The organism is Bradyrhizobium sp. 45 (assembly GCF_023073155.1).
Classification (GTDB): Bacteria; Pseudomonadota; Alphaproteobacteria; order Rhizobiales; family Xanthobacteraceae; genus Bradyrhizobium; species Bradyrhizobium canariense_D.
Genome location: NZ_JADPIX010000110.1, coordinates 113655 through 155980, shown reverse-complemented (window position 1 = coordinate 155980; position 42326 = coordinate 113655). Strand labels below are relative to the sequence as shown.

General features: G+C 64.4%; 36 protein-coding genes (1 of these 36 only partly in view). 23 read left to right on the top strand and 13 right to left on the bottom strand.

Annotation, left to right across the window (positions count from 1 at the left end; genetic code table 11):
* Positions 1-196: 196 nt before the first annotated feature.
* Positions 197-799: a heme ABC exporter ATP-binding protein CcmA gene (gene ccmA, locus IVB42_RS19620; protein WP_026233883.1), complete on the bottom strand. Its 603-nt coding sequence runs from the start codon at positions 797-799 to the stop codon at positions 197-199.
* A 242-nt stretch (positions 800-1041) separates the two neighbouring features.
* Here ccmA and acnA point away from each other — a divergent pair, with 242 nt between their 5' ends.
* From acnA to IVB42_RS19605, 3 genes are all read left to right on the top strand, one after another.
* Positions 1042-3762 carry an aconitate hydratase AcnA gene (gene acnA / locus IVB42_RS19615; RefSeq protein ID WP_018459820.1) on the top strand — a complete coding sequence of 907 codons (2721 nt, stop codon included), beginning with the start codon at positions 1042-1044 and terminating at the stop codon, positions 3760-3762.
* 234 nt (positions 3763-3996) lie between these two features.
* Entirely contained in the window at positions 3997-4773 is a 777-nt protein-coding gene (locus tag IVB42_RS19610; RefSeq protein ID WP_026233884.1) for a DUF1223 domain-containing protein, read from the top strand.
* Between the two features lie 592 nt (positions 4774-5365).
* Positions 5366-5734 (top strand): DUF2794 domain-containing protein, encoded by a 369-nt coding sequence (locus tag IVB42_RS19605; RefSeq protein ID WP_018459822.1) that lies wholly within the window; start codon positions 5366-5368, stop codon positions 5732-5734.
* A 92-nt stretch (positions 5735-5826) separates the two neighbouring features.
* Here the strand turns inward: IVB42_RS19605 and IVB42_RS19600 are convergent, their stop codons facing one another.
* From IVB42_RS19600 to IVB42_RS19585, 4 genes are all read right to left on the bottom strand, one after another.
* The gene (locus IVB42_RS19600; RefSeq protein WP_018459823.1) at positions 5827-6357 is read right to left on the bottom strand and encodes a GNAT family N-acetyltransferase; all 531 of its coding nucleotides are present in this window, start codon (positions 6355-6357) and stop codon (positions 5827-5829) included.
* 228 nt (positions 6358-6585) lie between these two features.
* Positions 6586-7377, bottom strand: a complete 792-nt coding sequence (locus tag IVB42_RS19595) for a Bax inhibitor-1/YccA family protein (protein ID WP_007598855.1) — start codon at positions 7375-7377, stop codon at positions 6586-6588.
* A gap of 270 nt (positions 7378-7647) precedes the next feature.
* Positions 7648-10218 (bottom strand): FtsX-like permease family protein, encoded by a 2571-nt coding sequence (locus tag IVB42_RS19590; protein WP_018459824.1) that lies wholly within the window; start codon positions 10216-10218, stop codon positions 7648-7650.
* Complete coding sequence (locus IVB42_RS19585) at positions 10215-10937, bottom strand: ABC transporter ATP-binding protein (RefSeq protein ID WP_018459825.1); 723 nt, start codon at positions 10935-10937, stop codon at positions 10215-10217. Before IVB42_RS19585 ends, IVB42_RS19590 begins: the two co-directional genes overlap by 4 nt.
* A gap of 55 nt (positions 10938-10992) precedes the next feature.
* On the opposite strand from IVB42_RS19585, the gene IVB42_RS19580 reads away from it, so the two are divergent.
* The 12 genes from IVB42_RS19580 (at position 10993) to IVB42_RS19525 (ending at position 25070) form a co-directional block, all read left to right on the top strand.
* Complete coding sequence (locus tag IVB42_RS19580; RefSeq protein WP_026233885.1) at positions 10993-11628, top strand: arylesterase; 636 nt, start codon at positions 10993-10995, stop codon at positions 11626-11628.
* Between the two features lie 174 nt (positions 11629-11802).
* Positions 11803-12339 (top strand): RNA 2',3'-cyclic phosphodiesterase, encoded by a 537-nt coding sequence (thpR, locus tag IVB42_RS19575; protein ID WP_007598862.1) that lies wholly within the window; start codon positions 11803-11805, stop codon positions 12337-12339.
* 217 nt (positions 12340-12556) lie between these two features.
* The gene (zapE, locus tag IVB42_RS19570; protein WP_085348694.1) at positions 12557-13741 is read left to right on the top strand and encodes a cell division protein ZapE; all 1185 of its coding nucleotides are present in this window, start codon (positions 12557-12559) and stop codon (positions 13739-13741) included.
* Positions 13742-13924: 183 nt separating this feature from the next.
* A complete protein-coding gene (gene mdh / locus IVB42_RS19565) occupies positions 13925-14893 on the top strand; it encodes a malate dehydrogenase (protein ID WP_007598869.1) in 969 nt (322 codons plus the stop codon).
* A gap of 220 nt (positions 14894-15113) precedes the next feature.
* A complete protein-coding gene (gene sucC, locus IVB42_RS19560) occupies positions 15114-16310 on the top strand; it encodes an ADP-forming succinate--CoA ligase subunit beta (RefSeq protein ID WP_247397640.1) in 1197 nt (398 codons plus the stop codon).
* Between the two features lie 4 nt (positions 16311-16314).
* Positions 16315-16794 (top strand): DUF1579 family protein, encoded by a 480-nt coding sequence (locus IVB42_RS19555; RefSeq protein WP_007604324.1) that lies wholly within the window; start codon positions 16315-16317, stop codon positions 16792-16794.
* Between the two features lie 34 nt (positions 16795-16828).
* Positions 16829-17713 carry a succinate--CoA ligase subunit alpha gene (gene sucD, locus IVB42_RS19550; RefSeq protein WP_018459831.1) on the top strand — a complete coding sequence of 295 codons (885 nt, stop codon included), beginning with the start codon at positions 16829-16831 and terminating at the stop codon, positions 17711-17713.
* 137 nt (positions 17714-17850) lie between these two features.
* Positions 17851-20820, top strand: coding sequence for a 2-oxoglutarate dehydrogenase E1 component (locus IVB42_RS19545; protein ID WP_018459832.1), 2970 nt, complete (start codon positions 17851-17853; stop codon positions 20818-20820).
* A gap of 179 nt (positions 20821-20999) precedes the next feature.
* The gene (odhB, locus tag IVB42_RS19540) at positions 21000-22235 is read left to right on the top strand and encodes a 2-oxoglutarate dehydrogenase complex dihydrolipoyllysine-residue succinyltransferase (protein WP_026233886.1); all 1236 of its coding nucleotides are present in this window, start codon (positions 21000-21002) and stop codon (positions 22233-22235) included.
* Positions 22236-22299: 64 nt separating this feature from the next.
* A complete protein-coding gene (locus IVB42_RS19535; protein WP_026233887.1) occupies positions 22300-23049 on the top strand; it encodes an SDR family oxidoreductase in 750 nt (249 codons plus the stop codon).
* 56 nt (positions 23050-23105) lie between these two features.
* Positions 23106-24506 carry a dihydrolipoyl dehydrogenase gene (gene lpdA, locus IVB42_RS19530; protein WP_018459835.1) on the top strand — a complete coding sequence of 467 codons (1401 nt, stop codon included), beginning with the start codon at positions 23106-23108 and terminating at the stop codon, positions 24504-24506.
* A gap of 33 nt (positions 24507-24539) precedes the next feature.
* Entirely contained in the window at positions 24540-25070 is a 531-nt protein-coding gene (locus tag IVB42_RS19525; protein ID WP_018459836.1) for a hypothetical protein, read from the top strand.
* Between the two features lie 158 nt (positions 25071-25228).
* On the opposite strand, the gene IVB42_RS19520 is transcribed toward IVB42_RS19525, so the two are convergent.
* Positions 25229-25819, bottom strand: a complete 591-nt coding sequence (locus IVB42_RS19520; RefSeq protein ID WP_026233888.1) for a DUF4337 domain-containing protein — start codon at positions 25817-25819, stop codon at positions 25229-25231.
* A 117-nt stretch (positions 25820-25936) separates the two neighbouring features.
* On the opposite strand from IVB42_RS19520, the gene IVB42_RS19515 reads away from it, so the two are divergent.
* Positions 25937-26509, top strand: a complete 573-nt coding sequence (locus IVB42_RS19515) for a hypothetical protein (protein WP_018459838.1) — start codon at positions 25937-25939, stop codon at positions 26507-26509.
* A 4-nt stretch (positions 26510-26513) separates the two neighbouring features.
* Here IVB42_RS19515 and IVB42_RS19510 read toward each other — a convergent pair whose 3' ends face one another.
* Positions 26514-27479 carry a tyrosine recombinase XerC gene (locus IVB42_RS19510; RefSeq protein WP_018459839.1) on the bottom strand — a complete coding sequence of 322 codons (966 nt, stop codon included), beginning with the start codon at positions 27477-27479 and terminating at the stop codon, positions 26514-26516.
* A 112-nt stretch (positions 27480-27591) separates the two neighbouring features.
* Here IVB42_RS19510 and IVB42_RS19505 point away from each other — a divergent pair, with 112 nt between their 5' ends.
* Complete coding sequence (locus tag IVB42_RS19505; RefSeq protein ID WP_018459840.1) at positions 27592-29802, top strand: primosomal protein N'; 2211 nt, start codon at positions 27592-27594, stop codon at positions 29800-29802.
* A gap of 197 nt (positions 29803-29999) precedes the next feature.
* Here the strand turns inward: IVB42_RS19505 and IVB42_RS19500 are convergent, their stop codons facing one another.
* The gene (locus IVB42_RS19500; RefSeq protein ID WP_026233889.1) at positions 30000-30509 is read right to left on the bottom strand and encodes a septal ring lytic transglycosylase RlpA family protein; all 510 of its coding nucleotides are present in this window, start codon (positions 30507-30509) and stop codon (positions 30000-30002) included.
* 647 nt (positions 30510-31156) lie between these two features.
* Here IVB42_RS19500 and IVB42_RS19495 point away from each other — a divergent pair.
* The 6 genes from IVB42_RS19495 to IVB42_RS19470 all read left to right on the top strand — a co-directional run bounded on the left by IVB42_RS19495 (position 31157) and on the right by IVB42_RS19470 (position 38047).
* Complete coding sequence (locus tag IVB42_RS19495) at positions 31157-31717, top strand: F0F1 ATP synthase subunit delta (RefSeq protein ID WP_027566412.1); 561 nt, start codon at positions 31157-31159, stop codon at positions 31715-31717.
* Positions 31717-33246, top strand: a complete 1530-nt coding sequence (gene atpA, locus IVB42_RS19490) for a F0F1 ATP synthase subunit alpha (RefSeq protein ID WP_018459843.1) — start codon at positions 31717-31719, stop codon at positions 33244-33246. The genes IVB42_RS19495 and atpA overlap by 1 nt, the downstream gene beginning before the upstream one ends.
* Before the next feature lie 153 nt (positions 33247-33399).
* Positions 33400-34275, top strand: coding sequence for a F0F1 ATP synthase subunit gamma (locus IVB42_RS19485; protein WP_026233891.1), 876 nt, complete (start codon positions 33400-33402; stop codon positions 34273-34275).
* 52 nt (positions 34276-34327) lie between these two features.
* Positions 34328-35770: a F0F1 ATP synthase subunit beta gene (gene atpD, locus IVB42_RS19480; protein WP_007598896.1), complete on the top strand. Its 1443-nt coding sequence runs from the start codon at positions 34328-34330 to the stop codon at positions 35768-35770.
* A gap of 86 nt (positions 35771-35856) precedes the next feature.
* Positions 35857-36264, top strand: coding sequence for a F0F1 ATP synthase subunit epsilon (locus IVB42_RS19475; protein WP_018459845.1), 408 nt, complete (start codon positions 35857-35859; stop codon positions 36262-36264).
* A 151-nt stretch (positions 36265-36415) separates the two neighbouring features.
* Entirely contained in the window at positions 36416-38047 is a 1632-nt protein-coding gene (locus IVB42_RS19470) for an adenylate/guanylate cyclase domain-containing protein (protein WP_018459846.1), read from the top strand.
* Positions 38048-38125: 78 nt separating this feature from the next.
* Here IVB42_RS19470 and IVB42_RS19465 read toward each other — a convergent pair whose 3' ends face one another.
* From IVB42_RS19465 to IVB42_RS19445, 5 genes are all read right to left on the bottom strand, one after another.
* Entirely contained in the window at positions 38126-38626 is a 501-nt protein-coding gene (locus IVB42_RS19465) for an RNA pyrophosphohydrolase (RefSeq protein ID WP_018459847.1), read from the bottom strand.
* 165 nt (positions 38627-38791) lie between these two features.
* The gene (locus tag IVB42_RS19460; RefSeq protein WP_018459848.1) at positions 38792-39295 is read right to left on the bottom strand and encodes an RNA pyrophosphohydrolase; all 504 of its coding nucleotides are present in this window, start codon (positions 39293-39295) and stop codon (positions 38792-38794) included.
* 75 nt (positions 39296-39370) lie between these two features.
* Positions 39371-40603, bottom strand: coding sequence for a divergent polysaccharide deacetylase family protein (locus IVB42_RS19455; protein ID WP_018459849.1), 1233 nt, complete (start codon positions 40601-40603; stop codon positions 39371-39373).
* A gap of 145 nt (positions 40604-40748) precedes the next feature.
* Positions 40749-42104, bottom strand: a complete 1356-nt coding sequence (locus IVB42_RS19450; RefSeq protein ID WP_018459850.1) for a S41 family peptidase — start codon at positions 42102-42104, stop codon at positions 40749-40751.
* A protein-coding gene (locus IVB42_RS19445; RefSeq protein ID WP_018459851.1) for a peptidoglycan DD-metalloendopeptidase family protein crosses the window boundary here: on the bottom strand, positions 42101-42326 show its 3' portion. It continues 1106 nt past the right edge of the window; only the last 226 of its 1332 coding nucleotides appear in the window; the start codon falls outside the window, past its right edge; it ends in the stop codon at positions 42101-42103. The genes IVB42_RS19450 and IVB42_RS19445 overlap by 4 nt, the downstream gene beginning before the upstream one ends.

Genomic DNA, 42326 nt, shown 5'->3' with positions numbered 1-42326 from the left:
ATGGCGGGGGAGGGGGGTAGCCCCGAGGAAGATGGTTCTTGGGTGCGGGCTGCTAGCAACGGAGCGCCCGCCTGCCGAACGCGAGAACCGAGAGAGTGCGCCGTGTGGCACCCCCCTCCCTGACCCTCCCCCACAAGGGGGGAGGGAACGGAGAGGGCGGAGTTCGGCCGCTTGGAAACCTGAGGGTCGACCCGAATCACGCCGCACCCCCGATCCGCAGCTCCCGCGAATCGATCCCGAGCGGGGCATGGGTGGCGGCGACGATCAGGCCGCCGCGCGCCAAGTGCCCGCGCATCAATCCGGAAAACATGTCCTGTCCCGCGACATCGAGCGCCGTGGTCGGCTCGTCCAACAGCCAGACGGGGCGGCGGACGGTGAGCAGGCGGGCCAGCGACAGCCGGCGGCGCTGGCCGGCGGACAGGAAGGCGGCGGGCAGATCGGCGGCATGGTCGAGCCCGACGGTGGCGAGTCCCTTGCCGGTGTCGAAACGCTCGCCGCCGAGAAAATCGGCCCAGAACGTCAGATTCTCCGCCACGCTCAGGGCTGGCTTCAGGGCGTCGCGATGACCCAGATAGTGGCATTGCTCCGGCAACGTCAGCTCGGCGTCACCCCCGTCCAGCGCGATCGTGCCGCTCGCCGGAATGAGCAGGCCCGCGATCAGCCTCAGCAGCGAGGTCTTGCCCGATCCGTTGCGGCCGACGACCGCCACGGCTTCGCCGGAGCCGGCCTCGAAATCGAGCGCGGAAAACACCTCGCGCCCGCCCCGCACGCAACTGACCCCGCGTCCGGAAAGCTGCATCTTGCCTCGTATCGATCCGCTCAAAGCCAGGCCTCAGGAAAACTTGGGGTAGCGTATGGGAATTTTTGGCTCGCGGATTGCCGCGGCACGATTGTGGCTGTGGCGGCGCGGTTAGAAAGCTTCTATAAGCCCGGAACTACTTGATGCGGCAACTCAACCTGCCCCTGCAAGTGACTCAGCCTGCCTACGCTGACGGTGTTAAAATACCCTGCCGGGTATAACTGACAATTGGGATTTCCTACATGACCTCGCTCGACAGCTTCAAATGCAAAAAGACCCTCAAGGTCGGCGCCAAGACCTATGTCTATTACAGCCTGCCCACGGCCGAGAAGAATGGTCTGAAGGGAATTTCGAAACTCCCCTACTCGATGAAGGTTTTGCTCGAGAACCTGCTCCGCAACGAGGACGGCCGCTCGGTCAAGAAGGAAGACATCGTCGCGGTGTCGAAGTGGCTGCGCAAGAAGTCGCTGGAGCATGAGATCGCCTTCCGCCCGGCGCGCGTGCTGATGCAGGACTTCACCGGCGTGCCCGCCGTGGTCGATCTCGCCGCGATGCGCAACGCGATGCAGAAGCTCGGGGGCGACGCCGAGAAGATCAATCCGCTGGTGCCGGTCGATCTCGTCATCGACCACTCCGTGATCGTGAACTTCTTCGGGGACAACAAGGCCTTCGGCAAGAACGTCACCGAGGAATACAAGCAGAACCAGGAGCGCTACGAGTTCCTGAAATGGGGCCAGAAGGCGTTCTCGAACTTCTCCGTCGTGCCGCCCGGCACCGGCATCTGCCACCAGGTCAATCTCGAATATCTCTCCCAGACGGTGTGGACCAAGAAGGAGAAGATGACGGTCGGCAAGAAGACCGGCACCTTCGAGGTCGCGTATCCCGACTCGCTGGTTGGCACCGATTCCCACACCACCATGGTCAACGGCCTTGCCGTGCTCGGCTGGGGTGTCGGCGGCATCGAGGCGGAAGCCTGCATGCTCGGCCAGCCGCTGTCGATGCTGCTGCCCAACGTCGTCGGCTTCAAGCTGAAGGGCGCGATGAAGGAAGGCGTCACCGCGACCGACCTGGTGCTGACGGTGACGCAGATGCTGCGCAAGCTCGGCGTCGTCGGCAAGTTCGTGGAGTTCTTCGGCCCCGGCCTCGACCATCTCTCGGTCGCAGACAAGGCAACCATCGCCAACATGGCGCCCGAATATGGCGCGACCTGCGGCTTCTTCCCGGTCGATGCCGCCGCACTGGATTATCTCAAGACCTCCGGCCGCGCCTCGGCGCGCGTCGCGCTGGTGCAGGCCTATGCGAAGGCGCAAGGGCTGTTCCGTACCGCCAAGTCGCCCGATCCGGTGTTCACGGAAACGCTGACGCTCGACCTCGGTGATGTCGTGCCCTCGATGGCCGGCCCGAAGCGCCCCGAAGGCCGCATTGCGCTGCCGTCCGTGGCCGAGGGCTTTTCGCTCGCGCTCGCCAGCGAATACAAGAAGGCCGAGGAGCCGGGGAAGCGCTTCGCCGTCGACGGCAAGAACTTCGACATCGGCCATGGCGACGTCGTGATCGCCGCGATCACCTCCTGCACCAACACCTCGAACCCGAGCGTGCTGATCGGCGCCGGTCTTCTGGCGCGCAACGCCGCCGCGAAGGGCCTCAAGGCAAAGCCGTGGGTGAAGACCTCGCTCGCCCCGGGCAGCCAGGTGGTGGCGGCCTATCTTGCCGATTCCGGTCTCCAGGCCGATCTCGACAAGGTCGGCTTCAACCTGGTCGGTTTCGGCTGCACCACCTGCATCGGTAATTCAGGTCCGCTGCCCGAGGAGATCTCGAAGTCGATCAACGACAACGGCATCGTCGCGGCTGCGGTGCTCTCCGGCAATCGCAACTTCGAAGGCCGCGTCTCACCGGACGTGCAGGCGAACTATCTGGCTTCGCCGCCGCTCGTGGTCGCCCACGCGCTCGCGGGCACCGTCACCAAGAACCTCGCCGTCGAGCCGCTCGGTGAAGGCAAGGACGGCAAGCCGGTCTACCTCAAGGACATCTGGCCGACGACCAAGGAGATCAACGCCTTCATGAAGAAGTTCGTGACCGCGTCGATCTTCAAGAAGAAGTATGCCGACGTGTTCAAGGGCGACACCAACTGGCGCAAGATCAAGACGGTCGAGAGCGAAACCTATCGCTGGAACATGAGTTCGACCTATGTGCAGAACCCGCCCTATTTCGAAGGCATGAAGAAGGAGCCGGAGCCGGTCACCGACATCGTCGAGGCCCGCATCCTCGCCATGTTCGGCGACAAGATCACCACCGACCACATCTCGCCGGCCGGTTCGATCAAGCTCACCTCGCCCGCCGGCAAATATCTCAGCGAGCACCAGGTGCGTCCGGCCGACTTCAACCAGTACGGCACGCGGCGCGGCAACCACGAAGTCATGATGCGCGGCACCTTCGCCAATATCCGCATCAAGAACTTCATGCTGAAGGGCGCCGACGGCAATATTCCGGAAGGCGGTCTCACCAAGCACTGGCCCGACGGCGAGCAGATGTCGATCTACGACGCCGCGATGAAGTACCAGCAGGAGCAGGTGCCGCTGGTGGTGTTCGCCGGCGCCGAATACGGCAACGGCTCCTCGCGCGACTGGGCCGCGAAGGGCACCCGTCTGCTCGGCGTGCGCGCCGTGATCTGCCAGAGCTTCGAGCGCATCCACCGCTCCAATTTGGTCGGTATGGGCGTGCTGCCGCTGACCTTCGAGGACGGCACCTCCTGGTCGTCGCTCGGTCTGAAGGGCGACGAGAAGGTCACGCTGCGCGGCCTCGTTGGCGACCTCAAGCCGCGCCAGAAGCTGACCGCGGAGATCGTCTCCGGCGACGGTTCGCTGCAGCGCGTTTCGCTGCTCTGCCGCATCGATACGCTGGACGAACTCGAATACTACCGCAACGGCGGCATCCTGCACTACGTGCTACGCAAGCTCGCGGCGTAAGCGCGGATTTGTGAACGGTGGCTCACTGCGAAGTGAGTAGTAGGTTACACGAAGGCGGCCTATCACAAGGCCGCCTTCACGCGTTTGCGGCAGGCTTCAGATGGGCCCGCCCGGCACAGAACCTCCCCTTGTACGGTTCTTGGACGGACAACAAATGTGTGAGGCCCGTAAGATTACGGTGACCATCCGGCGGTAAGATTTCCCTCTCACGAGCAATGGTGTGCGGCGTTCGACATGACAACAATGACGGCTTCTCATCTGGTTTCACGCTGGTCCGGTGCCCTCTGGTCGGGAGCTCTTGGTCTCTGTGCAATCGTCGCCGTCATCCGCCCTGCCGAGGCTGATCCCCGCGCCGTTGTCGAGTTGTTTACCTCGCAGGGCTGCTCCTCCTGCCCGCCGGCCGACAAGATCATCGGCGACCTCGCCCGCGATCCCTCGATCATCGCGCTGAGCATGCCGATCGACTATTGGGACTATCTCGGCTGGAAGGACACATTGGCCGATTCGCGCTTCTCTGCACGGCAGCGTGCGTATTCGCGCATGCGCGGCGACCGCGAAGTCTACACGCCGCAGGTCGTGGTCAACGGCTCCACGCATGTCGTCGGCAGCGACCGCACCGGCATCGAAAGCGCCATCGGCAAAACCGAGACGGGCACTGGTGTGATGAGCGTGCCGGTGACGATGTCGCTCGCGGGCAAGCAGATCAACGTCTCGGTGGCCGCGAGCAAGGAGCCGACGGCGTCCCACGGCGAGGTCTGGATCTGCTCGATTGCGAGGTCGGTGCCGATCGCGATCAGTCGCGGCGAAAATCGCGGACAGCAAGTGATCTATCACAACGTGGTGCGCAACCTGCTGAAGGTCGGCGACTGGACCGGCCGCCCGGAAAGCTGGACGGTGCCGATCGAGAACCTCACGCGTGACGGCGTCGACGGTGCCGTGGTCTATGTCCAGGACGGCAGCCGGGAGAGACCGGGCCCGATGCTGGGCGCGGCGTACACGTCGCTGCACTGACGCGCACTTCGAATCGTCCGACTCAAGCACACTCTCAATCCTCATGGTGAGGAGGCGCGTCAGCGCCGTCTCGAACCATGCAGGCCCTGCTGAGGCAGCTCGGCCTCGATCCTTCGAGACGCCGCTTCGCGGCTCCTCAGGATGAGGGGAAAGGGTTTTTGCTGAGATGCTGAGATATCCGTCGAGGCAGAAACATCCCGACCCAAACAATTCGACTCAAACAAAAAAGGACCAACTCGCGTTGGCCCTCCTTGTCGTGCGAACAGACCCGATCCTGACGGCCCCGGGGGGCTGGGGGCTGAGGAATCCGGAACCGAAAGGACCGGGTCAACGCACATAGGTCTTTTCGCAACGCAGGGCGGCAGTCGCTTGGCGGAAAAGCGGCGACACTATGATTCCTGCTAACGATCCCGTGACGGTTTGCCGCGACAGAGTTCCACCGCTGCGTGTGGGCGGATTGGCTCCGATTCCAAGGTCCTTCCAAGGGCCCTTGCGGTGGGGAACAGTTGGCGCAATCATGCAACCGTCATGATCCGCGGTCGAGGGACGGTCTTCGCGGACGCGGTCATGCTGATGCGACAGGAGGCGGCCTATGAGTCTGTCGGAGGATACCGATCCGAGCGAACAGCGTGCGGCGGCGCGCCCCGCCGCTTCGAATGCGCAACTGAGCCGCGTGACGTTCAACCGGCTCGAGCTGCACCGTATTCTCAATCTCTACGGCCGGATGGTTGCCGAAGGCGAGTGGCGCGACTATGCCATCGACTTCCTCAGGGATCGCGCTGTGTTCTCGGTCTTTCGCCGCGCCTCGGAAGTGCCGATCTATCGTATCGAGAAGGATCCGCGCCTCGCGCGCAAGCAGGGCATGTACAGCGTGATCTCGGCGACGGGCTTGATCCTGCGCCGCGGCCACGAACTGGAGCGCGTGCTCCTGGTGATCGATCGCAAATTGGCGGTGGTGTAGCAGGGATCCAGTAGCCCGGATGAGCGTAGCGACATCCGGGTCTTTGCTTGCAGCGTTCCCGGGTATCGCTTCGCTCACCCGGGCTACGGGCCTTACTTCCCCGGCACGCTCTTGGCGCCCTCGCCGAGGCTCCGCTGCATCATTACCGTGTCCAGCCAGCGGCCGAATTTCAGCCCGACGCTGGGATGCGTGCCGATCATTTTGAAGCCGGCCCTGGTGTGCACGCCGATCGAGCCGGCATTGGTGGAATCCCCAATTACCGCGATCATCTGACGGAAGCCGCGTGCCTCGCATTCGACGATCAGCCGCTCCAGCAGGAGCGCCCCGATGCCGCGGCGGTGGAAGGATGGATCGAGATAGATCGAGTTCTCGACCGTGAAGCGGTAGGCCGGGCGGGGCCGGTAGGCACCGGCATAGGCGTAGCCGGCGACGCGCCCGTCGAGGATGGCGACGAAATAGGGGTAGCCGCCGTCGATCAGCGTGCGGTAGCGGCGCGTCATCTCGGCAAGGTCGGGCGGCTCCAGCTCGAACGTCGCGGTGCCCTCGCGGACAGCCTGCCGATAGATGGCCGTGATGGCGGGGAGGTCGGCCTCGGTGGTGGGCCTGATATCGGGTGCGGACATGCCGCAAGATTAGAGCCTTCCCGGGGCGGCTGGAAGAGGCAACCGTGCTTCCTCATACTCCGTCCTTGCGAGGAGCCCTTGCGACGAAGCAATCCAGAAATGCACCAGCGGAGGGACTCTGGATTGCTTCGCTGCGCTCGCAATGACGGTGGGTGTTGAGAGGCTCGCCCCAAACAAAAACCCCGGCCTCTCGGCCGGGGGTTGCTGTCGTCCACTCTGGGCTGGCGCTTAGTCGCGCTGGCCGAGGAGCTGCAGGAGCAGCGTGAACAAGTTGATGAAGTTCAGGTACAGCGACAGCGCGCCGGTGATGGCCGCACGCTCTGCGATGTCACCGCCGGCCGAAGCGTAACCGTAGATGTAGTCGTTCTTCAGCCGCTGGGTATCCCAGGCGGTGAGGCCCGCGAACACCAGCACGCCGACCACCGACACGACGAACTGCAGCACCGAGCTCGCCAGGAACAGGTTCACCAGGCTCGCGATGACGATGCCGATCAGGCCCATGAACAGGAACGAACCCATTCCGCTCATGTCACGCTTGGTGGTGTAACCGTAGAGGCTGAGCGCGCCGAAAGTCGCCGCGGTGATGAAGAACACCCGGACGATCGAGGTGTGCGTGAACACCAGGAAGATCGAGGACAGCGAGACGCCCATCAGTGCCGCGAACACCCAGAACAGGATCTGGGCGGTCGAAGGAGCGAGCCGGTTGATGCCTGCCGAGATCACGAACACCATGGCGAGCGGCGCGAGCATGAACAGCCACTTCAGGGGGCTGACGAACATCGCGTAGCCGAACGGCGTCAGGAACAGCTTGCCGACCCGCACGGCTTCCGGGGTCGGAACGTCCGTCACGGCGGCCATGTAGACGCCGAGGGCGGCAAGGCCGGTGATGGCCAGGCCGATGCTCATGTAGTTGTAGATGCGCAGCATGTAGGCGCGCAGGCCGGCATCGACCGTCGCGGCGTCAACACGCCCGGCGGCCCTGCCGAAAGGAGAAGCGTAATTGCGGTCTAGGTCCGACATGGTCGAATTCCCGTTGGTTGGTCCGGTCCGGCATGAGGGTCGCCATGCCGCCGGTTCGTCAAATTCTATCTCGGATACCGATGTCTGCCGACTAAATTTTGGCTAACAATCGGGGCTCCGAACCCATTCGATATGTGGGAAACTAACACATTCGCTGCAACCGTCCACGCGCGGCTGAATGTCGCCCTTACCTGCAATCCAGACGAGCGGACGTGGTTAATCGCTGGAATCGTGCGATTTCGCTCCCGTGCCGCCGCCCGCTACCATTTGTCACAAATTCCGCAACACCGTGGCGGGCTTTTTGTTCAACGCCAGCAGGGTGCCGGCGAGCCCGAGGCCGACCGTGACGACCAAGGCAGCCGCGACCACGCCGGCTGCGCTGCCGCCCTGCCAGACGAAAGTGAGGGTCATCAGCCGGGTCACGATCATCCAGGCCGCGACGCTGCCGGCGAAAACGCCGAAGACCGCGGTGGCAAGCCCGATCAGGAGGTATTCGAGCGCATAGGCGCCGAGCAGCCGCAGCCGGGTCGCGCCCAGGGTCTTGAGGATCACCGCATCGTAGACCCGGTGGCGATGGCCGGCGGCGAGCGCGCCGCCGAGCACCAGGATCGCCGAGATCAGGGTCACCGCGCTGGCGCCGCGGATCGCCAGCGCCAGGTTGGTCACGACCGAGCCGACCGTCTCCATCACCTCGCGCACGCGCACGCTCGTCACCATCGGATAGGCGTCAGCGACCTCCTTGATGATCTTGCCGTCGCCGGCCGCATCGCCGCCGGCTTCCGTCAGCGTCGCGATGTGGGTGTGCGGCGCGCCCTTGAATGCGTTCGGCGAGAACACGAGGACGAAATTGATGCCGAGGCCCTGCCAGTCGATGCTGCGCAGATTGCTGATCTTCGCGGGGATGTCGCGGCCGAGGATATTGACCACGACCTCGTCGCCGACCTTGAGGCCGAGTCCGTCCGCGATCTTCTTCTCCATCGAAACCAGCGGCGGGCCGGAATAATCGGCGCTCCACCACTCGCCCTCGACCACCTTGGAGCCCTTCGGCAGCTCGGCGGTATAGGTCAGGCCGCGGTCGCTCTGCAGCACCCACTCGGAATCGGTGCTGGGCTTGAGCTCCTCGGCGCGGACACCACGGGCTCCGACGATCCGTCCGCGCAGCATCGGCACGTCGTCGACTTTCGCGCCAGGGGCGATCTGGCGCAGGTATGTGTCGAACTGCTCGGCCTGCGTGCTCGGAATGTCGATGAAGAAGAACGATGGCGCGTGCTCGGGCAGCGCCGCCAGGAACTGCCGGCGCAGATTGCCGTCGATCTGGGTGATGGTGACGAGCACGGCGAGCCCGAGCCCGAGCGACAGCACGACCGAGGGCGTCAGCGCGCCCGGCCGGTGGATGTTGGCAATCGCAAGTCGCAGCATCGGCCATCGCGTGCGCGGCAGCCGCCGTGCGATCGTCATCAGCAGGGCGGCAATGCCGCGGAGCAGCGCGAACACGACCACGGAGGAGGCCACGAACACCGCGGCGATGCGCTTGTCGAAGGACAGCCCGATCACGACCGCGATGAGCAGCGCGATCACGACGGCCATGAAGACGAGATAGCTCCAGCGTGGCCGATGCCATTCGGAGCTGATGGTGTCGCGGAACAGCGCCGCCACCGGCACGTCGTGCACTCGCCCGAGCGGCCACAGGCCGAAGGCAAGCGCCGTGAGCAGCCCGTAGACGAACGACAGCGCGAGCTCGTCGGCATGCACCGCCGGCACCACCGGCAGGGGCAGCAGCTTGCCGAATAGGCCGACGATCGCGAACGGCATGGCGGCGCCTAGTGCGAGGCCGATCACTGAGCCGATCGCGGCGAGCAGGAGAACCTGGGCGAGATAGATGCCGAACACGTCGCGCCCGGTGGCGCCGACGGCCTTGAAGGCCGCGATCACCTCGAGCTTGTGGTCGATATGGGCCTTGACGGCATTGGCAACGCCGACGCCGCCGACCAGCAGCGCGGCGAGGCCGACCAGCGTCAGGAACTGCGTGAAGCGGTTGATGTTGCGCTCGAGCTGCGGCGAGGCATTGGAGCGGCTGCGGACCTCCCAGCCGGCCTGCGGCGCGGCGTTGCGGGCGTCCGCGATGAAGGCGTCGGTGGCGCGCTCGTTGTTGGCGATCTCCGGCAGCTTCACACGATAGACCCAGCGCACCAGGCTGCCGGGTTGGACGAGCCCTGTCGCGCGCAGGCCCGCTTCGCTGATCAGGAAGCGCGGGCCGAAGCCGATGCCGCCTGCGAGCTTGTCGGGCTCGGCTTCGACGGCGCTGCGGATCTGGAACGTCGCAGCCCCGACGGTGACGCGATCGCCGGTCTTGAGCGACAGCCGCGCCAGCAGTGTCGGATCGGCGGCCGCGCCGAACGCGCCGTCGCGCTCCGCGAGCAACTCGGACATCGGCAGCGGCGGCGCCAGCGTCAGCTGGCCCAGCATCGGATAGGTGTCGTCGACCGCCTTCATCTCGACCAGGGCCAGCTTGCCCTCGGCCGAGCGCGCCATGCCGCGCAGTGTGGCGGCGCTCGAGACGGTGCCGCGCGAACGCAGGAAGGCGACTTCCTCCGGCTTCGCCTCGCGCTGAAACAGGACGAACGACACGTCGCCGCCGAGCAGCGTACGGCCTTCGCGGGCGAGGCCGTCGCTCAGGCTCGCCGAGACCGAGCCGACGCCAGCGATGGCCATCACGCCGAGCGCGATGCAGGCAATGAAGACGTAGAAGCCGCGCAGGCCGCCGCGCAATTCGCGCAGCGCGTAACGCAGCGACAGCGCGACGCCGTTGGGCTTCGCAAACGGTGCGGCAGCAGCACTCATGCCGGCGCCGACTGCGTGTCGATGCGCCCCGAACGGAGGCGGATCACGCGATCGCAGCGCTGCGCGAGCGAAGAATCGTGCGTGACCAGCACCAGCGTCATGCCGCGCTCGGCATGCTTGCTGAACAGGAGGTCGACGATCTGTTGTCCCGTGGCTTCGTCGAGATTGCCGGTCGGCTCGTCGGCGACGAGGATCGCTGGATCGGGTGCCAGTGCGCGGGCCAGCGCCACGCGCTGCTGCTCGCCGCCGGAGAGTTGGGTCGGATAATGATGCAGACGGTCGCCGAGCCCGACCGATTGCAGCTCCTGCGCCGCGCGCTTTGCGGCGTCGGGATTGCCCGCAAGCTCGAGCGGCACCGCGACATTCTCCAGCGCGGTCATGGTCGGGATCAAATGGAAGGACTGGAAGACGATGCCGACCTGGCGGCCGCGGAAGCGGGCCAGTGCGTCCTCGTCGAGGGCATTGAAAGGCGTGCCGTTGACCACCACCTCTCCGCTATCAGGACGCTCCAGCCCCGCCATCACCATCAGCAGCGTGGATTTGCCCGAACCTGACGGGCCGATCAGGCCGATCGTCTCGCTCCGGCCCACGCGCAAGCTGATATCCTTGAGGATGTGAACGCGTGCCGCGCCCGTACCCAATGACAGATTGACGTTGGAGATGGCGATGGTGTCGGCCGAACTGTCGGCGAGCGAAGAGGAAGAGATGCGAGTGTCCATGGTCCGGTCATATGGCAACTCCGCCCGCGCGGTCGAGAGGCGTTACGGATTGTTCATGCACATAGCCGTGTTGATGTTCGCTTTGATGACCGTCGCAAATCCGGCATGGGCTGAGGCGGCGAAACCGATCAAGCTGGTGGTTCTCGGCGATTCCCTGAGCGCGGGTCTTGGCCTCCCGGCCCAGGAAGCGTTCCCCACAAAGCTTCAAAAAGCTTTACAAGACAAAGGCATAGAGGTCGGCATGACCAATGCCGGGGTATCCGGCGACACCTCCTCGGGGGGCCGTGACCGGCTCGACTGGTCGGTCCCTGACGGAACCGACGGTGTGATCATCGAGCTCGGCGCCAATGATGCGTTGCGCGGCATCGATCCCGATTTGACCCGCACCGCGCTGACCGAGATCGTCCAGCGCCTCAAGGCGCGCAAGATCGCGGTGATGCTGTGCGGCATGCTGGCGCCGCCGAATTACGGCGCGGATTATGCTGCGCGCTTCAATTCGATTTATCCGGATCTGGCGAAAAAATTCGGCGTGCCGCTCTATCCGTTTTTTCTCGATGGTGTCGCGGCCGATGCCAAGCTCAACCAGGCCGACGGCATTCATCCGACCGCGGCCGGCGTCGATATCATCGTCAAGAATATCTTGCCTACGGTTGAGGCATTCCTTGGCACCATCGCTGAGCAACGGCGTTGAAAACCAGGCAGCGCTAACCGTAATTCCCAGGGTTTTACCGGAGTAAGGCGCGCGATGCTTCGCAGGGTCACACAACTGCGATAGGAATTAGGGTACCGGTGATTCGTCGCCGGCTCTAAAATTTGGATATGATCTTGCCCTGGGATCATGCCCAAGCATCGGGAGTGCGAAACGATGCCGCGTTTGTTCACTGGTCTGGAAATTCCGGCCGAGATTGGCCAGTCGCTTTCCAATTTGCGGGGCGGCCTTCCCGGCGCCCGCTGGATCGATCCCGAAAATTACCATGTCACCCTGCGCTTCATCGGCAATATCGATGGCATGTCCGCCAACGAAATCGCCTCGATGCTGTTTCGCGTCGACCGTAAGCCGTTCGAGGTGAAGGTGCAGGGTTTGCAGAGTTTCGGCGGACGCAAGCCGCGCGCGGTGGTCGCCACCATCGTGCCGAGCAAGCCGCTGATGGAATTGCAGGCCGAGCTCGAGCGCCTGATGCAGCGGATCGGCCTCGACCCGGAAGGCCGCAAGTTCATCCCGCATGTCACGCTGGCCCGGCTGCACGACGCCACCGACCGTGACGTCGCCGATTATCTCTCGCTGCGTGGCTATTTTCCCAGCAAGGCATTCACGGCCGAACGTTTTGTTTTGTTCTCGTCCCGCGCCTCAACCGGCGGCGGCCCGTATGTGGTCGAGGACGCCTACGAGCTGTGTGAGTAGCGAAGCTCTCGTGCCCCGGACGCTGCGCAGCGCGAAGCGGTGCGCTGCAGAGCCGGGGCCCATTACGCGGCGATAGACGAACGGTCCTGTACGAAACAGTCGGTCCCGGCTCTGCGCAGCGTCACTGCGTGCCGCAGCGCGTCCGGGACACGGAATGCATGGCGCCCCGCCCCAATTCACGGCTTGCAATTTCCGCTCATCTCTGGCGGTAAAGAGCATGCTCTCGACCCCCAGTTCCTCATTCCGCGAGGCCTATCAGGCCCAGATCGCGTCCGGCGCGATCGAGCCCGACGCTGCGCAGGCTGAAATCGCCGACGCCTATGCCGCGCTCGACCAGCGGCTCGCCGATTACAAGCCGCCGCGCAAGCAGGGCCTGCTCAGCCGCCTGTTCAGCAGCGACAAGGACGAGGCGCCGCACGGGCTCTACGTCCATGGCGAGGTCGGCCGCGGCAAGACCATGCTGATGGATCTGTTCTTCCAGCACTCGACAGTCGAGCACAAGAGGCGCGCCCATTTCCACGAATTCATGGCCGAGGTGCACGAGCGCATCTACGATTATCGCCAGGGCATCGCGCGCGGCGAGATTGGCGACGGCGACGTCATCGCGCTGACCGCGCATGCGATTTTCGAGGAGAGCTGGCTGCTCTGTTTCGACGAATTCCACGTCACCGACATCGCGGACGCGATGATCTTGGGCCGCCTGTTCGCAAAGCTGCTGGAGCTCGGCACCGTGGTGGTCGCGACCTCCAACGTCGCGCCTGACGACCTCTACAAGGGCGGCCTGAACCGTTCGCTGTTTCTGCCCTTCATCAGGCAGATCACCGACCACATGGACGTGCTGCGGCTCGACGCGCGCACCGACTTCCGGCTGGAAAAACTTCAGGGCGTACCGATGTGGCTGACGCCGGCAGACACCGAGGCGGACGCCGCGCTCGACCGCGCCTGGTCGAAGATGTCAGGCGGCGCCAAATGCAAGTCGCGCGATATTTCGATCAAGGGCCGCATCCTGCACGTGCCGTGCTCGGCCCACGGCGTGGCGCGCTTCACGTTCGCCGATCTCTGCGACAAGCCGCTCGGGGCATCCGACTATCTCAGGCTGGCGCACGACTATCACACCATCCTGGTCGACCATATTCCAGTGATGGATTTCTCCCAGCGCAACGCCGCCAAGCGTTTCATTACGTTGATCGACACGCTGTATGACAATGCCGTGAAGCTGATGGCCTCCGCCGATGCCAACCCGATCTCGCTCTATCTTGCCAATGAGGGCAACGAGGCCAACGAGTTCAAGCGCACCGCGTCGCGCCTGATCGAAATGAGCTCGGAATCCTATCTGGCGCTGCCTCACGGCCGCAAGGATTCCACCGCCAGCGGCTCGACCAAGGGCTTGGTCGAGACTTAAGTCCTATTTGCCAGCGCTGTCATTCCGGACTCGGCGCTTCCCCAAGCCCCGGAATGACAAGGTTGCGCTTGAATACGCGGCAAGCCCGACAATTGGGCAACCCGTGACTTGAACGGGGGAGGCGAAAGGGATAACCACCCGTCTCAGTTTTCCCCTCCTTACGTGTCTAAAGGACAGGCTCACATGGCGCGCGACAAGATTGCTTTGATTGGCTCCGGTCAGATCGGCGGAACGCTGGCTCATCTCATCGGCCTGAAAGAGCTGGGCGACGTGGTGATGTTCGACATCGCCGAGGGCGTGCCGCAGGGCAAGGCGCTCGACATCGCGCAGTCCTCGCCGGTCGACGGCTTTGACGCGCACTACACCGGCGCGAACTCCTACGAGGCGCTCGACAACGCAAAGGTCTGCATCGTCACCGCCGGCGTGCCGCGCAAGCCCGGCATGAGCCGCGACGACCTCCTCTCCATCAACCTCAAGGTCATGGAACAGGTCGGCGCCGGCATCAAGAAGTACGCTCCCGACGCCTTCGTCATCTGCATCACCAACCCGCTCGACGCGATGGTCTGGGCCCTGCAGAAGGCCAGCGGCCTGCCGCACAAGAAGGTCGTCGGCATGGCCGGCGTGCTGGATTCGTCGCGCTTCCGCTACTTCCTGGCCGACGAGTTCAACGTTTCGGTCGAAGACGTCACCGCCTTCGTGCTGGGCGGCCATGGCGACACCATGGTGCCGCTGGTAAAATACTCCACCGTCGCCGGCATCCCGTTGCCCGATCTCGTCAAGATGGGCTGGACCTCGCAGGCGCGCCTCGACGAGATCGTCGACCGCACCCGCAACGGCGGCGCCGAGATCGTCAATCTGCTCAAGACCGGCTCGGCCTTCTATGCTCCGGCGGCTTCCGCGATCGCGATGGCCGAGAGCTATCTGCGTGACAAGAAGCGCGTGCTGGCCTCGGCCGCCTACCTGAACGGCGAATACGGCGTGAAGGACATGTATGTCGGCGTGCCCGTCGTGATCGGCTCCAAGGGCGTCGAGCGCGTCGTCGAGATCGAGCTCGTCGGCAAGGACCGCGAAGCCTTCGACAAGTCGGTCGGCGCAGTGCAGGGTCTGGTTGACGCCTGCAAGAAGATCGCGCCCGATCTTCTGGGCCGCTAAACCCAACATTCCCCGCCGAAGATCGAAAAACCGGTCTTCGGCGGTTTCACTTCCGGGCCCCCGCTGCAACTCTTGTAGAGGACGGGGCGGGCTCCGGATCGGCAGTCCAGAGATCGATGTCAGAGAATCCGGGTTGCAGTTCCTGTGGTATATGGTATGCCAGCCACAAGACTGAGGTGGGCCTACGAGGTCACCGCCCGCGGGTTCAGGGAGCGACTAAATGAATATCCATGAATATCAGGCCAAAGCGCTGCTGAACGAGTTCGGTGTCGCGATCTCGAAGGGCGTTCCGGTCCTGAAGGCAACCGATGCGGACGCGGCGGCAAAGGCACTCCCGGGCCCGGTCTGGGTCGTGAAGAGCCAGATCCACGCCGGCGGCCGCGGCAAGGGCAAGTTCAAGGAAGCGTCGGCCGGCGACAAGGGCGGCGTCCGCATCGCCAAGTCGGCCGCGGAAGTTTCCGAATTCGCCAAGCAGATGCTCGGCGCAACGCTCGTCACCATCCAGACCGGACCCGCCGGCAAGCAGGTCAACCGCCTCTACATCGAGGACGGCTCAGACATCGACAAGGAATTCTACCTCTCGATCCTGGTCGACCGCGAGACCTCCCGCGTCTCCTTCGTGGTGTCGACTGAGGGCGGCGTCAACATCGAGGACGTCGCGCACAACACGCCTGAGAAGATCGTGACCTTCTCGATCGATCCCGCGACCGGCATCATGGGCCATCACGGCCGCACCGTCGCGAACGCGCTGAAACTCTCCGGCGATCTCGCCAAGCAGGCCGAGAAGCTCACCGCGCAGCTCTACGCGGCCTTCGTCGCGAAGGACATGTCGATGCTGGAGATCAACCCGCTCGTCGTGACCAAGCAGGGCCAGCTCCGCGTGCTCGACGCCAAGGTGTCGTTCGACGACAACGCCCTGTTTCGTCACCCCGAGGTGCTCGCGCTGCGCGACGAGACCGAGGAAGACGCCAAGGAAATCGAGGCGTCCAAATACGACCTCAACTACGTCACCCTCGACGGCAATATCGGCTGCATGGTCAACGGCGCCGGTCTCGCGATGGCGACGATGGACATCATCAAGCTCTACGGCATGGCGCCGGCGAACTTCCTCGACGTCGGCGGCAGCGCCAGCAAGGAAAAGGTCGCGGCCGCCTTCAAGATCATCACCGCGGATCCCAACGTGAAGGGCATCCTGGTCAACATCTTCGGTGGCATCATGAAGTGCGACGTGATCGCCGAGGGCGTCACGGCCGCCGTGCGTGAAGTCGGCCTCAGCGTGCCGCTGGTGGTTCGCCTCGAAGGCACCAATGTCGAGCTGGGCGAAAAGATCATTCGTGAATCCGGCCTGAACGTGGTGCCGGCCGACAATCTCGACGACGCCGCGCAGAAGATCGTGAAGGCCGTCAAGGGAGGCTGAGGCCATGACTCAGGACCATCTCGCTGCATCATCCCCGCTGCCGGAGCACGCGCGTCTTGCCGCGTTCGCCGGTGAATGGAATGGCGAAGAGGTGGTCTTTCCGTCGCGCTGGACGGAGGGTGGAACGGCGACTTCTCGCGTCGTGGCCCACATGGATCTCAATGGCTTCTATCTGATCCAGGACTCGGTCCAGACCCGCGACGGCAAGCAGAGCTTCGCCACCCACGGCATCTTCACCTTCGACCGCGAAGACCGGACCTACAAATTGTTCTGGTACGACTCGCTCGGCTACACGCCGCCTTCGCCCGCCTCCGGCGGGTGGGTCGGCAAGACCCTGACGCTGGTGCGCGGCTCGCTCCGCGGCAATGCGCGCCACGTCTATGAAATCATCGACGACGATTCCTATTCGTTGAAGATCCAGTTCTCGCCGGACGCAGAAGGCTGGGCCGACGTGCTCACCGGCGTCTACCGCCGCATCCACTGACCTCTCACTCGTTAGTTTCGCGAAAGCAGACCTCATGTCCATCCTGATCGACAAGAACACCAAGGTCATCTGCCAGGGCTTTACCGGCAAGAACGGCACCTTCCATTCGGAGGCCGCGATTGCCTATGGCACCAAGATGGTCGGCGGCACCTCGCCCGGCAAAGGCGGCGCGACGCATCTGGGGCTGCCGGTGTTCGACACCGTGCGCGAGGCGCGTGAGAAGACCGGTGCCGATGCATCGGTGATCTATGTGCCGCCGCCGGGCGCGGCCGATGCGATCTGCGAAGCCATCGACGCCGAGATCCCGCTGATCGTCTGCATCACGGAAGGTATCCCGGTCATCGACATGGTCAGGGTGAAGCGTTCGCTGGCCGGCTCCAAGTCGCGCCTGATCGGGCCGAACTGCCCGGGCGTCATGACCGCCGGCGAGTGCAAGATCGGCATCATGCCAGCCAACATCTTCAAGACCGGCAGCGTCGGCATCGTCTCCCGCTCCGGCACGCTGACCTACGAAGCCGTGTTCCAGACCACCCAGGAAGGCCTCGGCCAGACCACCGCGGTCGGCATCGGCGGCGACCCGGTCAAGGGAACCGAGTTTATCGACGTGCTGGAAATGCTGCTCGGCGACCCCAAGACCGAGTCGATCATCATGATCGGCGAGATCGGCGGTTCCGCCGAGGAGGACGCCGCCCAGTTCCTCAAGGACGAGGCCAAGCGCGGCCGCAAGAAGCCGATGGTCGGTTTCATCGCCGGTGTCACGGCCCCTCCCGGCCGTCGCATGGGCCACGCCGGTGCGATCATTTCGGGCGGCAAGGGCGACGCCGGTTCCAAGACCGACGCGATGAAATCGGCTGGAATTACAGTGTCGCCATCTCCCGCGCGCCTCGGCCACACGCTTGCCGAAAAATTGAAATCTTGATTCACACCTTCGTAATTTTCCGGGCGAAGTTTCGCAGCAAATAGGGTAAATGGTGCCTGTCGCGCTGGTCCTCTGCCGGGGAGCCCAGCGCCAGCGCCGTTTGTTATGCGCGAACCGAAATCGCCAGGAACTCAAGTATGTCTCGCCAAGACGCGAACGCAGCCTTTGCCCTCTCCTCCTTTTTGCAGGGCACCAACGCCACCTACATCGACGAAATCTACGCCCGCTACGAGAAGGACCCGTCCTCGGTGGATGCCGAGTGGCAGGACTTCTTCAAGAGCCTCAACGACCAGCCGGGTGACATCAGCAAGAACGCCCAAGGCCCGTCCTGGGAGCGCGCCAACTGGCCGCTGACCCCGCAGGATGATCTGACCTCCGCGCTCGACGGCAATTGGGCGGAAGTCGAGAAGACGGTCGGAGCCAAGATCGCTGCCAAGGCGCAGGCCAAGGGTGGCGATAAGAGCGGCGGCCTCTCCTCCGCCGACCTTCTCCAGGCCACCCGCGACTCGGTCCGGGCCCTGATGCTGATCCGGTCCTACCGCATGCGCGGTCACTTCCACGCCAAGCTCGATCCGCTCGGCATCGAAGCCCAGCGCAATCGCGAAGAGCTCGACCCGCGGACCTACGGCTTCAGCGAAGCCGATTTCGACCGCAAGATCTTCCTCGACCATGTGCTCGGTCTCGAATACGCCAGCTTGCGCGAAATCACCGCGATCTGCGAGCGCACCTACTGCCAGACGCTCGGCGTCGAGTTCATGCACATCACCAACGCGGCGCAGAAGGCGTGGATCCAGGAGCGGATCGAGGGGCCGGACAAGGAAATCTCGTTCACCCGCGAAGGTCGCCGTGCCATCCTGATGAAGTTGGTCGAAGCCGAAGGTTTCGAGAAATTCTGCGACACCAAGTTCACCGGCACCAAGCGCTTCGGCCTGGACGGTGCTGAATCGCTGATCCCCGCGCTCGAGCAGATCATCAAGCGCGGCGGCAATCTCGGCGTGAAGGAGGTCGTGCTGGGCATGCCGCACCGCGGCCGCCTCAACGTCCTGACCCAGGTGATGGGCAAGCCGCATCGCGCGCTGTTCCACGAGTTCAAGGGCGGTTCGGCCAATCCTGATGCGGTCGAAGGCTCGGGCGACGTCAAATATCACCTCGGCGCGTCTTCGGATCGCGAGTTCGACGGCAACCGCATCCATCTGTCGCTGACCGCCAACCCCTCGCATCTGGAGATCGTCGATCCCGTGGTGCTCGGAAAAGTCCGCGCCAAGCAGGATCAGCACGGCGATCCGCCGGATATGCGCATCTCGGTGATGCCGCTGCTGATGCACGGTGACGCCGCGTTCGCCGGCCAGGGCGTGGTCGCGGAATGTTTCGGCCTGTCGGACCTGAAGGGCTACCGCACCGGCGGCTCCGTGCACTTCATCGTCAACAACCAGATCGGCTTCACCACCTATCCGCGTTATTCCCGTTCGTCGCCTTACCCGTCCGACGTGGCGAAGATGATCGACGCGCCGATCTTCCACGTCAACGGCGACGATCCGGAAGCCGTCGTGTTCGCGGCCAAGGTTGCGACCGAGTTCCGGCAGAAATTCCACAAGCCCGTCGTCATCGACATGTTCTGCTACCGCAGGCATGGCCATAACGAGGGCGACGAGCCGGCTTTCACCCAGCCGGTGATGTACAAGAAGATCGCGGCCCATCCGTCGACGCTCGAACTCTACGCCCGCCGCCTCATCAGCGAAGGCGTGTTGACCGAGGGCGAGGTCGAGAAGGCCAAGGCCGACTGGCGCGCGCGGCTCGATGCCGAACTCGAAGCCGGCTCCGGCTACAAGCCCAACAAGGCCGATTGGCTCGACGGCAAATGGGCCGGCTTCAAGATCGCCGATCAGGAAGAAGATGCGCGGCGTGGCGTCACCGGCGTCGACATCGCCGCCCTGAAGGACATCGGTCGCAAGATCACCAAGGTGCCGGACGGTTTCCGCGTCCACCGCACGATCCAGCGCTTCCTAGAAAACCGCGCCAAGGCGATCGACGGCGGCACGGGCATCGACTGGGCGACCGGCGAAGCGCTGGCGTTCTGCACGCTGCTCAACGAGAACCACCATGTCCGCCTGTCCGGACAGGATTCGGAGCGCGGCACTTTCTCGCAGCGCCACTCGGTCCTGATCGACCAGGAAGACGAGAGCCGCTACACGCCGTTCAACCATCTCGGTCACGAGCAGGGCCATTACGAGGTCATCAACTCGCTGCTGTCGGAAGAAGCCGTGCTCGGCTTCGAATACGGCTATTCGCTCGCCGAGCCGAACACGCTCACCCTGTGGGAAGCGCAGTTCGGCGACTTCGCCAACGGCGCGCAGGTCGTGTTCGACCAGTTCATCTCCTCGGGTGAGCGCAAATGGCTGCGCATGTCCGGCCTCGTCTGCCTCCTGCCGCACGGCTATGAAGGCCAGGGACCGGAGCACTCCTCGGCGCGTCTGGAGCGCTATCTGCAGATGTGCGCGGAAGACAACATGCAGGTGGTCTATCCGACCACGCCGGCGAACTACTTCCACGTGCTGCGCCGGCAGCTTCATCGCGAGATCCGCAAGCCGCTGATCGTGATGACGCCGAAGTCCCTGCTGCGTCACAAGCGGGCGGTGTCGCGTCTCGAGGAGCTCGCGAAGGGAACGACCTTCCACCGCATCCTCTATGACGACGCCCAGATGCTGCCGAGCGAAGCGATCAAGCTCGTTCCCGACGAGAAGATCCGCCGCATCGTGCTCTGCTCGGGCAAGGTCTATTACGACCTCTACGAGGAGCGCGAGAAGCGCGGCATGGACGACATCTATCTGATGCGCGTCGAGCAGCTCTATCCGGTGCCGCTCAAGGCGCTGGTGGCCGAACTGTCGCGCTTCAAGAAGGCCGAAGTGGTGTGGTGCCAGGAAGAGCCGCGCAACATGGGTGCCTGGCACTTCATCGAGCCCTATCTGGAGTGGGTGCTGAACCAGGTGAACGGTGCGAGCCGGCGTCCGCGTTATGTCGGCCGCGCCGCCTCCGCTGCGACCGCCACGGGTCTGATGTCGAAGCATCAGGCGCAGCTGAAGGCGTTCCTGGACGAAGCATTGAGCTGAGAAGTTTTTACACCTCGTCATGCCCCGCCTTGTGCGCAATTGCGCACCGGGGCGGGGGATCCAGTATTCCGCGCCGCCCGTCTCTATCACGACTGTCACGGCGTACTGGATCGCCCGCATCCGCGGGCGCTGACATCTGCACCTATGTCCGCATTGGCGATCTCCTTAAGGAAAAGACCATGACTGAAATTCGTGTGCCGACCCTCGGCGAATCCGTCACCGAGGCCACCATCGGCCGCTGGTTCAAGAAGGCCGGCGATCCCGTCGCCGTCGACGAGCCCTTGGTGGAGCTCGAGACCGACAAGGTCACCATCGAAGTCCCGGCGCCCTCAGCCGGCACGCTGAGCGAGATCATCGCCGCCGATGGTGCCACCGTCGCCGTCGGCGCGCTGCTCGGCCAGATTACCGAAGGCGCCGCCGGCGCTGCCAAGCCGGCAGCTGCGCCCGCGAAGCCCGCGGCTGCCGCTCCTGCGGCCGCTGCTGCTCCCGCCGCGGCGAAGGCGCCACCGGCCGATGCGCCGCTCGCTCCCTCCGTGCGAAAGCTCTCGGCCGAGACCGGCGTCGATGCCTCGACCGTTCCCGGCTCCGGCAAGGACGGGCGCGTCACCAAGGGCGACATGCTCGCCGCGATCGAGCGTGCGGCCTCGGCGCCGACCCCCGTCAACCAGCCGGCCGCAGCGGTTCAGGTCCGCGCACCGTCGCCGGCCGATGACGCCGCCCGCGAAGAGCGCGTCAAGATGACCCGGCTGCGCCAGACCATCGCGCGCCGCCTCAAGGACGTGCAGAACACCGCCGCGATGCTCACGACCTTCAACGAGGTCGACATGACCAACGTCATGGCGCTGCGTGCCCACTACAAGGATGCGTTCGAGAAGAAGCATGGCTCGAAGCTCGGCTTCATGGGCTTCTTCACCAAGGCCGTCGTCCAGGGGCTGAAGGACATCCCGGCCGTCAACGCCGAGATCGACGGCACCGATCTGATCTACAAGAACTACTATCACATCGGCGTCGCCGTCGGCACCGACAAGGGCCTCGTCGTGCCCGTGGTGCGCGACTGCGACAACAAGTCGATCGCCGACATCGAGAAGGGCATCGCCGATTTCGGCCGCCGCGCCCGCGACGGCCAGCTCAAGATCGACGAGATGCAGGGCGGCACCTTCACCATCACCAATGGCGGCATCTACGGCTCGCTGATGTCGACCCCGATCCTGAACGCGCCGCAGTCCGGCATCCTCGGCATGCACAAGATCCAGGAGCGGCCGATGGTCGTCGGCGGCAAGATCGAGGTCCGCCCGATGATGTATCTGGCGCTGTCCTACGATCACCGCGTCATCGACGGCAAGGAAGCCGTGACCTTCCTTGTCCGCGTCAAGGAGAGCCTGGAAGATCCGGCGCGCCTGGTGCTCGATCTCTGATCGCTGATGCTCTGCGAGCGCCGTCGCCTTTCGCGACGGCGCGTGTCGAACTATGGAGGCGCGCGTGACGGATAAAGTCGTTGTCATCACCGGCGGCAGCCGCGGCATCGGCCGTGCGACCGCAATTGCCGCCGCGGCACGCGGCTTCCGGATCGTTGTCGGCTATGCCAGCAACAAGACGGCCGCCGATGAGGTGGTCGCCGAGATCGCGGCCAGCAACGGCAAGGCCATCGCGGTAAAATGCGACGTCGCCGAGGAAAGCGACATCCTGGCGCTGTTCAAGGCCGCGGACGCGTTCGGCACGCTCGGCGCGCTCGTCAACAATGGCGGTATTGTCGGGACCAGCGGCGTGCGCGTCGACGAGATGTCGGCCGAGCGCATCCAGCGTGTGATGGCGGTCAACGTCACCGGCTCCATCCTCTGCGCGCGCGAAGCCGTGAAGCGGATGTCGACCAGGCATGGCGGCCAGGGCGGCGTCATCGTCAATCTGTCGTCGGTTGCGGCCAAGCTCGGCGCGCCGAACACCTATGTCGACTATGCCGCGTCCAAGGGCGCGATCGATTCCTTCACCATCGGCCTCGGCTATGAGGTTGCCGGCGAGGGCATTCGCGTCGCGGGCATCCGCCCCGGCCTGATCGACACCGAAATCCACGCTGCCGGCGGTGAGCCCGACCGCGCCCATCGCTTGGCCCATATGGTGCCGATGAAGCGCGTCGGTACGGCCGATGAAGTCGCCAATGCCATCGTCTGGCTGATGTCGGACGATGCCTCCTACGTTACCTCAGCCATTCTCGATGTGTCCGGCGGACGCTGACGCGCCGCGCGGACGCTGACACATCCTTCAACGCTAAACTTACGGGACTTTCTCTCATGGCTACCTACGATCTCGTCGTCATCGGCACCGGACCGGGCGGTTATGTCTGCGCGGTGCGTGCAGCGCAGCTCGGCATGAAAGTCGCCGTGGTGGAAAAGAACGCGACGCTCGGCGGCACCTGCCTCAATGTCGGCTGCATGCCGTCGAAGGCGCTGCTGCATGCCTCCGAAATGTTCGAGGAGGCCGGGCATTCCTTCGCCAAGATGGGCGTCAGCGTCTCCGCGCCGAAGCTCGATTTGCCTGCGATGATGAACTTCAAGCAGCAGGGCATCGACGGCAACGTCAAGGGCGTCGAGTTCCTGATGAAGAAGAACAAGATCGACGTGCTCAAGGGCGCCGGCAAGATTCTCGGCACCGGCAAGGTCGAGATCTCCGCCGACGGCAAGTCGCAGGTCGTCGAAACCAAGAGCATCGTGATCGCCACCGGCTCGGACATCGCGCGGCTCAAGGGCATCGAGATCGACGAGACCCGCATCGTGTCGTCGACCGGTGCGCTGTCGCTGGACAAGGTCCCCGGCAAGTTGCTGATCGTCGGCGCCGGCGTGATCGGCCTCGAGCTCGGCTCGGTCTGGCACCGTCTCGGCGCCGAAGTGGTCGTCGTCGAATTCCTCGACCGCATCCTGCCCGGCATGGACGGCGAGATCGCCAAGCAATTCCAGCGCATCCTGGAGAAGCAGGGCTTTGCCTTCAAGCTCAGTGCCAAGGTCACGGGCGTGGACACCTCCGGCAAGACGCTGAAGGCGACGATCGAGCCCGCCGCGGGGGGCGCTGCCGAGACGCTGGAGGCCGACGTCGTTCTCGTCTGTATCGGCCGTGTGCCGTACACGGAGGGGCTCGGCCTGAAGGAAGCCGGTGTTGCACTCGACAATCGCGGCCGCGTGCAGATCGACCCGCATTTCGCCACCAGCGTGAAGGGCGTCTATGCCATCGGCGACGTCGTCGCGGGCCCGATGCTCGCGCACAAGGCCGAGGATGAAGGCGTCGCGGTTGCCGAGATCATCGCCGGGCAGGCCGGCCACGTGAACTACGATGTTATCCCAGGCGTCGTGTATACCACGCCGGAAGTATCCTCCGTCGGCAAGACCGAGGAGGAGCTGAAGCAGGCGGGCGTGGCTTATACGGTCGGAAAGTTTCCCTTTACCGCCAACGGGCGCTCCAAGGTCAACCAGACCACCGACGGCTTTGTGAAGATTCTCGCAGATGCGAAGACCGATCGCGTCCTCGGCGTGCACATTATCGGCCGCGAAGCCGGCGAAATGATCCATGAGGCAGCCGTTCTCATGGAGTTTGGCGGCAGCGCGGAGGATCTCGCGCGCACGTGCCACGCGCACCCGACGCGCTCCGAGGCCATCAAGGAAGCCGCGCTTGCAGTCGGCAAGCGGGCCATCCATATGTAGGTCGCGCCCAGCGCCGAATCGGGCGGGAAACACATGCTACGCCGCCTGCTTCAACCGGTCTGGGTCCTGCTTGCGATCATCTTCCTGATCGAAGCCTGGCTGTGGGACCATCTCGAACCGATCGTCGCGCGGGTTGTCGCAATCGTCCCGCTTGCGCGGTTCAAGCAATGGCTGTCGGACCGCGTCGATGCGCTGTCGCCAGCGATGACGCTGATCGTGTTCGCTGTACCGATCGTCCCGCTGTTTCCGCTCAAGCTGGTTGGCCTGTGGCTGCTCACGCACGAATACTGGACCAGCGCGGTCTTCACCATCGTGTTCGCAAAGCTGCTCGGGGTCGGCGTCACCGCCTTCGTGTTCGACGTGACGCGCGACAAGCTGATGGAGATGGCGTGGTTCGAGCGGCTCTATGATCTGGTGCTGAAGCTGCGTGCCAAGGCCGCCGAGCTGGTCGATCCGGTCAAGCGACGCATCAAGGAGCTGATCGCCGGCAACGGCGAAGGCTGGTCCTCCCGCACGCTCCGCCTGATCCAGCGCTTTCGCAAGAGCGTGCACGAAGCGCGGTGAAGCCTCACCGCAGACTCGCTGTCATCGCCCGGCTTGACCGGGCGATCCAGTATTCCAGAGACGGCAATGGCTACGGAGAAGCCGCGGCGTACTGGATGCCCCGGTCAAGCCGGGGCATGACAGCGCGCATGTCGCTGCGCTCATGCGGGCTACGAGCCTCAATGCAGATGCAGCAGATGCGGCGACCATGCGCCGAGCATGGTCATCCCAAGTCCGGCAAGCGACAGCAGGCCCGCGATCCAGGCGAGCGGCAGCATGCCGGTGATGATGGTGGCTGAGGCCAGCACGATGCCGATCTGGAAGGCGGCGGACGCCAGCTCGAAGTGATGATATTTCGCAGTCGCCTCGTCGCGCTCATGCTCGGCGTGCTTGGCCTTTTCGGCCAGCTGCTCGGTGCCTTCGCCGGTCTCCGGCTCGGAGCGGTAGCGCTGCGCGGTCTTCTGCCAGTCCTCGATCTGCTTCTGCACGGCCACCTTGTTGGCCTCGTCGCTCGCCGCGCCGAGGATGAGCTTGCCCTGGTCGGCCATGGTCTGCACCACGGTGCGGCGGATGCTCTTGGCCTGGAAGAACGCCCAGAGGTTGGAGGCCTCGACGTTCTTGCTGATCGATTCGGTCTGGGCGCCCTTGCCGAGCGTCTCGGAGATCGCCAGGAACAGCGCCAGAACCGCGATCAGGAGCGCGATCTTCTTGTTCGAGCCGGACGCGTGTTCGGCGTGCTCGGCATGCTCCATGCTTTCATGTGCGCTCATAAATCCCTCCTGCCTGTTTACCAACGATTGACCGAACTGCGCGACGGGCGCAAGTGGCAAGCCGCGATGGCCGTTGCAATTAAGGGTTTCGCGTCGGGGCTGATCTAGTCCTGTCCCATGACCACAGCGGAATTCATCGCAGCCTGCGTCTGGCCTTCCATCCTCGCATCCGCGCTTGCGCTGCTGAAGGCCCGCAACACCGCGGCCTTTCCGTTCGTCGGCAAGATTGTCCTCGCGCTTGGCCTGACCTACATCGGCCTGTTGCGGTTTTATGACAAGAGCTCGATCATCGCAGTCAACGACGTCCATGTCGGCCTCGTTGTTCTGGGCCTGATTATCGTCGGCTCGCAGCTGCGACAACCTCCGCTGTACGGCTCATGGCGTGACCAGGCGAAGGCGTTCGCCTCGATGATCCTGATCGTGCTGCTCGGCAGCGGTCTTGCATGGTATGCCGGACGAATGCTGTTTCTCGATCACCTGACGTCCCGCCTTGTGATCGAAGGCCGTGTCGATCGTGCGTGGAGGTCAGGTAGCCGCCGCAAAGCGGACTATCTCGTTCGCATCGCGGGCCAACCGGTGAAGGTCACGGCGCCGCTGTACGAGCGGCTGGAGACGTTCAGGCCGATGGTCCGCGTCGAGGTCGGGCGCGGCTCGAACTACGTCTACGATATCGAGTATCTCGCCAACTGAGCCGCTATCGGCGCGGATGCGCGCTGGCATAGACTTCCAGCAGCCGCTCGGCATCGATGCCGGTATAGATCTGCGTGGTCGAGAGCGAGGCATGGCCGAGCAATTCCTGGATCGCGCGCAAATCGCCGCCGCGTGACAACAGGTGCGTGGCGAAGGAATGCCGGAGCGCGTGCGGCGTGGCGCTGTCGGGCAGGCCGAGCGCGCCGCGCAGCCGCTCCATCGCGAGCTGGATGATGCGCGGGCTCAAGGGCCCGCCGCGTGCGCCGACGAAGATCGGCCCCTCCGCCGGCAGCGGATACGGGCACATGGAAACGTATTCTTGCACCAGTGCGAGCACGTTCTGGAGCACCGGCACCATGCGGGTCTTGTTGCCTTTGCCCGTCACGATCAGCACGTCGCCTTCACCGGGACGCGGGACCTCGCGGCGCGTCAGCCCCAGCGCTTCGGAGATGCGCAGGCCTGAGCCGTAGAGGAGAGCCATCACGGCGGCGTCGCGCGCAAGAATCCAGGTCTCGCGGTCCTCGCCGGCGCGCTCGTCGGCGTCCGCAAGACGTTTGGCCGACGCCATCGGCAGCGGCTTGGGCAGGCTCTTTGCGACTTTCGGCGCGCGGATCGCCGAGAGCGCCCCGACCTTGCCCTTGCCTTCGCGCTCGAGAAAGCGGCCGAACGAGCGCAGGCCCGCGAGCGCGCGCATCAGGCTGCGGCCGGCAATATCGTCGGCGCGGCGCATCGCCATGAAGGCTCTGATATCGGTGGCCTCCAGCGCGGCGAAACGCTTTAGCGTCACTCGCTCGCCCCAATGGCCGCAGAGGAAAATCAGGCACTGCCGCAAATCGCGGGCATAGGCTTCCAGCGTCTTCGGCGACAGCCGCCGCTCCGCGCCGAGATGCGACAGCCAGCGCGTCATCTCCCGCGCGATGTCAGGATCGGCGCTGGCGAGCTCGATTTGTGGGGCGGCCGCTTTGCTCATGCGCTCTGGACGTGGTGATTCCACTCAGTATATCGCATCACACTCGTTTATCGTTCGCTAAGGCCGCCTCAGGGCGCTAGCCTTGAAGCCCCCGGGTTCCGATTCCCCCTCCATGGATCACACGTCGCGCAGCAACGCCGTCTCCGCCAACGCGACCCGCATGGTCGACGTGCTGGTGCCGGTCGCGCTCGACCAGACCTATTCCTACAAGGTGCCGCGCGGAATGGAGCTGAAGGCGGGCGATATTATTGGCGTGCCGCTCGGCCCGCGCGAGGTGCTCGCCGTGGTCTGGGCCGAAAACGCCAATCCTGATCCGCGCCTGCACAACCGCCTCAAGGAGGTCAGCGAAAAGCTCGACATCCCGCCGTTGAAGCCCGAGCTGCGTGCGGTCGTGGACTGGATCGCCAATTACACGTTGAGCCCGCGCGGCATGGTGCTGCGCATGTGCCTGCGGATGGGCGAAAACCTCGGCCCCGAGCGGGTGCGCGCCGGCGTGCGCCTGGTCGGCGATCCGCCAAAACGTCTGACGCCGGCGCGGCAGCGCCTGATCGAGGTGCTGTCGGACCGGCTGCTGCACGGCAAGTCCGAGGCGGCCAGAGAGGCCGGGGTTTCGGCCGGCGTGATCGACGGCCTCGTCGACGAAGGAACGCTCTCGGTCGAGCCGATGCCCCCGCCTCCGCCGCCGCCGGCCCCAGATCCGGATTTCAGCCGGCCGGATTTTTCGCCGCTTCAGCGCGCCGGGGTCGATGCCATGCGCGCACTCGCCGCCAACGGCAGCTTTCACGTCGCGCTGCTCGACGGTGTCACCGGCTCGGGCAAGACCGAGGTTTACTTCGAAGCCGTCGCCGAGGCGATCCGCCGCGGAAAACAGTCGCTCATCCTGATGCCGGAGATCGCGCTCACCGGCCAGTTCCTCGATCGCTTCGCGCAGCGCTTTGGCGTGCGCCCTCTGGAATGGCATTCCGAGCTGACGCCGCGCACCCGCGCGCGCAATTGGGCGGCGATCTCCGAGGGCAGCGCGCCGGTTGTGGTCGGCGCGCGCTCGGCGCTCTTTCTGCCCTACGCCAATCTCGGCCTCATCGTGGTCGATGAAGAGCACGACCAAGCCTACAAGCAGGACGAGGGCGTGCATTATCACGCCCGTGACATGGCGGTGGTGCGCGCGCATATCGCAAAGGTTCCGATCGTGCTGGCGTCGGCGACGCCGTCGGTCGAATCCGAGGTCAATGCGCGCAAGAACCGCTATCAGCGCATCGCTCTGCCGTCGCGCTTCGGCGGCCAGCACATGCCACATATCGAGGCCATTGACATGCGCCGCGAGCCGCCGGCGCGCGGCCGCTTCATCTCGCCGCGGCTGGCGTCCGAGATCAGGACCGCGATCGAGCGGCGCGAGCAGGCGCTACTGTTCCTCAATCGCCGCGGTTATGCGCCGTTGACGCTGTGCCGCGCCTGCGGCCATCGCTTCGCCTGCACCATCTGCGATGCCTGGCTGGTCGATCACCGCTTCCGCCAGCGCCTCGTCTGTCACCATTGCGGCTTCTCGATGCCGCGCCCGCAAACCTGTCCGCATTGCGCGGCGGAGGAATCGCTGGTCGCGGTCGGGCCCGGCGTCGAGCGCTTGCAGGAGGAGGCGGCGGCGCTGTTCCCGGAGGCCCGCACCATGGTGCTGTCGAGCGATCTCATCACCTCGATCGAGACGATGCGCTCCGAGCTGAACGACATCGCGGAGGGCCGCGTCGACGTCATCATCGGCACCCAGCTCGTCGCCAAGGGCCACAATTTTCCGCGGCTCAATCTGGTGGGCGTGGTCGATGCGGATCTCGGCCTGTCCAATGGCGATCCGCGCGCCTCCGAGCGCACCTGGCAGTTGCTCAACCAGGTGATCGGCCGCGCCGGGCGCGAGCAGGGCCGTGGCATCGGTTATCTCCAGACCCACCAGCCCGATCATCCCGTGATGAAGGCGCTGATCGCCTGCGACCGCGAAGCGTTCTACGATAGCGAGATCGATTTGCGCGAACGCACGCTCTATCCGCCGTTCGGGCGGCTCGCGAGCCTGATCATTTCCGCCGGCGACCGGCCGAGCGCCGAAGGCTTTGGCCGCCACCTCGTTGCGCTCGCGCCGCGCGACGAACGCGTTGTGGTGCTGGGCCCGGCGGAAGCCCCGCTCGCGGTCATCAAGGGCCGCTACCGCTTCCGCATCCTGGTGAAATCGGCGCGCGGCTTCGACCTGTCGGATTATCTGCGCAACTGGCTTGCCGCATGCCCGAAGCCGAAGGGCAATCAAAAGCTCGAAGTCGACGTCGATCCGCAGAGCTTTTTGTAAGGAGCTGCAAAACTCCCCGTCATTGCGAGCGCAGCGACTTGTCCGCCGAAGCTTTAGCGAAGGCGGAAGCAATCCAGAATCCCTCCACGGAGGCAGTCTGGATTGCTTCGTCTCTCCGCTCCTCGCAATAACGGCGGAAGAACAAACAAAAAGCCCGCCGTCCCCCAAGACGGCGAGCTTGTTTCAGGCGTCGCGCTTTAGGAGACGACTTCGGCAGTGACGCGGCCGACGCCGGCGCCGGTGAGGCCGATGGCACGGGCAGCGCCCGTGGAGAGGTCGAGGACACGGCCGCGGATGAACGGGCCACGGTCGTTGATGGTGACGATGACGCTCGAGCCGCCATGGGTGACACGCAGCTTGGTGCCGAACGGCAGTGAACGGTGCGCCGCGGTCATGGCGTTCTGGTTGAAGCGCTGGCCGGAGGCGGTCCTGCTGCCGGACTCGTTCCCGTAAAAGGAAGCCATGCCGGAGAAGGAACGTCCGGTGCCCTGCGACGGCGTCATCGATGCATTGGCGTTACGCCAATCGGAGGTCGTGTTGGCATCGGTCTGGGCGTGGTGGCGGTGATGATGGTGGGAATAGCGATGGTGATGGCGGGATTTGGCGGAAGCTTCGGTGGCAGTTCCCCCGATGAGAAGAGTTGCGGCAACAAAGGCGATCGCCTTACGCGGCCGGGTCACTGAGCCCAGCGTCTTCAAACAAAGCATATATTGGTCCCTAAGCTAGTATTGCCACATATGTGGCAAGTGGAGCCCCCGTAAGTTTGCGAGCGGGATCGCGTTTCGATTCCTAATGAGGCGTGAATTGGGCAGTAAATCCGTTCTGTGTCGCTGTGTAATATCTTGTTACCGGCAGGGATATTCGGCCGACATTCCGTAATATTGGAATTTAGCAGTTTGTTAACCTCTATATTACTCGCGAATACTGTAAAACGAAGTCATCGCTTTCCGCATTTAGAATTCAGAAAGTATTCGGCGAGTGGAGCCGGGAGGGCTGGAATCACGCCTCAGCGATCCGTGTTCATGGCGGCTATGCGCTGAGGGCAGGAACCAATCGCCGGCCTCGGCTCAGGGTTGGGCTTAAGCGCTGTGGCAATTCCGCGGCATGGCAAGGTCGTCGTCGCGTCGTCGTGGAGTGCGACGAACTGGCGACAGAACGTCATGCCTTTAATTTGGCGTCATGTTGCACGTGCGCGCCTGCTATGTTAGCAAAGCCGCGATTTTAACGAGCCCGGCACTTCCGTGCGGGGTCGAAAATCGAAGTCCCGCTTGAATTCCAAGGGCTTGGATCGCTAGGCGCCGCTTCGTGGCGACGGTTTTTCCCTTGCGAGTTTGACAGCAAAAAGAGCACGTCTGTGGCTGCAGAAGATACGTCCGTTTCCGGTGTGTCGGGCCGTTATGCAACGGCCTTGTTTGAACTGGCCCGCGACCAGAAAGTGGTCGACGAGGTCAAAGCCGATCTCGAAAAATTCGAGGGCATGCTGAACGAAAGCGCCGATCTGAAGCGCCTCGTCCGCAGCCCCGTGTTCGCGGCCGATGCCCAGTCCAGAGCCCTCTCGGCCGTGCTGGACAAGGCCGGCATCGCCGGCATCTCCGCCAATTTCCTGAAAGTGCTGACCGCCAACCGCCGCCTGTTCGCGGTGGCTGACGTCATCCGCGCCTATCGCGCCCTGGTCGCCAAGTTCAAGGGCGAGGCGACGGCCGACGTCACCGTGGCGGAGGCGCTCTCGGACAAGAATCTCGACGCCCTCAAGGTTGCCCTGAAGTCGGTGACCGGCAAGGACGTCGCGCTCAACGTGAAGGTCGATCCCTCGATCATCGGTGGCCTCGTGGTCAAGCTTGGCAGCCGAATGATCGATAGCTCGCTTCGCACCAAACTCAATTCGATCAAGCACGCGATGAAAGAGGCAGGCTGATGGACATCCGCGCCGCGGAAATTTCCGCGATCCTCAAGGACCAGATCAAGAATTTCGGCCAGGAAGCTGAAGTCTCCGAAGTCGGACAGGTGCTGTCCGTCGGCGACGGTATCGCTCGCGTTTTCGGTCTGGATAACGTCCAGGCCGGTGAAATGGTCGAATTCGAGAACGGCACCCGCGGCATGGCGCTGAACCTCGAAACCGACAACGTCGGTATCGTTATTTTCGGCGCTGACCGCGAGATCAAGGAAGGTCAGACCGTCAAGCGCACCCGCGCCATCGTGGACGCGCCGGTCGGCAAGGGCCTGCTCGGCCGCGTCGTCGACGCGCTCGGCAACCCCATCGACGGCAAGGGCCCGATCCAGGCCGACAAGCGCATGCGCGTCGACGTCAAGGCGCCCGGCATCATTCCGCGCAAGTCGGTGAACGAGCCGATGGCGACCGGCCTCAAGGCGATCGATGCCCTGATCCCGATCGGCCGCGGCCAGCGCGAGCTGATCATCGGCGACCGTCAGACCGGCAAGACCGCGATCGCGCTCGACACCATCCTCAACCAGAAGCCGCTCAACGCGCAGCCGGACGAGAACATCAAGCTGTATTGCGTCTACGTCGCGATCGGCCAGAAGCGCTCGACGGTTGCCCAGTTCGTGAAGGTGCTGGAAGAGCAGGGCGCGCTCGAATATTCGATCATCGTCGCCGCCACCGCGTCGGATCCGGCACCGATGCAGTACATCGCGCCGTTCACCGGCTGCACCATGGGCGAGTACTTCCGCGACAACGGCATGCACGCCGTCATCATCTATGACGATTTGTCCAAGCAGGCCGTCGCCTACCGCCAGATGTCGCTCCTGCTGCGCCGCCCGCCGGGCCGCGAAGCCTATCCGGGCGACGTATTCTATCTGCATTCCCGCCTGCTCGAGCGCGCGGCGAAGCTGAACAAGGACCAGGGTTCGGGCTCGCTGACGGCGCTGCCGGTCATCGAAACCCAGGCCAACGACGTGTCGGCCTACATTCCGACCAACGTCATCTCGATCACCGACGGCCAGATCTTCCTGGAAACCGACCTGTTCTTCCAGGGCATTCGCCCCGCGGTGAACGTCGGTCTGTCGGTGTCGCGCGTCGGCTCCTCGGCACAGACGAAGGCCACCAAGAAGGTCGCCGGCAAGATCAAGGGCGAGCTCGCGCAGTACCGCGAAATGGCGGCGTTCGCGCAGTTCGGCTCCGACCTCGACGCCTCGACCCAGCGCCTGCTCAATCGCGGCTCGCGTCTGACCGAGCTCCTGAAGCAGCCGCAGTTCGCGCCGCTGAAGATGGAAGAGCAGGTCTGCGTGATCTGGGCCGGCACCAACGGCTATCTCGACCCGCTGCCGGTCAACAAGGTGCGCGCGTTCGAGGACGGTCTGTTGTCGCTGCTGCGCGGCAAGAACGTCGAGATCCTCAACGCGATCCGCGACAGCCGCGATCTCTCCGACGACACCGCCGCCAAGCTGAAGTCGGTGGTCGAAGGTTTCGCCAAGAGCTTCGCATAAGAGAACGGTCGCAAGGCCGGGCTTCTTGTCCCGGCCTTCCGTGCCTCACTGCATGGAAACGAAGACGTGGATGCCCGGGACACGCCCGGGCATGACGACTGGGATAGGCTAGCGGCTTGATCCAAGGGGTCGAACCGCCGGGGTGAACGAAGAATGGCGTCACTTAAAGACATGCGCGTCCGCATCGCCTCCACCAAGGCGACGCAGAAGATCACCAAGGCCATGCAGATGGTCGCGGCGTCCCGGTTGCGCCGCGCCCAGCAAGCGGCCGAGGCGGCGCGGCCCTATGCCGACAAGATGAGCGCGGTGATCTCCAACATCGCCAGCGCTGCCGCCGGTTCGCCCGGCGCCCCGGTGCTGCTGGCCGGCACCGGCAAGGATCAGGTTCACCTACTGCTGGTCTGCACCGGCGAGCGTGGTCTGTCCGGCGCGTTCAACTCCTCGATCGTGCGCCTCGCGCGCGAGCGCGCCCAGGCGCTGTTGGCGCAGGGCAAGGAAGTCAAATTCTTCTGCGTCGGCCGCAAGGGCTACGAGCAGCTCCGCCGCCTGTACGACAAGCAGATCGTCGAGCATCTCGACCTGCGCGGCGTTCGTCAGCTCGGCTTCGTCAACGCGGACGACATCGCCAAGAAGGTGCTGGCCCGCTTCGATAACGGCGAATTCGACGTCTGCACGCTGTTCTACGCGCAGTTCAAGTCGGTGATCGCCCAGGTCCCGACCGCGCAGCAGATCATTCCGCTGACCGTGGAAGAAAAGGCGGCGACCGCGCCGTCGACGTCCTACGACTATGAGCCGGAGGAAGACGAACTCCTCTCCGGCCTGTTGCCGCGGAACATCGCGGTGCAGATTTTCCGTGCGCTGCTGGAAAACAACGCCTCGTTCTATGGCGCGCAGATGAGCTCCATGGACAACGCCACCCGCAACGCCGGCGAAATGATCCGCAAGCAAACCCAGATCTACAACCGAACCCGTCAAGCCCAGATCACCAAGGAGCTGATCGAGATCATCTCCGGCGCCGAGGCGGTCTGACGCACGAACCAAACGACGGTCGTTCAAGTAAAGAATTTCGAAGGAGAGCTTCATGGCTACAGCAGCTACCCAGGTCGGTCGCGTCACCCAGGTCATGGGCGCCGTCGTCGACGTTCAGTTCGAAGGCCATCTGCCGGCCATTCTGAATTCGTTGGAAACCAGGAACGGCAACATCCGCCTCGTGCTGGAAGTTGCACAGCATCTCGGTGAGTCCACCGTGCGCACGATCGCGATGGACGTGACCGAAGGTCTGGTCCGCGGCCAGGAAGTGACCGACACCGGTCAGCCGATCTCGGTTCCGGTGGGTGCAGGCACGCTCGGGCGCATCATGAACGTGATCGGCGAGCCGATCGACGAAGCCGGTCCGATCCAGTCCGAAGGCATGCGCGCCATCCACCAGGAAGCGCCGAGCTACACCGACCAGTCGACCGAAGCTGAAATTCTCGTCACCGGCATCAAGGTCGTCGACTTGCTCGCGCCCTACGCCAAGGGCGGCAAGATCGGCCTGTTCGGCGGCGCCGGCGTCGGCAAGACCGTGCTGATTCAGGAGCTGATCAACAACGTCGCGAAGGCGCACGGTGGTTACTCCGTGTTCGCCGGCGTCGGCGAGCGTACCCGCGAGGGCAACGACCTCTATCACGAGTTCATCGAGTCCAAGGTCAACGCCGATCCGCATAATCCGGATCCGAGCGTCAAGTCGAAGTGCGCGCTGGTGTTCGGCCAGATGAACGAGCCGCCCGGCGCTCGCGCCCGCGTCGGCCTCACCGGTCTGACCGTCGCCGAGCACTTCCGCGACCAGGGCCAGGACGTGCTGTTCTTCGTCGACAACATCTTCCGCTTCACCCAAGCCGGCTCTGAAGTGTCGGCGCTGCTCGGTCGTATCCCGAGCGCCGTGGGTTACCAGCCGACGCTCGCCACCGACATGGGCGCGCTGCAGGAGCGCATCACCACCACGCAGAAGGGTTCGATCACCTCGGTGCAGGCCATTTACGTTCCGGCCGACGACTTGACCGACCCGGCGCCCGCGACCTCGTTCGCGCATTTGGACGCCACCACGGTGTTGAACCGCGCGATCTCGGAAAAGGGCATCTATCCGGCGGTGGACCCGCTCGACTCGACCTCGCGCATGCTCTCGCCGCTCGTCGTCGGCCAGGAGCACTACGACACCGCGCGTCAGGTCCAGCAGGTGCTGCAGCGCTACAAGTCGCTGCAGGACATCATCGCCATTCTCGGCATGGACGAGCTTTCGGAAGAGGACAAGCTGACGGTGGCCCGCGCCCGCAAGATTGAGCGCTTCCTGTCGCAGCCGTTCCACGTCGCCGAAATCTTCACCGGCTCGCCCGGCAAGTTCGTCGACCTCGCGGACACCATCAAGGGCTTCCGCGGCCTCTGCGAAGGCAAGTACGACCACCTGCCGGAAGCCGCCTTCTACATGGTCGGCACCATCGAAGAGGCGATCGAGAAGGGCAAGAAGCTGGCGGCCGAGGCGGCCTAAGCTGCGAAGGGCGAGCAGGGAGTAGCGAATAGTCGCGCCGCTCCCGCTCCATTCGCAATTCGCTACTCACCATTCGCAGGTTTCCAATGGCCACCTTCCACTTCGATCTCGTCTCGCCGGAAAAGCTCGCCTTCTCGGGCGAGGTCGACCAGGTCGATATCCCCGGCGTCGAAGGTGACTTCGGCGTGCTGGCGGGACACGCGCCGGTCGTGGCCGCGATCCGGCCCGGCATTCTCACCGTGACCACCGGCGGCAAGCACGAGAAGATCATCGTGCTCGGCGGTATCGCCGAAGTCTCCGAGAAGGGCCTGACCGTACTCGCCGACGTCGCGACCTCGCTGGCCGAGCTCGACCGCGCGCAGTTCGCCGCGACCATCTCGGAGATGGAAGAGGGCTTGAAGGAGCACGAAGGCAACGAGCTCGATCAAGCCATCGCCCGGCTCGACCACTTCAAGAGCATCCAGCAGCAGCTCAGCAGCACGGCGATGCACTAAGCCCCGGTGCACTGCGCCGGGGCCCGAACTGAAAATTCCTGAATAAGTTCAGCGCTCGTCACGGGAGTGGCGGGCGCTGAAACTTTGTTGCACGGCGCCGCCGATAGCGCCATTCTGCGCCCGCGAACTTTGTTCCGGGGGCCGACCGCAGATGAAACGCAAGATCGCAGCGATTTTCGCGGCCGATATTGCCGGTTACTCGCGACTGGTTGCGGAAGACGAAGAGGAGACGCTGCGGCGTCTCGCCGCCTATCGCGAGGTCGTCGATGATTTCATTGCCAGGGCGGGCGGACGCATCTTCAACACCGCGGGCGATGCCGTGCTTGCGGAATTTCCAAGCGCAGTCGATGCGGTGCGCTGCGCGATCGACATTCAGGAATCCCTGCGAACCCGCAACATGGCCTATCCGCCGAGCCGGCAGATGTCGTTCCGCATCGGTATCACCATCGGTGACGTGGTCGAGCGCGACGGCGATCTGCTCGGTGACGGCGTCAATATCGCCGCCCGGCTCGAGGGCCTCGCCGAGGTCGGGGGCATCTGCGTCTCCCGCGCCGTGCACGAGCAGGTCGCCAACAAGCTGTCGGTGCAGTTCGCCGATATCGGCGCGCAGGAGGTCAAGAACATCCCGACGCCGGTGCACGCCTACATGGTGGCGATGCGGCGCGGGGACGGTAGCTACGCGACGCCGCAGATCAAGAAGGTGACGAAGGCTGAGGCCGCGCCGAACTGGATGTGGCCGCTGGTGGTCGGTGTCGTCTCCGTCGTCGCCATCGGCGTCGGCGGCTTCCTCTATTTCACCAAGCTCGAGACGACCAGGGCGCCGGCGGTTGCAGTGACCGCGCCAAGCCCAGCATCAAGTCCGATGCCCAACGCGGCTGCGGCAGCAGCGCCAAGCCCGTCATCCACCATGGCGGCGAAAGCGCCGATGCCCATGCCGGCACCATCGGCTTCACCGATGGCCGGCAAGTTTCCTGCCGACAGCGTCCCCTTCATCAACGAGCGCATCCGCAACTACCTGGCCGGCGACTATTCCGCTGCCGGCGACTACAAGGCGTTCGCACTCAATGTCGGCGGGTTCACCGGCGCGTCGTTGAATCAGCCGAACGAGGAAGCCGCGCGCAACGCCGCACTCGATCAGTGCCAGAAGCGCGCCGATGCCGCGCAGTCGCCGCGGCGTTGCGAGCTCTATGCAGTCGGCAACAATGTGGTCTACACGCACGGCAAACCGCCGATGCCGCCGCAACCGTTCGTCCGGCATGATGCCATGACCGAGCGCGCCTTCGCCTCGAAAGACTTTCCGATGGTGCGCGATCCCGCCAAGGTCCGGCTCGAGAACATGTTCGTGCCCGCGGCAAAATCCCGCGCGGTCGCGCTCGGCCCCGGCGGCCAATATTTCATGGTGATGGGCGCATCGTCCACCGACGATGCCGCGCGGCGTTCACTGGAATCGTGCGGTGCGATCGCCGGCGTCGCCTGCCTGGTCGTTGCGGTCGACGAGAATTTCGTCGTGCCGATCCCGACCCTGCTCCGGATCACCGGCTTCTTCCATGCGGCGTCGAACGCCTCGATCATCGCAGATGCGCGCGACGAGGTCGTGCGCAAGCTCGCCGACGGCATGGGCTGGAACGCCGTCGCGGTCGGCACCGCGGGCCGGCCGGGCCTCGGCCTCAAGGCCGCGGACGAGCAGACCGCCGTCAATTCCGCGCTCGCCGACTGCGCCAAGCGCGACAGCGACTGCCACCTCATCGCAATCGGCCCGTTCACGGTGGGACCGATCAACTAGGCTCACGCAAATTTCCGGGCAAAGTTCTCTAATGATTTCAACCCCGTTCTACTGTGCATGGGGTTGTTTTTCGCGTTTTTAGTTCGCGAACGGCGCAAACTGCTGCGCCACTGCGCTGTAGACGTGGCGGCGGAACGGCACCACGACATCGGGGACGCGGTCGAGCCGCTCCCAGCGCCAGGCGTCGAACTCGGCGGGCTGCCCGTTGCGCGGCGTCAGCGGATCGATCTCGTCATCCTTGCCGGTGAAGCGTAACGCGAACCATTTCTGGCGCTGGCCGCGGAATTTCGCCAGTCGATGTGTCTGCGGCCCGTCATATGGCGGGAATTCGTAAGTCAACCAGTCGGTCTCGCCGAGATAGGATGCGCTCTTGACGCTGGTCTCTTCCCAGAGCTCGCGCAGCGCGGCATCGCGCAAATCCTCGCCCTCGTCGACGCCGCCCTGCGGCATCTGCCAGTCCAGACCCGGCAGGATGATCTCGGGTCCGTCGCCCTTGAAGCGGTGCCCGATCAGCACGCGGCCATCGGCATTGAACAGCGCGATTCCGACATTGGGACGGTAGGGTTTTTCAGTGCTCACGCGTGGATCTCTCGTCGTCATTTCAGGATGTGCATTAGAGCGTTTTCGAGCGAAGTGGATACCGGTTCGCGTCAAGAAAACGCGTCAAAATAAAAAACTAGAGCCCCGTCCCGATTCTATCGGAACGGAACTGGCTCTAGCATCAACCTGGAATGGCGACTTGAACTAATCCTGCGCCAGCGCGGAAAATTCCTTCACCACGCGCTCGTAGACCGGGCGCTTGAACGGGACGATCAGCCCGGTCAGGTTCTTCATCGGCTCCCAGCGCCAGCTCACGAACTCGGCCTTGTGACCGCCGCCGGGCTTTTCGACGTTGATCTCGCTATCCTTGCCGGTGAAGCGGACCGCGAACCATTTCTGGCGCTGACCGCGGTAGCGGCCCTTCCAGGTGCGCCCGGCGACCGTGCGCGGAATGTCGTAAGTGAGCCAGTCCGGAACTTCGCCGAGCCGCTCAACCGAACGCACGCTGGTCTCCTCATAGAGCTCGCGCTTGGCGGCCTCCCAATTGTCCTCGCCGGGATCGACGCCGCCCTGCGGCATCTGCCAGACATGGGTGTCGTCGACATGCTCGATGCCGCCAGCGCGGCGGCCGATGAACACCAGTCCGTCCTTGTTGAGCAACATCACGCCGACGCAGGTCCGGTAGGGCAGATCCTCGTAACGCGCCATTCCGCCAGACCTCTCGCATGCTGTCGGTAAGGCTTAAGCAGGCCCCGCGGGCCTGTACCATACCAATCCGTTGATTTAGCTGGATTTTGATTTCAGCATCGCGGTTGTCAATGGCACCAAAAGGATACCTCGGTCGCCCAATGTCTTGGTCCAGGCGCCGATGCGCTCGATCGAGACCGGGAGGGCGGAGGCGGTGCCCACGGCCACGCCGCGCTCGCGCGCCGCCGCTTCGAGCTTGGTCAGGGCGCGGTCGATCTCGGCCGGGGTCGGCACCGCGTCAATCGCGATATCGCCCTTGCCGAACGGCATCGCCTGGCTGCCGGCCGCTTGCGGCGCGATGCTGCGCGGCGAGGAGCCGTCGTCGAAGAAGCCGAGCCCGCGCTTGGCCGCCTCGCGGATGATCGGCTGCATCGCCGGCTCCGTCGCGATGAAGCGGGCGCCCATGAAATTGGTGAGGCCGGCATAGCCCTGCATCCGGCTCAAATGCCAGTACAGGCGGTCCATGTTCTGGTCGGCACTCAGCGAGGTCAGCAGCGTCTGCGGTCCCGGATCGTTGTCGGGGAAGTCATAGGGCTCCATCGGGATCTGGAGGAAGATCTCGTGGCGCTGGGCGCGGGCGCGCTCGGCGAGTTTTCCTGGATCGGACCCATAGGGCGTGAAGGCCAGCGTCACCGCCGCTGGCAACCGCATGATGGCATCGGTGGTCTTGGCGGCGCCGACGCCGAGGCCGCCGATCAGGATCGCGACCACCGGCATCTTGGCGGCCTTGGCGCGGTCGGCATCCGCCGCATAGACGTTGAACGGCTTCAGATCCCCGGAAACCGCGGGGATCATGCCATAGCGCGATTTCTCAAGAAGTTTTGGGTCGATCCCGGCCATGACGGGCGGCGGTGCGGAGGCCGCCGCCGTCTCGCTTTTGCCGGCGGCATCGCCGCCGATCACCACGTCGTGGCGCATGCCGGTGGAACCGTCGATCATGGTGACGGTCTTCTGCTCGCCCGCCTGCTTCGGTGCGTCCTTGGTCTCTTGCTTGCTTTCCTGCTTGCTGTCCTGGCCATGGCCGGCCGCGGCCGGCTTGTCGTCGCCAGCCTTGTCTGCGGCATTGGGTTCGCGGATCGCGAGCCGTGTCATTGGCTCGCCGCCGAGCGGATCCTTGTTGAAGATGGCGAAGCCGGCAAAGGTGACCAGGAACAGTCCGAGCAGGACCGCGAGCAGCTGCATGGCCGTGAACGGCAGCCGCAGCCGACGTTTCCGGCGCGGCTTGTCCCGTCCGAGCGGGGCGCTCAGATCATCGGCCGTTTCAGTCATGCGCGATCCCGAATCACTCAGCAATGACGATACCACGCCGGGGTCAAGCGGCGGCAGGCCGGGATAGGCCGGGGGATATCAGGAGTTCCAAGCAAAAAGGGCGGCTCCGGGAGCCGCCCTTTTCGTCAGATCGCGATGCGCCGACCTAGTTCGCCGCTTTGGGCTTGTCGGTCGTGGCCTTGTCGCCGCCCGGCGTGGGCGCCGCGGACGCGCTGTTCTTGATGCCGTGGAGCAGATCGTCGGCGAGCTTGAGCGCCTTGTCGTCCTTGGCGTCCGGCGGAACGTAGGACTGCGAGCCGGTCTTCTCGTCGCCGTCGTTCTTGAGATGGCCGCGCAGCGAAGCTTCGCCCTTGGTGTCGGTACGCGACTTCAGCTCGTCCGGCACGTCCTGCAGCACTTCGATGTCGGGCACGATGCCCTTGGCCTGGATCGACTTGCCCGACGGCGTGTAATAGCGCGCCGTGGTCAGACGCAGCGCGCCGTTGCCGGAGCCGAGCGGAATGATGGTCTGCACCGAGCCCTTGCCGAACGAGCGTGTGCCGACGATGGTCGCACGCTTGTGGTCCTGCAGCGCGCCGGCGACGATCTCCGACGCCGAAGCCGAGCCGCCGTTGACCAGCACGATGACCGGCTTGCCCTTGGTGAGGTCGCCCGTATGCGCGGTACGGCGCTGGGTCTCCTCGGCATTGCGGCCGCGGGTCGAGACGATCTCGCCCTTCTCCAGGAAGGAGTCGGAGACGGTGACCGCTTCCTCGAGCAGGCCGCCCGGGTTGTTGCGGAGGTCGATGACGTAGCCCTTCAGCTTGTCGCCGATCTGATTCGAGAGGTTGGCGACCTCGCGCTTCAGGCCTTCGGTGGTTTGCTCGTTGAAGGTGGTGATGCGGATATAGGCGATGTCGTCGGCCTCGACGCGGGCGCGCACCGAACGGACGCGGATGTTGTCGCGCACCAGCGTGACGTCGATCGGATTGTCCTGGCCCTTGCGGATGATCTTCAGCTTGATCTTGGTGTTGACCGGGCCGCGCATCTTCTCGACCGCCTGGTTCAGGGTCAGGCCCTGCACCGCCTCGTCGTCGAGATTGGTGATGATGTCGTTGGCCATGACACCGGCGCGCGAGGCCGGGGTGTCGTCGATCGGCGAGACCACCTTGATCAGGCCGTCTTCCATCGTGACTTCGATGCCGAGGCCGCCGAACTCACCGCGGGTCTGCACCTGCATGTCGCGGAAGCTCTTGGCGTCCATGTAGCTCGAATGCGGATCGAGACCGGTAAGCATGCCGCTGATCGCGGATTCGATCAGCTTGGTGTCGTCGGGCTTCTCGACATAGTCCGAGCGCACGCGCTCGAACACGTCGCCGAACAAATTGAGCTGGCGATAGGTGTCCGCAGTGGCGGCTCGCGCGCTGGAGCCCATGAAGACCGCGCGCGGTTGCGTCACGAACAGCGTCAGCGCCGCACCGGTGGCCGCGCTGAGGAGGATAACTGAAGTCTTGCGCATCATCCGCGAACCTTCTCGCCTTCATTTGCGGCCCACCATGGGCCTGGATCGATTGGAGTGCCGTCTTTGCGGAACTCGACATAGAGCACAGGTTGACTCGCGTTCGTGGCGAGAATGGAGGCGACTTGAGAGGTCGACCCCATGGTCGCGACAGGCTCCCCCGTGAGCACGAATTGTCCGATGTTGACCGAAATGCGCTCCATCCCGGCGATCAGCACATGATAC

Bases quoted from the DNA above. Each gene is read 5' to 3' on its own strand.
- IVB42_RS19500 (WP_026233889.1), bottom strand. From the start codon at position 30,509: ATGCTTTGTTTGAAGACGCTGGGCTCAGTGACCCGGCCGCGTAAGGCG.
- atpD (WP_007598896.1), top strand. From the start codon at position 34,328: ATGGCTACAGCAGCTACCCAGGTCGGTCGCGTCACCCAGGTCATGGGC.
- sucD (WP_018459831.1), top strand. From the start codon at position 16,829: ATGTCCATCCTGATCGACAAGAACACCAAGGTCATCTGCCAGGGCTTT.
- IVB42_RS19545 (WP_018459832.1), top strand. From the start codon at position 17,851: ATGTCTCGCCAAGACGCGAACGCAGCCTTTGCCCTCTCCTCCTTTTTG.
- IVB42_RS19580 (WP_026233885.1), top strand. From the start codon at position 10,993: ATGCACATAGCCGTGTTGATGTTCGCTTTGATGACCGTCGCAAATCCG.
- IVB42_RS19610 (WP_026233884.1), top strand. From the start codon at position 3,997: ATGACAACAATGACGGCTTCTCATCTGGTTTCACGCTGGTCCGGTGCC.
- IVB42_RS19510 (WP_018459839.1), bottom strand. From the start codon at position 27,479: ATGAGCAAAGCGGCCGCCCCACAAATCGAGCTCGCCAGCGCCGATCCT.
- IVB42_RS19460 (WP_018459848.1), bottom strand. From the start codon at position 39,295: ATGGCGCGTTACGAGGATCTGCCCTACCGGACCTGCGTCGGCGTGATG.
- IVB42_RS19515 (WP_018459838.1), top strand. From the start codon at position 25,937: ATGACCACAGCGGAATTCATCGCAGCCTGCGTCTGGCCTTCCATCCTC.
- sucC (WP_247397640.1), top strand. From the start codon at position 15,114: ATGAATATCCATGAATATCAGGCCAAAGCGCTGCTGAACGAGTTCGGT.
- IVB42_RS19475 (WP_018459845.1), top strand. From the start codon at position 35,857: ATGGCCACCTTCCACTTCGATCTCGTCTCGCCGGAAAAGCTCGCCTTC.
- IVB42_RS19520 (WP_026233888.1), bottom strand. From the start codon at position 25,819: ATGAGCGCACATGAAAGCATGGAGCATGCCGAGCACGCCGAACACGCG.
- mdh (WP_007598869.1), top strand. From the start codon at position 13,925: ATGGCGCGCGACAAGATTGCTTTGATTGGCTCCGGTCAGATCGGCGGA.
- IVB42_RS19590 (WP_018459824.1), bottom strand. From the start codon at position 10,218: ATGAGTGCTGCTGCCGCACCGTTTGCGAAGCCCAACGGCGTCGCGCTG.
- IVB42_RS19450 (WP_018459850.1), bottom strand. From the start codon at position 42,104: ATGATGCGCAAGACTTCAGTTATCCTCCTCAGCGCGGCCACCGGTGCG.
- acnA (WP_018459820.1), top strand. From the start codon at position 1,042: ATGACCTCGCTCGACAGCTTCAAATGCAAAAAGACCCTCAAGGTCGGC.
- IVB42_RS19455 (WP_018459849.1), bottom strand. From the start codon at position 40,603: ATGACTGAAACGGCCGATGATCTGAGCGCCCCGCTCGGACGGGACAAG.
- IVB42_RS19525 (WP_018459836.1), top strand. From the start codon at position 24,540: ATGCTACGCCGCCTGCTTCAACCGGTCTGGGTCCTGCTTGCGATCATC.
- ccmA (WP_026233883.1), bottom strand. From the start codon at position 799: ATGCAGCTTTCCGGACGCGGGGTCAGTTGCGTGCGGGGCGGGCGCGAG.
- lpdA (WP_018459835.1), top strand. From the start codon at position 23,106: ATGGCTACCTACGATCTCGTCGTCATCGGCACCGGACCGGGCGGTTAT.
- IVB42_RS19505 (WP_018459840.1), top strand. From the start codon at position 27,592: ATGGATCACACGTCGCGCAGCAACGCCGTCTCCGCCAACGCGACCCGC.
- IVB42_RS19470 (WP_018459846.1), top strand. From the start codon at position 36,416: ATGAAACGCAAGATCGCAGCGATTTTCGCGGCCGATATTGCCGGTTAC.
- zapE (WP_085348694.1), top strand. From the start codon at position 12,557: ATGCTCTCGACCCCCAGTTCCTCATTCCGCGAGGCCTATCAGGCCCAG.
- IVB42_RS19585 (WP_018459825.1), bottom strand. From the start codon at position 10,937: ATGGACACTCGCATCTCTTCCTCTTCGCTCGCCGACAGTTCGGCCGAC.
- IVB42_RS19605 (WP_018459822.1), top strand. From the start codon at position 5,366: ATGAGTCTGTCGGAGGATACCGATCCGAGCGAACAGCGTGCGGCGGCG.
- odhB (WP_026233886.1), top strand. From the start codon at position 21,000: ATGACTGAAATTCGTGTGCCGACCCTCGGCGAATCCGTCACCGAGGCC.
- IVB42_RS19600 (WP_018459823.1), bottom strand. From the start codon at position 6,357: ATGTCCGCACCCGATATCAGGCCCACCACCGAGGCCGACCTCCCCGCC.
- atpA (WP_018459843.1), top strand. From the start codon at position 31,717: ATGGACATCCGCGCCGCGGAAATTTCCGCGATCCTCAAGGACCAGATC.
- thpR (WP_007598862.1), top strand. From the start codon at position 11,803: ATGCCGCGTTTGTTCACTGGTCTGGAAATTCCGGCCGAGATTGGCCAG.
- IVB42_RS19555 (WP_007604324.1), top strand. From the start codon at position 16,315: ATGACTCAGGACCATCTCGCTGCATCATCCCCGCTGCCGGAGCACGCG.
- IVB42_RS19485 (WP_026233891.1), top strand. From the start codon at position 33,400: ATGGCGTCACTTAAAGACATGCGCGTCCGCATCGCCTCCACCAAGGCG.
- IVB42_RS19595 (WP_007598855.1), bottom strand. From the start codon at position 7,377: ATGTCGGACCTAGACCGCAATTACGCTTCTCCTTTCGGCAGGGCCGCC.